At 74.2% G+C, this 57,671-nt stretch carries 48 protein-coding genes (1 of these 48 running past the window's edge); 35 read left to right on the top strand and 13 right to left on the bottom strand.

Annotated features, from left to right (window positions below):
- Both P3T27_RS25975 and P3T27_RS25970 read right to left on the bottom strand, forming a co-directional pair.
- A protein-coding gene (locus tag P3T27_RS25975; protein WP_280682575.1) for an SDR family oxidoreductase crosses the window boundary here: on the bottom strand, nucleotides 1–466 show its 5' portion. 458 nt of this gene lie to the left of the window's left edge; 466 of the gene's 924 nt are visible here — the first part of the coding sequence; it begins with the start codon at nucleotides 464–466; its stop codon lies beyond the left edge, outside the window.
- Nucleotides 467–578: 112 nt separating this feature from the next.
- Nucleotides 579–998 (bottom strand): DUF5997 family protein, encoded by a 420-nt coding sequence (locus P3T27_RS25970; protein ID WP_280682573.1) that lies wholly within the window; start codon nucleotides 996–998, stop codon nucleotides 579–581.
- 67 nt (nucleotides 999–1,065) lie between these two features.
- On the opposite strand from P3T27_RS25970, the gene P3T27_RS25965 reads away from it, so the two are divergent.
- Together P3T27_RS25965 and P3T27_RS25960 are read left to right on the top strand one after the other, a co-directional pair.
- Nucleotides 1,066–1,866, top strand: a complete 801-nt coding sequence (locus P3T27_RS25965) for a LysR family substrate-binding domain-containing protein (RefSeq protein ID WP_280682728.1) — start codon at nucleotides 1,066–1,068, stop codon at nucleotides 1,864–1,866.
- A 109-nt stretch (nucleotides 1,867–1,975) separates the two neighbouring features.
- A complete protein-coding gene (locus P3T27_RS25960; protein ID WP_280682571.1) occupies nucleotides 1,976–2,557 on the top strand; it encodes a YetF domain-containing protein in 582 nt (193 codons plus the stop codon).
- A gap of 196 nt (nucleotides 2,558–2,753) precedes the next feature.
- Here P3T27_RS25960 and P3T27_RS25955 read toward each other — a convergent pair whose 3' ends face one another.
- Nucleotides 2,754–4,085, bottom strand: coding sequence for a cytochrome P450 (locus P3T27_RS25955; RefSeq protein ID WP_280682569.1), 1,332 nt, complete (start codon nucleotides 4,083–4,085; stop codon nucleotides 2,754–2,756).
- Between the two features lie 255 nt (nucleotides 4,086–4,340).
- Here P3T27_RS25955 and P3T27_RS25950 point away from each other — a divergent pair, with 255 nt between their 5' ends.
- Nucleotides 4,341–5,744 carry an amidase gene (locus P3T27_RS25950; protein WP_280682567.1) on the top strand — a complete coding sequence of 468 codons (1,404 nt, stop codon included), beginning with the start codon at nucleotides 4,341–4,343 and terminating at the stop codon, nucleotides 5,742–5,744.
- Between the two features lie 35 nt (nucleotides 5,745–5,779).
- On the opposite strand, the gene P3T27_RS25945 is transcribed toward P3T27_RS25950, so the two are convergent.
- Nucleotides 5,780–7,729, bottom strand: coding sequence for an FUSC family protein (locus P3T27_RS25945; protein WP_280682565.1), 1,950 nt, complete (start codon nucleotides 7,727–7,729; stop codon nucleotides 5,780–5,782).
- 474 nt (nucleotides 7,730–8,203) lie between these two features.
- On the opposite strand from P3T27_RS25945, the gene P3T27_RS25940 reads away from it, so the two are divergent.
- From P3T27_RS25940 to P3T27_RS25915, 6 genes are all read left to right on the top strand, one after another.
- The gene (locus tag P3T27_RS25940; RefSeq protein ID WP_280682563.1) at nucleotides 8,204–9,328 is read left to right on the top strand and encodes a YbiU family protein; all 1,125 of its coding nucleotides are present in this window, start codon (nucleotides 8,204–8,206) and stop codon (nucleotides 9,326–9,328) included.
- A complete protein-coding gene (locus P3T27_RS25935) occupies nucleotides 9,310–10,698 on the top strand; it encodes a DUF6271 family protein (protein ID WP_280682561.1) in 1,389 nt (462 codons plus the stop codon). Before P3T27_RS25940 ends, P3T27_RS25935 begins: the two co-directional genes overlap by 19 nt.
- Nucleotides 10,699–10,827: 129 nt before the next feature.
- Entirely contained in the window at nucleotides 10,828–12,003 is a 1,176-nt protein-coding gene (locus tag P3T27_RS25930; protein ID WP_280682726.1) for a type III PLP-dependent enzyme, read from the top strand.
- Nucleotides 12,004–12,606, top strand: coding sequence for a GNAT family N-acetyltransferase (locus P3T27_RS25925; RefSeq protein ID WP_280682559.1), 603 nt, complete (start codon nucleotides 12,004–12,006; stop codon nucleotides 12,604–12,606).
- A 5-nt stretch (nucleotides 12,607–12,611) separates the two neighbouring features.
- The gene (locus P3T27_RS25920) at nucleotides 12,612–13,823 is read left to right on the top strand and encodes an MFS transporter (protein ID WP_280682557.1); all 1,212 of its coding nucleotides are present in this window, start codon (nucleotides 12,612–12,614) and stop codon (nucleotides 13,821–13,823) included.
- A gap of 151 nt (nucleotides 13,824–13,974) precedes the next feature.
- A complete protein-coding gene (locus P3T27_RS25915) occupies nucleotides 13,975–14,715 on the top strand; it encodes a PIG-L family deacetylase (RefSeq protein ID WP_280682555.1) in 741 nt (246 codons plus the stop codon).
- Between the two features lie 6 nt (nucleotides 14,716–14,721).
- On the opposite strand, the gene P3T27_RS25910 is transcribed toward P3T27_RS25915, so the two are convergent.
- The 3 genes from P3T27_RS25910 to P3T27_RS25900 form a co-directional block, all read right to left on the bottom strand.
- The gene (locus P3T27_RS25910; RefSeq protein WP_280682553.1) at nucleotides 14,722–15,450 is read right to left on the bottom strand and encodes a DedA family protein; all 729 of its coding nucleotides are present in this window, start codon (nucleotides 15,448–15,450) and stop codon (nucleotides 14,722–14,724) included.
- A gap of 50 nt (nucleotides 15,451–15,500) precedes the next feature.
- Complete coding sequence (locus tag P3T27_RS25905) at nucleotides 15,501–15,695, bottom strand: DUF1918 domain-containing protein (protein WP_280682550.1); 195 nt, start codon at nucleotides 15,693–15,695, stop codon at nucleotides 15,501–15,503.
- Nucleotides 15,696–15,863: 168 nt separating this feature from the next.
- On the bottom strand, nucleotides 15,864–16,535 hold the full coding sequence (locus P3T27_RS25900; RefSeq protein ID WP_280682548.1) for a TetR family transcriptional regulator: 672 nt from the start codon (nucleotides 16,533–16,535) through the stop codon (nucleotides 15,864–15,866).
- A 381-nt stretch (nucleotides 16,536–16,916) separates the two neighbouring features.
- Here P3T27_RS25900 and P3T27_RS25895 point away from each other — a divergent pair, with 381 nt between their 5' ends.
- The 7 genes from P3T27_RS25895 (at nucleotide 16,917) to P3T27_RS25865 (ending at nucleotide 26,466) form a co-directional block, all read left to right on the top strand.
- Nucleotides 16,917–17,729 carry a phytanoyl-CoA dioxygenase family protein gene (locus tag P3T27_RS25895; RefSeq protein ID WP_280682546.1) on the top strand — a complete coding sequence of 271 codons (813 nt, stop codon included), beginning with the start codon at nucleotides 16,917–16,919 and terminating at the stop codon, nucleotides 17,727–17,729.
- A 10-nt stretch (nucleotides 17,730–17,739) separates the two neighbouring features.
- On the top strand, nucleotides 17,740–18,330 hold the full coding sequence (locus tag P3T27_RS25890) for a DUF6309 family protein (protein WP_280682545.1): 591 nt from the start codon (nucleotides 17,740–17,742) through the stop codon (nucleotides 18,328–18,330).
- Nucleotides 18,327–22,604, top strand: coding sequence for an amino acid adenylation domain-containing protein (locus P3T27_RS25885; RefSeq protein ID WP_280682543.1), 4,278 nt, complete (start codon nucleotides 18,327–18,329; stop codon nucleotides 22,602–22,604). Before P3T27_RS25890 ends, P3T27_RS25885 begins: the two co-directional genes overlap by 4 nt.
- Before the next feature lie 144 nt (nucleotides 22,605–22,748).
- On the top strand, nucleotides 22,749–24,023 hold the full coding sequence (locus P3T27_RS25880) for an aminotransferase class III-fold pyridoxal phosphate-dependent enzyme (protein ID WP_280682542.1): 1,275 nt from the start codon (nucleotides 22,749–22,751) through the stop codon (nucleotides 24,021–24,023).
- 41 nt (nucleotides 24,024–24,064) lie between these two features.
- Entirely contained in the window at nucleotides 24,065–24,928 is an 864-nt protein-coding gene (locus P3T27_RS25875) for a TauD/TfdA family dioxygenase (protein ID WP_280682540.1), read from the top strand.
- Nucleotides 24,925–25,704 carry an SDR family oxidoreductase gene (locus tag P3T27_RS25870; RefSeq protein WP_280682538.1) on the top strand — a complete coding sequence of 260 codons (780 nt, stop codon included), beginning with the start codon at nucleotides 24,925–24,927 and terminating at the stop codon, nucleotides 25,702–25,704. The genes P3T27_RS25875 and P3T27_RS25870 overlap by 4 nt, the downstream gene beginning before the upstream one ends.
- Before the next feature lie 3 nt (nucleotides 25,705–25,707).
- Complete coding sequence (locus tag P3T27_RS25865; protein ID WP_280682536.1) at nucleotides 25,708–26,466, top strand: class I SAM-dependent methyltransferase; 759 nt, start codon at nucleotides 25,708–25,710, stop codon at nucleotides 26,464–26,466.
- 97 nt (nucleotides 26,467–26,563) lie between these two features.
- Here the strand turns inward: P3T27_RS25865 and P3T27_RS25860 are convergent, their stop codons facing one another.
- Entirely contained in the window at nucleotides 26,564–26,941 is a 378-nt protein-coding gene (locus P3T27_RS25860; RefSeq protein ID WP_280682535.1) for a nuclear transport factor 2 family protein, read from the bottom strand.
- Nucleotides 26,942–27,093: 152 nt separating this feature from the next.
- Nucleotides 27,094–27,630, bottom strand: a complete 537-nt coding sequence (gene cpt / locus P3T27_RS25855; protein WP_280682534.1) for a chloramphenicol phosphotransferase CPT — start codon at nucleotides 27,628–27,630, stop codon at nucleotides 27,094–27,096.
- A 475-nt stretch (nucleotides 27,631–28,105) separates the two neighbouring features.
- On the opposite strand from cpt, the gene P3T27_RS25850 reads away from it, so the two are divergent.
- The gene (locus P3T27_RS25850) at nucleotides 28,106–29,503 is read left to right on the top strand and encodes an FAD-dependent monooxygenase (protein WP_280682533.1); all 1,398 of its coding nucleotides are present in this window, start codon (nucleotides 28,106–28,108) and stop codon (nucleotides 29,501–29,503) included.
- A gap of 132 nt (nucleotides 29,504–29,635) precedes the next feature.
- Here P3T27_RS25850 and P3T27_RS25845 read toward each other — a convergent pair whose 3' ends face one another.
- Both P3T27_RS25845 and murQ read right to left on the bottom strand, forming a co-directional pair.
- A complete protein-coding gene (locus P3T27_RS25845; protein WP_280682531.1) occupies nucleotides 29,636–31,159 on the bottom strand; it encodes a PTS transporter subunit EIIC in 1,524 nt (507 codons plus the stop codon).
- Nucleotides 31,160–31,193: 34 nt separating this feature from the next.
- Nucleotides 31,194–32,117, bottom strand: coding sequence for an N-acetylmuramic acid 6-phosphate etherase (murQ, locus tag P3T27_RS25840; RefSeq protein ID WP_280682529.1), 924 nt, complete (start codon nucleotides 32,115–32,117; stop codon nucleotides 31,194–31,196).
- 415 nt (nucleotides 32,118–32,532) lie between these two features.
- On the opposite strand from murQ, the gene P3T27_RS25835 reads away from it, so the two are divergent.
- Nucleotides 32,533–33,429: a TIGR03621 family F420-dependent LLM class oxidoreductase gene (locus tag P3T27_RS25835; RefSeq protein ID WP_280682527.1), complete on the top strand. Its 897-nt coding sequence runs from the start codon at nucleotides 32,533–32,535 to the stop codon at nucleotides 33,427–33,429.
- A 173-nt stretch (nucleotides 33,430–33,602) separates the two neighbouring features.
- Complete coding sequence (locus P3T27_RS25830; protein WP_280682526.1) at nucleotides 33,603–34,523, top strand: NADP-dependent oxidoreductase; 921 nt, start codon at nucleotides 33,603–33,605, stop codon at nucleotides 34,521–34,523.
- 98 nt (nucleotides 34,524–34,621) lie between these two features.
- On the opposite strand, the gene P3T27_RS25825 is transcribed toward P3T27_RS25830, so the two are convergent.
- Both P3T27_RS25825 and P3T27_RS25820 read right to left on the bottom strand, forming a co-directional pair.
- Entirely contained in the window at nucleotides 34,622–35,050 is a 429-nt protein-coding gene (locus P3T27_RS25825; RefSeq protein WP_280682524.1) for a GNAT family N-acetyltransferase, read from the bottom strand.
- Between the two features lie 10 nt (nucleotides 35,051–35,060).
- The gene (locus P3T27_RS25820) at nucleotides 35,061–36,209 is read right to left on the bottom strand and encodes a helix-turn-helix transcriptional regulator (RefSeq protein ID WP_280682522.1); all 1,149 of its coding nucleotides are present in this window, start codon (nucleotides 36,207–36,209) and stop codon (nucleotides 35,061–35,063) included.
- Between the two features lie 179 nt (nucleotides 36,210–36,388).
- On the opposite strand from P3T27_RS25820, the gene P3T27_RS25815 reads away from it, so the two are divergent.
- From P3T27_RS25815 to P3T27_RS25740, 16 genes are all read left to right on the top strand, one after another.
- The gene (locus tag P3T27_RS25815) at nucleotides 36,389–36,625 is read left to right on the top strand and encodes a hypothetical protein (RefSeq protein ID WP_280682520.1); all 237 of its coding nucleotides are present in this window, start codon (nucleotides 36,389–36,391) and stop codon (nucleotides 36,623–36,625) included.
- A 569-nt stretch (nucleotides 36,626–37,194) separates the two neighbouring features.
- Nucleotides 37,195–38,868: a hypothetical protein gene (locus P3T27_RS25810; protein ID WP_280682519.1), complete on the top strand. Its 1,674-nt coding sequence runs from the start codon at nucleotides 37,195–37,197 to the stop codon at nucleotides 38,866–38,868.
- Nucleotides 38,865–40,007, top strand: a complete 1,143-nt coding sequence (locus tag P3T27_RS25805) for a Gfo/Idh/MocA family oxidoreductase (RefSeq protein WP_280682517.1) — start codon at nucleotides 38,865–38,867, stop codon at nucleotides 40,005–40,007. The genes P3T27_RS25810 and P3T27_RS25805 overlap by 4 nt, the downstream gene beginning before the upstream one ends.
- Nucleotides 40,004–41,269: a radical SAM protein gene (locus P3T27_RS25800; RefSeq protein WP_280682515.1), complete on the top strand. Its 1,266-nt coding sequence runs from the start codon at nucleotides 40,004–40,006 to the stop codon at nucleotides 41,267–41,269. Before P3T27_RS25805 ends, P3T27_RS25800 begins: the two co-directional genes overlap by 4 nt.
- 103 nt (nucleotides 41,270–41,372) lie before the next feature.
- On the top strand, nucleotides 41,373–42,995 hold the full coding sequence (locus P3T27_RS25795) for a radical SAM protein (protein WP_280682512.1): 1,623 nt from the start codon (nucleotides 41,373–41,375) through the stop codon (nucleotides 42,993–42,995).
- 64 nt (nucleotides 42,996–43,059) lie between these two features.
- Nucleotides 43,060–43,881, top strand: a complete 822-nt coding sequence (locus tag P3T27_RS25790; RefSeq protein ID WP_280682510.1) for a phosphotransferase — start codon at nucleotides 43,060–43,062, stop codon at nucleotides 43,879–43,881.
- Between the two features lie 43 nt (nucleotides 43,882–43,924).
- Nucleotides 43,925–44,998, top strand: a complete 1,074-nt coding sequence (locus tag P3T27_RS25785; RefSeq protein WP_280682508.1) for a Gfo/Idh/MocA family oxidoreductase — start codon at nucleotides 43,925–43,927, stop codon at nucleotides 44,996–44,998.
- An 11-nt stretch (nucleotides 44,999–45,009) separates the two neighbouring features.
- Nucleotides 45,010–46,230, top strand: coding sequence for a cytochrome P450 (locus P3T27_RS25780; protein WP_280682506.1), 1,221 nt, complete (start codon nucleotides 45,010–45,012; stop codon nucleotides 46,228–46,230).
- Between the two features lie 97 nt (nucleotides 46,231–46,327).
- Nucleotides 46,328–47,224: a class I SAM-dependent methyltransferase gene (locus P3T27_RS25775; RefSeq protein WP_280682504.1), complete on the top strand. Its 897-nt coding sequence runs from the start codon at nucleotides 46,328–46,330 to the stop codon at nucleotides 47,222–47,224.
- A gap of 744 nt (nucleotides 47,225–47,968) precedes the next feature.
- Nucleotides 47,969–50,251, top strand: coding sequence for a peptidase domain-containing ABC transporter (locus P3T27_RS25770; RefSeq protein WP_280682502.1), 2,283 nt, complete (start codon nucleotides 47,969–47,971; stop codon nucleotides 50,249–50,251).
- Complete coding sequence (locus P3T27_RS25765; protein WP_280682500.1) at nucleotides 50,239–51,615, top strand: condensation domain-containing protein; 1,377 nt, start codon at nucleotides 50,239–50,241, stop codon at nucleotides 51,613–51,615. Before P3T27_RS25770 ends, P3T27_RS25765 begins: the two co-directional genes overlap by 13 nt.
- 39 nt (nucleotides 51,616–51,654) lie before the next feature.
- On the top strand, nucleotides 51,655–51,915 hold the full coding sequence (locus P3T27_RS25760; RefSeq protein ID WP_280682498.1) for an acyl carrier protein: 261 nt from the start codon (nucleotides 51,655–51,657) through the stop codon (nucleotides 51,913–51,915).
- Between the two features lie 6 nt (nucleotides 51,916–51,921).
- Entirely contained in the window at nucleotides 51,922–53,376 is a 1,455-nt protein-coding gene (locus tag P3T27_RS25755; RefSeq protein ID WP_280682496.1) for a class I adenylate-forming enzyme family protein, read from the top strand.
- A complete protein-coding gene (locus P3T27_RS25750; protein ID WP_280682494.1) occupies nucleotides 53,373–55,061 on the top strand; it encodes an AMP-binding protein in 1,689 nt (562 codons plus the stop codon). The genes P3T27_RS25755 and P3T27_RS25750 overlap by 4 nt, the downstream gene beginning before the upstream one ends.
- A gap of 105 nt (nucleotides 55,062–55,166) precedes the next feature.
- A complete protein-coding gene (locus P3T27_RS25745) occupies nucleotides 55,167–56,093 on the top strand; it encodes a cupin domain-containing protein (RefSeq protein ID WP_280682493.1) in 927 nt (308 codons plus the stop codon).
- A gap of 238 nt (nucleotides 56,094–56,331) precedes the next feature.
- Nucleotides 56,332–57,546, top strand: a complete 1,215-nt coding sequence (locus P3T27_RS25740) for a serine hydrolase domain-containing protein (protein ID WP_280682491.1) — start codon at nucleotides 56,332–56,334, stop codon at nucleotides 57,544–57,546.
- The last annotated feature ends 125 nt before the right edge of the window (nucleotides 57,547–57,671 follow it).

Below are 57,671 nucleotides of genomic sequence, written 5' to 3'. Positions count from 1 at the left end.
CCAGGCCGCCCGGGCGCCGCAGCAGCAGCGGGAGGGCGTGGTGGCTGGTGACGGCGTGCGTCTCCACCGCGAGGCGCAGCAGCCGCAGGCCGTCGTCCAGGTCGTGCTCCCAGACCGGGACGTTCCAGGCGAACAGCTTCTCGCCGCCCCAGATGTCGTTGACCAGGATGTCCAGCCGGCCCTGTTCGGCGTCGATCCGCTGCACCAGGGCGGCCACCTGGGACGGGTCCAGGTGGTCCGTCGGCACCGCGATGCCCCGGCCGCCGGCGGCGGTGACCAGGTCGGCGGTGTCCTCGATGGTCTCCGGGCGGTCGTACTCCGAGCGCCGCTCCCGGGTGCTGCGCCCGGTGACGTACACCGTCGCCCCGGCGGCGCCCAGCTCGACCGCGATGCCCCGCCCCGCGCCCCTGGTCGCGCCTGCGACCAGGGCGATCCGACCGTCCAGTGCCCCTGCGACCCGTGCCATCCGTGAGCTCCCTGCCTGCCGACGACTGTGCCGACGCCCGTTCCACGGACGTCGGCACCATCGTTGCGCAGGGGTCTGACAATCGGGCCCGGACGGCGGCCGGGCGCGGGGGTCAGCCGGCCTTGGCAGCCTTGGCGGCCTGGGCGGCGGCCTCCTTCTCGTGCTTGTCCTTGATCCGGGCGGTCTCCTTGCGGACGTCCACCTGGTTGGCGCGCTCGTGCTGCAGCCAGAGCGGGTTCTCGGCCTTGATCGCCTCGATCTGCTCGGTGGTGAGCGCCTCGGTCACGCCGCCGCGGGCCAGGCCCGAGATGGAGATGCCGAGCTTGGCGGCGACCACCGGGCGCGGGTGCGGGCCGTTCTTGCGCAGGTCCTGGAGCCACTGCGGCGGGTCGGCCTGAAGCGCGCTGAGCTCCTCGCGGGAGACCACACCCTCCTGGAAGCCGGTCGGCGCCGCGTCGAGGTAGATCCCCAGCTTCTTGGCGGCGGTGGCCGGCTTCATGGTCTGGCTGGTCTTCTGCTTGAGCGATGTCATGGTGACAAGGGTAAGGGAGTGCGCGGGCGCCTACGGTCACGGTCGGTAGCCTTGCCCTGTGACAGAGATGCAGGTGAACCCGTCCTTCCGGCTCGCGTACGTCCCGGGCGTGACCCCCGGCAAATGGGTCCGGGTGTGGGCCGAGCGGCTCCCGGACGTCCCGCTCGACCTCCGCGCGCTCTCGGCCGAGGACGGCGAGGCGGCCCTGCGCGAGGGCACCGCGGACGCCGGACTGGTCCGGCTGCCCGTCGACCGGGACGTGCTCAGCGCGATCCCGCTCTACACCGAGACCACCGTCGTGGTCTTCCCCAAGGACCACTTCCTCGCCGCCGCCGAGGAGGCCGAGCTGGGCGACCTCGCCGAGGAGGTGGTGTTCCACCCGCTCGACGACACCCTCGGCTGGCCGGCCGGGCTGCCCGGGCGCCCGGCGATCGACCGCCCGGCCACCACGGCCGACGCGATCGAGCTGGTCGCGGCCAACGTCGGCGTGCTGCTGGTGCCGCAGTCGCTGGCCCGGCTGCACCACCGCCGGGACCTCACCTACCGGCCGGTCGCCGAGGCGCCGCAGTCCCAGGTGGCGCTGGCCTGGCCGCAGGAGCGCACGACGGACCTGGTGGAGGAGTTCATCGGCATCGTCCGGGGCCGTACGGTCAACAGCTCGCGCGGGCGCGGTGCCCAGCCGGCGGAGGAGCCGAAGAAGGCCTCTGCACAGCGCAAGCCCCAGCCGCAGAAGGCCGGCGCACAGAAGGCCGGCGCACAGAAGGCCGGCGCGCAGAAGGGCGGCCCGCAGAAGGGCAAGCCGAGGCCCTCGGCGGGTGGCCGGGGCTCGGCCACCCCCAAGCGCGGCAAGCCGAAGCGCCGTTCGTAGGGCCCCGATCCCGTAGGGCCCAGGTGCTGGCCGGAGCCCGACGGGGCGCGTACCGTCGGGCTCCGGGCGCTGCCCGCCCCATCCGGTCGAGGGGTTGAAGGAGCGGGCCATGTGGCACGACCTGGTGATCGTCCAGATTCCGATCGTGGAGAAGATCCTCCGGACGATCGCGGTCTACGCGTTGATCCTGCTGCTGTTCCGGGTCGCGGGTAAGCGCGGGTTGGCGGGGTTGAACACCTTCGACATGGTGGTCGTCTTCCTGCTGTCCAACGTGGTGCAGAACGCGATCATCGGCAATGACAACAGCCTGCTCGGCGGTGCCATCGGCGCGGTCACGCTGATCGCGGTGAACTCCGCCGTCACCCGCTGGCTGGCCCACGACCCGCGGGCCGCACGGTTGTTGGAGGGCACGCCGACCACCGTGGTGCGCGACGGCGCGCTGGTCCCGGGCGCGCTGCGTGGGCTGGCGCTGCGGGCCTCCGAGATCGAGCACGCCGTCCGCGTCCAGAACGGCGACACCATCCGGGACGTCGCGGTCGGCCGCTTGGAGCCCGACGGTCAGCTGGTGATCACCCTCAAGCCCGACGAGCAGGGCGCCACCCGCGGCGACGTGGAGGACCTGCGGCGTCGGCTGGACACCATCGAGCGCCTGCTCACCACACTGGCGGCCGACCGGTCCAAGGACCGCTGACCCGGGCGGCATCCCAGGGGTCCGGGATCGGAACGGCGGCCTCCGGCCCGGCGGCCGGGGCGGCGTCGGCCGCGACCGAACGTGAATCCGGGCAGGGATACGGCCAGTTGGTGCCGCTGCCGGCGCCGGTGACGCCGGCAGCGGCAGTGCGTCGCGCGGCGGGTGTTCCTGGACGCCGGAACGTACGCCTGGAGTTTCAGCGCGCCCGGCGGGCGAGGGTGGCCGTGAAGGGGCGCGGGGACAGCGAGGCGCTACGGGCCGGGCGGATCCGGCGGCCGGGGGTGGGGATGACGGTCCAGCGGGCGGCGATGGTGGCGATGGCGAGGACGGCCTCGGTGGTGCCGAAGGCGTCGCCGATGCAGCGGCGGGCGCCGAGGCCGAAGGGGGCGTAGGTGCCGGGCACGGGGCGGGCGGTGGTGAGCCAGCGGTCCGGGTCGAAGCGGTCGGGGCAGGTGAACACGTCGGCCCGGCGGTGCAGCAGGTAGGGGCTGTACAGGATGGTGGCGCCGGCCGGGACGCGGTGGCCGCCGAGTTCGGCGTCGGCGGCGACGGTGCGGCTGAGGATCCAGGACGGAGGGTAGAGCCGCAGCGTCTCGGCGACCACGCGGGCGGTGAGCGGCAGCGCGGGCAGGTCCTCGTGGCGGGCGGGGCGGCCGTCGAGCACGGTGTCCAGTTCGCTGTGCAAGCGGTCGCGGAGGGCCGGGTTGGTGGCGAGCAGGGTCCAGGCCCAGGAGAGGGTGGCGGCGGTGGCCTCCATGCCGGCGAGCAGGAAGGTGACCACCTGGTCGTGGATCTCGGCGTCGGAGAGCCCCTGCCCGTCCTCGTCGCGGGCGCTGAGCAGCATGGACAGCAGGTCGTGGTGGTCGGTGCCGGCGGCGCGGTAGTCGGCGATCAGCCGCCGGGTGATCTCCTGCAGGTCCTGCCGGGCGCGGCGGAAGCGGCGGTTCTCCGGGGTGGGAATGCGGTCGGTGCCGGGCAGCGGCAGCATGACGCGCCGGCCGACGCCGCGGGCGATGGTGTCCATGCTGGCGTGGACGGGAAGCGACCCGGCCCGCTCGTGGGCGGCGAACAGGCAGCGGGCCGTCACCGCGGTGGTGAGGCGGTACATCGCGGTGGGGACGTCGACCACGTCGCCGTCGCGCCAGGTGGCGGTGGTGCCGGCGATCTCCTCGGCCATCATCGCGGCGTAGCCGGGCAGCCGGTCACGGTGGAACGCGGGCTGCAGCATACGGCGTTGGCGCCGGTGCGCGGCGGCGGGGCAGGTGGCCAGGCCGTGGCCGAAGACCTCGCGGGCCTTGTCGAGGACGATCCCGCCCTTGTCGTAGGTGCGGTCCTCGGTGAGCAGTCGGCGGACCAGCTCGGGGTGGCAGGCGACGTACGCGTCCAGCGGGCCGAGCCGCAGCCGGACCAGGTCGCCGTGGGCGGGCAGTCCGGCGACGAAAGCGAGCGGGCGGCGGAGGAAGGCGGGGGCGTGGCCGAGCAGGGGGAGGGCGCCGGGGGCGGTGGCCGAGGTGTACTGGGTGGGCACGGGCGTCACCTTGGGGTGGAGGGGAGGACCGGAATGGTTCGCGCTCCCGATCTTTCCCGGAGGCCGTCGGCGAAACGATCTGCGACCGGCGGGCGGGGTGAACGCGGGGGCGCAGGCCGAACGCCCGTGCGCCGTCGGAGCCCGGGGTCCGCGGCTGGGTTTCCGGGGCGACGGGGGGTATCCCCGGGCGCCGCCCCGCCCCTACACTGCGAAGCTCTTGCGAGACTACCGGTCAGTAGGGAATGGGGAGTTCGGATGACCGACGAGCGGGCCCACGGTTTCACCGACGACGCACTCGGCGAGCACGACGCCGTGGCGCTGGCCGCCCTCGTCCGCGCCGGAGAGGTGGCCCCCGCGGAGCTGGCCGCGGCCGCCGCCGCCCGCGCCGCCCAGATCGACGGGACGCTCACCCCCGTCGCCCACGCCTCCTACGACCGGCCGCGGCTGGGCCCGGGCGGCGCCGACGGCCCGCTGTACGGCGTCCCCACCTTCCTCAAGGACAACGTCGACCTGCGCGGGCTGCCGACCACCATGGGCAGCGAGGCCTTCCGGGCCCGCCCGGCCCGGCGCAACGCCCGCTTCACCGACCAGTTCCTCGCCACCGGCCTGGCCGTCCTCGGCAAGACCCGGCTGCCCGAGTTCGGCCTCAACGCCTCCACCGAGTTCGCCACCGCCCAGCCGGTGCGCAACCCCTGGAAGCCCTCGCACTCGGCCGGCGCCTCCTCCGGCGGCTCGGCCGCACTGGTGGCCGCCGGAGTGGTGCCGATCGCGCACGCCAACGACGGCGGCGGGTCGATCCGCATCCCGGCGGCCTGCTGCGGGCTGGTCGGCCTCAAGCCCACCCGGGGCCGCCTGGTCTCCAACGCCCAGGGCGGCAAGCTGCCGATCGACCTCGTCACCGACGGCGTGCTGACCCGCTCGGTCCGCGACACCGCCGCCTTCTTCGCCGCCGCCGAGCGCCACCACCGCAACCCCCGGCTGCCCCCGCTCGGCCTGGTCGAGGGCCCGGGGCGGCGCAGGCTGCGGATCGGACTGGTGACGGACTCGCCGACAGCCACCACCGACGAACCCACCCGTGCGGCCGTCGTGGAGACCGCCGCCCGGCTGTCGGCGCTCGGCCACCACGTGGAGGAGACCACCCTGCCGTTCGGCGAGGAGTTCTCCCGCGACTTCGTCCTGTACTGGGGCTACATCGCCCTCGCCATCGCGCTCAGTGGCCGGCTGATGCTGGACCGCAGCTTCCGGATCAACCGGCTGGACGGCCTGACCACCGGGCTGCGGCGGCTGTACCAGCGGGAGTTCCTGCGCACCCCGGCCGTCCTGCGTCGGCTGCGCCGCGCCGAGGCCGCGTACGCGGGCGTCTTCCGCACCCACGACGTGATCCTCTCCCCGGTGCTCGCCCACACCGCCCCGCCGATCGGCCACCTGAGCCCCAACGTGGCCTTCGACGAGCTGATCGAGCGGCTGCGGCGCTACGTGGCCTTCACCCCGGTCAACAACGTGACCGGTGGGCCCGGCATCGCCCTGCCCACCGGCGCCGCGCCGAGCGGCCTGCCGATCGGCGTCCACCTCTCGGCCGCGCACGGCCAGGAGCGGCTGTTGCTGGAGCTGGCCTTCGAGCTGGAGGCGGACCGGCCCTGGCGGCGGATCCAGGACTGACCGGAACCGGGACCGGCGGGGGGCCAGGGCGGCCCTCAGCCCGACAGCACCGCCCGCGCCGCCCGCACCTCGTGGTGCAGCCGGGCCAGCGCGCAGTCGGGGGAGACGCCGTCCGGCTCGGCCTCGGGCAGCGGTCTGCGGCTGCGCAGCGCCTCGGCCAGGTCGGTCAGCTCCCGGGTCAGGGCACCGACCTCGGCCGGGGACGGTGCCGGCGCGCCGTGCTCCACCCGGACCCGGGTGGCGGTCGTGGTGTCCACGATCCGCTCGACCGCGATCACCAGCGGCCACCAGGCCTCGGCCCGGGCCCCCACCGGTGGCGGCTCGGTGAGCGCTCGCTGGAACTCGCTGCGCACGGCGGACAGGTCCCGGTAGAGCCGCCGCCGGCACCGGGCGCGGGCCGGCTGGTCGATGCCGGGCCCGGTGGTGAAGGCCAGCGAGACGTACGTGGCGGTGTCCGCGACGGCGTCGGCCAGCCGTTCCCCGATCCGGGTGTGCCAGGACTCCGGCCACAGCAGGTAGCCGGCCAGCAGCGAGATGCCGCAGCCGACCAGTGAGTCGTACAGCCGGGGCAGCGCCAGGTGGAAGCCCTGGTGGTTGAGCAGGTCGGAGAGCAGCAGGATCACCGGGGTGATGGCCGCGGTCTGGAACGCGTACCCCTTCGCCGACAGCGCCGGGATGAGCGTCGCCAGCGCCGCCATCACCGGTACGTCCCACCAGCCGTGCGGCACCTCGGCCAGCACGGGGGCGGCGATCAGCAGCCCGGCGGCGGTGCCGAGCGCGCGCAGCACCGCCCGGGAGAACACCGAGCCGAAGTCGGGCTTCATCACGAAGGTGACGGTGAGCGACACCCAGTACGAGCGGGGCACCGCGATCACCGACACCAGGATCTGGGCGGCGCCGATGCACAGCGCCAGCCGCAGCCCGTAGCGCCAGGACGCGCCGGACAGCAGCAGCGCGTGGGCGGCCCGGCGGGCGCGGACCTGCAGCGCGGCGGGCCGGCCGAGCCGGTCGGCGGTGGCGTACGGGTCCGGCGCGGCCTCGTGCGCGACGGCCCAGGCGTGGCCGATCGCCTCCACCAGGGCGCGGGTGGACGGCCCGGCCGGGTCGGGCAGCCAGGGCGGCGGGGCCGGCCCGGTGCGCCCTTGCCCGACGGCCTCGGCGAGTTCGCGCACCGCCGCGGGGTAGGCGGGCGGCAGCGGGCCGTACTCGCGCGGGCGCAGCTGTGCCGCCGAGGCGGCCTCCACCACCGGGACGACGGCGTTGAGTTGGGCGAGCAGCCGCACCAGGGCGGGGGAGCGGCCGTGCCGGCGGGTGCGGCGGGCGAGCAGGAGGTCGTAGGACTGGTTCAGCGACTGGGTGAGCGCCTGCCGCCTGCCGTCGTACCCGGGGGTGCCGGTGGCCTCCAGGAAGGCGGCGACCGCCCGGTAGGTGCCGGCCACTGCGGAGCGTTCCGGCGTCCCGCCGCGCAGCGGCCAGGCGAGCAGGGTGAGGCCGAGCACCACCAGGCCGCCGAGCAGCAGCAGGCAGGACGGCAGCCACCAGGGGGAGGGCAGCGGCAGGCCGGCGCCGACCACCGCGTCGAGGAGCAGGAGCAGTCCGGACACCGAGGCGACCGCGCCGATCGAGGAGATCATGCCGGAGACCAGTGCGACGGCGGTCAGCACGGCGACGGCCGTCCAGCCGGCTCCGTACACGAGGGTGCCGAGCAGGACCCCGAGCGAGCCGAACAGCTGCGGCACGGCGATGTTGAACACCCGCATCCGGTACGCGTCCGCGGTGTCCCCGATGACCCCGGACAGTGCGCCCATCGACACCAGCGCGCCGTACCCGGGCCGCCCGGTGGCGGTGCCGACGGCGAGCGGCGCGGCGAGCGCCACCGAGGCCCGGGCCACCGCCGCCCACGGGATCGGCGCGGCCTTGGGCCGCAGGCTCTCGGTCAGCCAGCTGGGCGGGGCGAGCCGGACGGCTCCGGGGCGGCGTGTCACAGGCCCAACGTACGACCCGCCCCGGATCGCGGCCCGCTTGACGGCGGTGTGCAGCGGTCGGGAGGCCGTTCTGGTTCACGTCGGGTTTATGTCAATTACCGAAACATACCCGGGTGGTTATGTCAGCCTCCGAAACATAAAGCGAACCCCAAGGGGCGCCTGAACTGCGCGGATTTCCCTATTGGTAACCGGCCGTCGAGGGTTGACACCATTAGTTGGTCTAGTCCAACGTATGGGGAGCGCGGTTCGGCAAAGGCTGAGGCAGGGTGAGAGTCCTTGCCGGACGGGCGAGTTGGCCCTCTGACGTGGCGGAACCCCGTGGGCGGGGTCCGGGCGGTACGGAGCGTATGCGGACCAGCGTGCGGTCCGCGGGCCGAATTCCGCATACGGCGAGTGACGGGCCATCGGCTCGCTGTGCCCGCTTTGTGCGTCCAGGAAGCGCTGCGCCGACTACGAACCATGGAGTGACTGCCCATGCCGAGCCCTGACGGATATCTGCACCGAGCCGCCTCGGAGCGCCCCTACTTCAGCGAGGACGGGGAGAGCTACCTCGCGCGGACGGCACTGCGCGAGGTCCGCAAGACGCACCCGCTGCGGGTGCTCTCCGAGGAGGACTACGCCTTCTGGCAGACCTACGGCTACATCGTGGTCAAGGAGGCCGTCCCGGCCGAGGCCGCGCGCCGCCTGCTCGACTTCGCCTGGGACTTCCAGGGCCTGTCACCCGACCGCCCCGAGGACTGGTACCGCGAGCGCGACTACCGCGACGAACTCGACCAGCACCTGCACATCTACGGCTTCGTCGAGGCCTACCACCACCAGCTGATCTGGGACAGCCGGCAGGCCCGGCGGGTCTACGACGCCTTCGTCGACGTCTGGGACTGTGCGGAGCTCTGGGTCACCCTCGACCGGCTCAACCTCAACCCGCCGAACATCCGCAACCGCGACCGCGCGCTCATCGAGCCCACCGACAAGGGCTTCGACATCGAACTGCACTGGGACGTCGACACCGTCCAGGGCATGCTGCCCCAGCGCGTCCAGGGCATCATCGCGCTCGACGACACCCACCCCGACCACGGCGGCTTCCAGTGCAACCCGGAGCTGTTCCGCCGCTTCAACGAGTGGCAGGCCGCCCAGCCGGCCGACCGCGACCCGATCCGCCCGGACGTCGACCGCACCGAGTTCCCGGTGGTGCGGCCCGAGTTGAAGGCCGGCGACCTGCTGATCTGGAACGGCCTGCTCGCCCACGGCGTCGCCCGCAACACCTCCGAGAGCGGCGTGCGCGCCGTGCAGTACCTGTCGATGATGCCCGCGCTGGAGGAGGCCGAGCAGATGCGCCGCTCCCGGGTGGAGTCCTGGCGCACCCTCGCCACCCCGGACTGGAACCGCACCCTGGTCGGCGACGCGACCCGCCACGAGTCGCTGCGCTACGGGCCCGCCGAACTCACCGAGCTCGGCGAGCGGCTGCTCGGCCTGCGCTCCTGGGGCGGCCGGGAGTTCGCCGACCACAAGCCCGCCGACCACAAGCCCGCCGACCACAAGCTCGCCGACCGCAAGCCAGCCGAGTCCACAGGGGAGCCGGAATGCGCGCCGTCTGCCTGACCCTGCCCACCAACCGCGAGTGCGCGGCCACCATCGCCGCGATCGGCGCCGAAGCCGCCTACGCCGCACGGCGGTTCGGTGTCCGGGTGCACCTGCTGATCCTGGACTCCGCCGATCCCGCCGCGTTCGAGCGGCACGCCGAGGCCGTCGCCGCCCTGTCCGCGGTGGCCCTGCCCGCCGCCGGGCAGATGGCCGCGGGGCAGGTGGACCCCGGGCAGGTGGTCGCCGGGCAGGTGGACCCCGGGCAGGTGGTCGTCCACCACCTCGACGAGGCCGCCCAGCGCACCTTCCTGCGCGACGTGATCGAGCGCTCCGGGGCCGCCGGGCCCGACAAGCTGCTCGACCTGATGCTCCCCGACGCCGTCTCCTACGGCGCCTGCACCAACCGGGCGTTCCTGCTCGCCGGCGCGCTCGGCTGCGACTCCGTGCACCGCCGCGATTCCGACAGCGCCTACCAACTGCTCGACGGCGAAGCGGTGTTCCCGATCGAGCACGAGCTCGCCACGCTCGGGCTCAAGGCCGCCGACGCGGCCGCCGCCGTCACCGAGGACACCCTCGACCCGGTGCACGCCGACAAGCCCGTCGCCCTGGTCGGCGGCTCCTTCGTCGGTGAACTCTCCGTCGACATCGGCGAGATCCGCGAGCTCGACCCGGACGCCTACCACCAGGTGGTCGCCCTCTGGGCGCCCACCGGCGCCAGCGAGGAGGACCGGCGCGAACTCGTCGCCGAGTCCTTCACCGGCGGCGGCACCGACCCGTTCACCGCCGACCGGGCCGTGCTCGACCTGCCCGACATCTGGCGGATCGACATGTGCAACGTCGCGCTGGACCACGAGGTCTACGACCGCGTCCCGCTGCCGCCCGCCACCGCCACCATCGGCAGCGACTACTTCCTGCTGCACCTCGTCCGCGACGCCACCCTGCCCGGCGTGGTGCACAACCGCCACATCGTCAACTACTACACCCCGGAACGGCGTACCGGCCCCGGCTTCACCGCCTACCAGCTGCGCTACGCCAAGTTCCTGCTCTCCATGCTCTACCTGTACCCGGTCTACTTCGAGATGGAGGCGGCCGGCGGCGCCCTCCTCGACGAGGCGCACCACGTCCGCCCCGACGTCATCGCCGACTCGGCCCGCCGCAGCGCCGCGACGGACCGTGCGGAGAACCACCGGCGGCTCGCCGCACTGGACCACTGTTACCGGCAACTCGGCGGGAAGTACGCCGAGTTCGCCGACCACCTGGCGCCCCAGCGGGCGCGTCTGCTCGACGAGGCGCAGGCGGACATCGAGGACTTCGCGCTGCTGATCGACGCGTGGGGCCCGCTCATGCGGGCGAGCAAGGCCACCCCCGCCGACCGGCTGCCGCGGTAGCCGCACCGGGAGCCATTCGTGATACGTCAGACCACCGCCCACCGCGCCCCGGCGCACCACACCACCGCACACCACAGCACTGCGCACACCGGCATCGCGCCGGCCCCGGCCGCGTACGACCGGACGGCGATCCGCGCCGCCCTCGCCGCCGCCACCGACGACCGGATCATCTACGACCTCGACGGCATCGAGCGCCAGTACGCCGCCCTGATCGGCGAACTGCCGGGCGTCGCCGTCCGGTTCGCGATGAAGGCCTGCCCGGTGGACGAGGTGCTCGACCACCTCGCCGCGCTCGGCTCCGGCTTCGACGCGGCCAGCCCGCAGGAGATCGACCAGGCGCTGCGCACCGGGGTGAGCCCGGACCGGATCCACTACGGCAACACCATCAAGTCCGACCGCAACATCGCGCAGGCCTACCGGCTGGGCGTGCGCGACTTCGCCACCGACAGCCTGGAGGACGTCGCCGCGATCGCCGAACACGCCCCCGGCGCCCGGGTGTTCTGCCGGGTCGCCACCACCGGCGACGGCGCCCTGTGGGGCCTGAGCCGCAAGTTCGGCTGCTCGCCCGAGGACGCCCTGCGCGTCCTGGACGCGGCCCGCGCGGCCGGCCTCACCCCGTCCGGACTCTCCGTGCACGTCGGCTCCCAGCAGATGACCGCCGAGGCCTGGGGCGCCGCCGTGGAGTCGCTCGCCGCCGTCCTGGAAGCGCTCAACTGGCGCGGCATCACCCTGGAGCGGATCAACCTCGGCGGCGGCCTGCCCGCCCTCGGGGTCCTCGACCGGCACGGCCGCCCGCTCGACCCGCCGCTGGACAAGATGTTCGCGGTCATCCGCGACGGCATGGAGCGGCTGCGCACCGTCAACGCCGCGCCGCTGGAGTTCCTGCTGGAACCCGGCCGTCACCTGGTCGCCGACCACGGCGCCATCCGCGCCCACGTCGCCCGGCTCTCCTCCCGCCGCCAGCTCGACGGCACCCGCGAGGACTGGCTCTACCTGAGCTGCGGGAAGTTCAACGGCCTGTACGAGATGGACGAGCTCCAGTACCGGCTCGAATTCCCCACCCACCCCGGCGGCCAGTTCGTCAACGCCGTCGTCGCCGGGCCGACCTGCGACAGCGACGACGCGTACGCCCCGGAGGACGGCCTGGTCCGGGTCCCGCGCGCGATCGCCTCCGGCGAGCCGGTCTGGATCCACTCCTGCGGTGCGTACGCCACCGCCTACACCACCCGGGGGTTCAACGGCTTCGAGCCGCTGCCGTACACCTGCATCGGCGGGACCGGCGGCTCGGACGGAGGTGCCGCGTAGATGACCGGCATCCGGATCCGGCTGCTCCGGGAGGACGACTGGGACGGCGTGGTCGCGCTGGAGGAGCGCGCCTACGCGGCCAGCGGCCTGTCCGAGGGCCGCGAGGCGCTGCGCTCGCGCCACCGCGCCTCGCCCGACACCTGCTTCGTCCTGGAGCACGCCGGCGGCTTCGGCGGCTACCTGCTGGCCCTGCCCTACCCGCTGTTCCGGTGCCCGGACCTCAGCCGGTCCGAGGCCGGCGGCGTCCGCGCCACCAACCTGCACGTCCACGACGTGGTCGTCTCCGAGGAGCTGCGCGGCCGCGGACTGGCCCGCGGGATGCTGCGCCACCTGGAGGAGACCGCCCGTGCGGGCGGCTACCGGACCCTCTCCCTGGTGGCCGTCCGCGGCTCGCAGGTGCTCTGGGCCCCGCTGGGCTACCGGGCCCGCCCCGAGATCGGACTGCCCGCGAGCTACGGCCCCGAGGCGGTCTACATGGCGATGCCGCTGAGCCCGGCCGCCGCCTCCGCTGCGGTCCCGGCCCCGGCTGCGGCCCCGGCCTGGTCGCCGACCCCCTCCACCGACCCGTCCCTCGGGTTCCCACCCAGAGCCGAAGTGGGCTGATGCACATGTCCCCCGTTCGCGACGACTTCCGCCGGTCCCAACTGGCCATCGCCGCACTGTTCTTCCTGCTCGGCTTCCAGTACGCGACCTGGGTCTCCCGGATCCCCGCGCTGAAGACCGGGCTCGACCTCGGCGAGGCCCAGATCGGCCTGCTGCTGATGACCTGCGGGGTCGGCGCGGCGGTGTCCTTCCCGCTGGTCGCCGTCTTGATGCGGCGGTTCGGCTCCCGCCTGCTGGCGGTGGTCTCCGCGCTCGCCCTCGGCGGCGTCCTGCTCGCGCTGTCCGTGGTGCCCGACTACCCGGTCACCCTGCTGGTGCTGTTCTGCGACGGCGTCGCCGTCGGCTGCCTGAACGTCGCGATGAACGCCCAGGGCGCGGCACTGGAGGCCCGCTACGAGCGGACCACCATGTCCCGCCTGCACGCCACCTTCAGCGCCGGCTCGCTGTTCGCCGCGCTGCTCGCCTCCGGCGTCACCGCCGTCACCGGCACGATGGTGGTCCACTTCGGAGTGGCCGCCGCGCTGCTCGCGGTGCTGGTCGTGGTCGCCCGGCCCGGACTGCTGACGGACGAGGGGCAGGCCACGGCGCAGGAGGCCCCGGCGTCGAGAAAGGACCGCCGCCGGTTCGTCCTCCCCGCCGCGGCGACCCTGTGGATGGGCCTGGCGATGGTGTTCGGCACCGTCACCGAGGGCGCCATGAACGACTGGTCCGCGCTCTACCTCAAGGACGTCGTCCACGCCGGCGCCGGGCTCGCCCCGATGGGCATCGCGGTCGTCTCGGTGATGATGGTGCTCGCCCGGATCTTCGCGGACGGCTGGCGCACCCGCTTCGGCGACGGCCGGATCGTCCGGGCCGGCAGCCTGCTGGCCGGCGCCGGGCTGGCCCTCGCCCTGCTCGTCGGCGGCGTCGTGCCGACCCTGCTCGGCTTCGCCTGCGTCGGCCTCGGCGTCGCGGCGGTCACCCCGTGCGTCTACGTCGCCGCGGCCCGCCGGGGCGCCGACGCGCTCTCCCTGGTCGCCGCGATGGGCACCACCGGGCTGCTCGCCGGGCCCGCGGTGATCGGCTTCATCGCCGACGCCACCAGCCTGGTGTGGGGCATGGCCGCCGTCGCCGCCTCCGCCGCGATCGTCTCGCTCTGCGCGACCCGGATCGGCTGGCCCGCGGCGCAGCCCCGCACCGAGCCGCTCGACGGCCGGCTCGCCCCGGACGCTTCCTGAGCGTCCGCTCCCCCCGACCCCCTGACCCGTGCGTCAGGGGCAAGCCCGCCGGTCGGGGCGGTGTGTGACGGTGTGTCGGCGTCGAGGGTCTTCTAGAGTCGCGTGCGGTATGACCGTATGACTGTGAGCCGCACTGAGAGGCGAGAGCACCATGAGTGAGCAGGCCCCCGAGCCGTACCTGCCCGTCGACGAGGACTGGCAGACCGCGCTGGCCGTCGTCGCGCACCCGGACGACATGGAGTACGGCGGCGCCGCGGCCGTCGCGCGGTGGACGGCGCAGGGCAAGAAGGTCGTCTACGTGATGGTCACCAGCGGTGAGGCCGGGATCGACTCGATGAGCCCCGAGGAGTGCGGGCCGCTGCGGGAGGCGGAGCAGATCGCCTCGGCGCGCGTGGTCGGGGTGGACACCGTCGAGTTCCTCGGGCACCCGGACGGCGTGGTGGAGTACGGGCTGCCGCTGCGCCGGGACATCGCCCGGGCGGTGCGCCGGCACCGGCCGGACGTGGTGATCACCAGCAACTTCCGGGAGACGTACGGCGGGACGTTCCCCAACCAGGCCGACCACATCGCGGTCGGGCGGGCCGCCCTGGACGCGGCGCGGGACGCCGGCAACCGGTGGGTGTTCCGGGAGCTGCTGGCCGAGGGCCACGAGCCGTGGAACGGGGTGCGGCAGGTGTGGGCGGCGGCCTCGCCGGAGTCGAGGCACGCGGTGGACACCACCGAGCACTTCGACCTGGGGGTGGCCTCGCTGGAGGAGCACAAGGCGTACCTGGCCGGGCTCGGTGGGGCGATGGCGGACGCCCGCGAGTTCCTGGAGGGCTTCGGGCGGGGTGCGGGCAGCCGGCTCGGGGTGCGGTTCGCGGTGCCGTTCGAGGTGTTCCCGCTGCGCTGAGCCGCGCTACCGGGCGTCGGGGTCGGGGTCGCTTTCGGCATCCGTGCCGGAGCCGGAGCTGGAGCCGGCGTCGGCGTCGGAGCCGGCGTCGGAGCCCGGGTCCGTGCGGCTCCGGCGTCGGTAGCGCAGCACCTGCCGGAGCAGGAGGGCCGCGACCACCAGCCCGAGGCCGACCGCGAACCAGAGCTGGTAGCGGATGGCCGTCCGGTAGACGGTGCCGATGTTCGCCCCGGCCAGGTAGCCGAAGGTCGCCCAGACACCCGTCCACAGCGCGGCGCCGAGCAGGTTGAACGGCTGGAACCGGCGCCAGGGCATCTCCGTCGTCCCGGCGATGATGCCGTTGGCCTGGCGCAGCCCGTCCACGAAGCGGGCGACCGTGACGACCTCCCCGCCGTGCCGGGCGAAGAAGCCGTCCGCGCGTTCCATCCGGGCCGGGGTGAGCAGCACGTAGCGGCCCCAGCGGTGGACGAAGGCGCGCCCGCCGGTGTGGCCGATCAGGTAGCCGAGACTGTTGCCGAGCGCGGCGGCGGCGAAGGCGATCAGGACGACGGCGGCGAAGTCCAGGTGTCCGGTGCCGGCGTAGACCGAGGCCAGCACCAGGATGGTCTGCCCGGGCACCGGGATGCCGCAGTTGTCGAGCAGCACGAGCAGCGCCACCGCGAGGTACCCGTAGTGGTCCAGCAAGGGCGCGAGCCCGGCGAGGGCCCCGGGCAGCGGGGTCGTGGGGGCGGACACCGCTCCTCACCACCTCGTCCCGGTGGGATGCGGGGCGGTGGGGGCGTCGGTCAGCGCTTCGCCGTGCGGTGTTCGATGTTGCAGTCGGGGCCGGGATAGATCAGACCCTCGTGGCCGTCCTCGAAGCGGACCATGTACGGCGGTTCGCCGTCCACGCCGCGCACCTCGACGATCTCGCCCTTCTGGTCCACCATGCCCACCGACTTGCTGTGGATGTGGAGCTGGTCACCTACCGCTGCGTGCATCGTCTGCTCCTCGGGTCGTGGCGGCCGCCTCCGCGGCCGTCCGCTTTCCGCTGCTCTCCACTGTGCTGCGACGGCGGCGGGCTCGCAACGGCTCGGGCGGACGGGAGATGCGGGACGGGAGGTGCGGGGCGGGTGGTGCCGGGCCCCGGCGGGGGCACCGGAGCGGCCTCAGCCGGCGGGCGGCTGCTCCACGAGGTAGGAGCGGAGCAGCCGCTTGCACTCGGCGATCAGCGCCGGATCGCCCTCCGGACTCCCCCGGAAGGCCAGCTTGAGCACCGCGTCGGCGGCCTCCAGGGCCACCCGCAGGGCGAGGGTGAACGCCGCCGGATCGCCCGTCGCGAACACCTCGCCGCCGAGGGCCTGCAGGCGCAGTGCGACGGCGGTGTTGTTGTCCACGCCCGCGTCGAGCAGGTGCCGGTCGTCCCGGAGGCCGGTGGGGGCGGCCACGTCGGCGAGTCCGAAGTCGACCTGGCCGAAGCCGGGCACCGCGCGCTTCATCGCCACGAACTCGTCCACCGCGAGGTCGGTGAACCGGGCCGGGCCGACCGGTGCGTCGGCCGCGAGCCGGTGGTCGAGCCGCTGGAGGTACTGGTCGAGGTTGCGGGTGGCGAGGGCGGCGAGCAGGTCCTCCTTGCCGGCGAAGAACTGGTACAAGGTGCCGATCGGCACCCGGGCGCGCTGGGCGACCTCCTTGGTGGTGAGCGCGGTGGCGCCGACCTCGTCGAGCAGCCCGGCGCAGGCGTCGAGGATCCGGCCGTACCGCTCCTGGCTGCGCTGCTGGACCGGACGGCGTCTGGTCGCGAGGGTCCGTCCGGCGCTCGCATGACTCTGCTCGCTCATGACGTCACTGTGCCGCATCCGCTGTTCCGGCGGCGAATCACCGGGGCGAAACCGGCCCCGAGTGTCCGGTGGGGCGCGTGTCGACTGGTGGCCGGAGCTGAACGCCATGGTGGCGGGAAGGTGTCCGGGAGTCGGCCGTGGTCTTGTCGTGAACGCGAACGCCGGTTCATACTCCCTACCGGAACCACCTTGCGTGATCACTTCATGCCCCTCCGTGGTGAACGAGTGTCAGCTGTGGCGCGATGGACGAATCCGGCGCCACCCGACGTCTGGATGATCCCGTGCGTTTCCTTGAACCCGTCCCGGTCCGATCAGCCGTGCCCGGCTGTGCGTCCGCGCCCGGCTGTGCGTCCCGTCGTCCTGAAGGAGGGGGCCGGTTCGTTGACGCCGACTTCCGGAGGGCGTGACGCCCTGGACCGTGACGCCCTGGACACCGAGCAGCGCCGCCAGTTCCTGGAGTCCGGGTACCTGGTCCTGCCCGGTCTGGTGCCGGAACCGCTCGGGGCCAGACTCGTCCCCGAGGTGGACCGGTGGGTGGACGACGGCCTGCGGGCCCGGTCGATAGCCGCCTGCACCGATCCCGCCCGGTACGGCCCGCCCCCGCTGCTGGAGCTGGAACTGCCGGCCCACGGCGAACTCCTCACCCACCCGGCGCTGTTACGGACGCTGTCCCACCTGATGGGGCCGTCCTTCGTCTTCCACCACCTGCACAGCGACCGCCAGGCCCCGGGCATCCCCGGCAAGTCCTGGCACCACGACTGCGAGCCCAACGACCGCTCCGACCCGTCGCTGCTGATGATCCACGCACTGCACTACCTCGGCGGCCTGGACGAGAAGGTCGGCAGCCTGGCCGTCCTGCCGGGCTCGCACCGGCGGACCGTCGGGAAGACGGCGTTCGCCCACCACGGCACCGCCGAACTGCCCGGCGAGGTGGTCATCGACCGGCTGTCGGCCGGCTCCACCGTGCTGCTCAACTCGGCGCTGTTCCACACCCGCAGACCCGCGCCGGAAGGCCCGGGCAGACCCCGGTACTTCATCGACGCGTCCTACTGCCAGGTGGGGGCGCGCTGGCGCCCGGTGAAGCCGTACTGGCGGCAGATGCTCGCCCGGGCCCGCGAACTGGGCCTCGCGGCGGGCCAGTGGCCGGAGCTGTTCGCGGAACGGCACTTCACCGAGTACACGAGAACCGTCTGAGGAGCATCGCGTGGAGATCGTCACCGCCGTCGCCTACGCCGAGGTCCGCGACGCCTACCTGCGGGACCACCCGGTGGAGCGCACCCACGAGGCGAACAGCAACCAGGCCGGCGAGGAGAACCTCGAACGCGCCGACCGGATCCCCGGCGGCTGGTGGCGGGTCCGGCTCTCGCGCGCGGACGTCCTCGACGTCGTCCTGCCCTGGCACCTGAGCGAGGGCGGCGAGCGCGAGCTCGTGCCCCGCGCCGGCCTGACGGTGGCCGAGGCGGCCGAGCGCATCCGCTCCGACGGGCCCGCCTGGTTCGCCGCGAACCCGGTCTGCGCGGCCAAGCTCCGGCTGCTGCGGTGGGCCCCGTTCACCCCCGTCTACCTCGGCACCGGCCCGGTCGACCACCCCGACTACACGGACCTGCTGGTCCGGGAGGGACTGATCCACATCGACGGCCTGCACCGCATGCTGGCCTGGGAACTGGCCGGGCGCCTGCCCGACCGGCCCGGGCTGGACGGGTTCCTCGCGGGCGACCCCCGGCTCGTGGGCCCGCGCCCGGCCCGGACGGTCCGCGCCGCCGGGGCCACCCGGACGGGAGACGAGCCGGCGTGACCTCCGCGACCCAGCACGTCCGGTCGACGCCGTCCACCCGGTCGCTGTCCGGGCTCCTGTCGCGCCTCGCCCGGGTCCACCCGGACCGGCCCGCCCTGACCGACGGCGACCGCGCCCTCGACTACCGGGCCCTCGACGCGGCGGCGGCGCGGATCGCGGCCCGGCTGGCCGCGTCCGGCACCGGCCCGGGCGACCGGGTCGCCCTGCTCGGGCCCCGGGACGCCCGCATGCTGGTGCTGCTGCACGGCGTGCTGCGCTCGGGCGCGGCGGCGGTGATGGCCGATCCGGACTGGTCGGCCGCCGACCTCGCCCGGCGGCTGGCGGCCGTCCGGGTCGGCCGGGTGCTCAGCACCGAGACGGCCTTCCGGGGACCGGCGGGCCACCCGGCCGAGCTGGTGGACGTCGACGGGGTGGCCGGGCCCCTGCCCGGCGGGCCGACCGCTGCCGAGCCCGGTGCCGCGGAGCCGGGTGCCGCCCCCGGTGCGGCCGACGACCCCGCGTACCTGTCCTTCACCTCGGGGTCGAGCGGCGAGCCCAAGGCGGTGGTCGTCACCCACGCCAACGCGGTGCACTACGCCCAGGCACTGGCCGACCGGCTCGGGTTCACCGCGGCCGACGCCCCGGGCATCGCGCACGTCACCACGCTGGCCGCCGACCTCGGCCACACCGCCTGGCTGCTCGCCCTCGCGGTCGGCGGCTCGGTGCACGTCGTGCCGGATGGCGAGGTGCGCGACCCGGAGGCCTTCTGGGCGTCCCTGCGGCGCGCCGGGGTGTCCGTACTCAAGACCACCCCCTCGCACCTGACCGCCCTGCTGGAGGGCCGGCCCGCCGATACCCCGACCCTGCACACCCTGCTGCTCGGCGGTGAGGCACTGCCGCGCCCGCTCGCCGCCGCCCTGCTCGACACCGGTGCCACCGCCCGGCTGGTCAACCACTACGGCCCGACCGAGACGACCGTCGGCGCCACCTGCTTCCTCGCCACCTCCGCCCGCCGGCTCCCGGTCGACGAGCCGACCGTCCCGATCGGCACCGGGATCGGCGAGGTGCGGCTCACCGTGCTGGACGGCGAGGGCCGCCCGGTGCCCGACGGCGCGGTGGGGGAGCTGTTGATCGGCGGCCGGGGCGTCAGCGCCGGCTACTTCGGCCGGCCCGCCGAGACGGCGCGCGGATTCGTCCGGCACGACGGTGAACTCATGTACCGCACGGGCGACTTGTGTCGCCGCCGGGCGGACGGGGAGCTGGTCTTCCTCGGCCGGGTGGACCGCCAGGTCAAGATCCGGGGCTACCGGGTCGACCTCGCCGAGATCGAACGGGCCATGGACGGCTTCCCGGGCGTGGCCCGCTCCGCCGTGCTGGTCAGGGAGACCGCGGTGGGGAACCAACTCCTCGGTGCGGTACGGATGGTGGGCGGAACCGGCGAACCGGCCGGGATCGGCTCCTACCTGCGTGACCGGCTGCCCGGGTACTCGGTGCCGCAGCCGGTCCTCGCGCTGCCGGAGTTCCCGGTCGGGCCGAACGGCAAGCTCGACCGGGAGCGGCTGGCCGAGCTGGTGACCGAACTGGTCGAGGCCCGGGCGGAGTCGGGGCCGTCCACGGGCGGGCTCGCGCTGGCCCGGACGATAGCCGAGTTCTGGGCGGGCGCCCTGGGCCTGCCCGCGGTCGGGCCGCACACCGACGTGCTGGGCCTCGGCGGGGACTCCATCCTCGCGATGCGCACCGTCGCCCTGCTGCGCCGGTCGGGCCTGCGCGTCCACTACGACGACTTCTACCGGCACCCGACCGCGCACGGCCTGGCCTCGGCCGCCACTGCGACGGCCCCCGCCGGGCCGGATGCCCCCGCGCCGCCCGCGGCGCGGACCGGCGACGGCGACCGTGGGGTTCAACTCGCGCCCGCCCAAAGGTGGTTGTATCGGCAGCGGTCCGTCGACGACCTGCGGCACTGGAACCAGTCCGTTCTGCTGCGCTGCCGAACGGCCGTCGACCCGGCCGCGCTCTCGACCGCCCTCGCGGCCGTCCTGGAACGCCACCCGGCGCTGCGACGGCCCCTCTCCCCGGACGGCTACGGCGAACCCCGGCCGGTGGCCGACCTCGACCCGCTCTCCTTCTCCCGGATCCCGCGGACGGCGGGCCCGATCGCCGAGACCGTCGCCGGGGTCTGCACCGAACTCCACCGCAGCATGGACCCGTTGGCCGGCCGGCTGCTGCGCGCCCACCTGTTCACCGGACCGCCCGGCACCGACGACCGGCTCGCCCTGATCGCGCACCACCTGGTGGTCGACGGGCTGTCCTGGCGCATCCTGCTGGACGACCTCGCCCACGCCTACCGGGCGGCGCTCGACCGGAAACCGGCCGACCTGCCGCCGACCCCGGACTTCTACCAGTGGGCCGCCGCCGCTCCCGCCCCGGCGCCTCTCGTACCGGCGCCTCTCGTCCCGGTGCCGGAGCCCGTGGTCCGTACGCAGCCGACGGCCGTCGGCTGGACGCTCGACGAGGACGGCACCGCCCGGCTGGTCGGCCGCCACGGCGGCGGGACCGGCCTGGAGGCCTTCCTGCTGGCCGCCTTCGCCGGGGCCGTGACCGGCTGGAGCGGCCGGCCGGACCTCGCCGTCGAGGTGGAGACCCACGGCCGGGACACCGCCGGTGACCCGGGCGAATTCCTCGACACCGTCGGCTGGTTCACCGCCGTCAAGCGGCTGGTGGTCGAGGCGTCGGGTGGTCCCGAGGCGGCGGCGCAGCGGCTGCGCGAGGCCCCGGTCCAGCCGATGGACGGGCCCGGCCCCCGCCCCGCCGCCGGATTCAACTTCCTCGGCACCTTCCGGCTGCCCGACGAGCCAGCGCTGGACTGGACGGTCGCGGACGAACAGGCCGGCGTGGCCCGCTGCGCCGGGGGAGACCCGCTGTACGACCTGCGCCTCACCGCCCGGATCGTGGAGAACCGGCTGGTCGCCGACCTCGTCTACGGGTGGCCCGGCCTGCCGCACCCCGCCGCCGAGCGGATCGTCGCCGCCTTCGCCGAGACCGTGGCCGCCGGGGCCGGGGCCGGGGCCGGTACCCGGGCTGGTGCGGGAGGCGGGGCACGGTCCGCGCAGCCCGTCCGGGCGCCGCTGTCGACCTCCGGCCAGCTGCTCCACCCCGGCACCCGGGCACCGGCCGCACCGGCCGCACCCGTCTCATCGGCGGCCCGGGCCACGGTGCGCGAACCCGCCCGGGTGCTGCTCACCGGCGCCACCGGCTACCTGGGGCGGCACCTGCTCGACGCCTTCGTCCAGCGGGGTGCCCGGGTCACCTGCCTGGTCCGGGCCGAGCACGACGCCGCCGCCGTCCGGCGGCTGGGCGCCGCCGCCGTCGACGACGGCCGGGCCCAGGTCGTCGCCGGGGACATCGACCGGGAGGGGCTCGGCCTGTCCCGGGCCGGGCTGGCGCGGGCCCGCGGCGCGCAGATCGTCGTGCACGCCGCCGCGGACGTACGGCTGGTGGCCTCGCCGGACGACCTGGAGCGGACCAACCACACCGCGGTGCGGCGGCTGCTCGGCTGGGTCGACGAGCACGCCCCGACGGCCCGGGTCCACCACGTCTCCACGCTCGCCGTCGCGGGCGGCGTCGACGGCCCGCCCCGCCGCTTCAGCGAGGCCGACCTGCGGATCGGCCAGCACTTCCGCACCCCGTACGAACGGACCAAGTTCGCCGCCGAGCAGGCCGTTCGCGCCTGGGCGGCCACCGGCCGCGCCGCCTACCTGTACCGCAGCGGACACATCGCCGCGCACAGCCGCACCGGCGCGTTCCAGGCCAACATCGGCGACAACCGGATCTACCAGCTCATCCGCGGTTACCTGCTGGCCGGGGCAGCCCCGCGTCGGCCGCACACCGCCTTCGCGTTCTCCCACGTCGACACCGTGGCCGCCGGGATCGCCGCGATCGCGCTGGACCCGTACGCCGCGCCCGGCGCCTACCACGTCGAGACGCGGCACGAGACGCCGCACGACGAACTCGTGCGCTGGCTCGCCGCCCACGGCCACCCCGTCCGGCTCACCGACGACGAGACCTTCGCGGCGGCGATCGCCCGGGCCGAGCGCGACCACCCGACGGAGGCCGGGCTGGCCGCCGCGTGGTCCCTGCAGGAGGAGCGCAACGTCGTCGTGGACAGCACCTACACCACCTCCGTACTCGACCGGCTGGGCGTCCGGTTCACCGCCGCCACCCCGCAGTGGTGGTCGGCCGCGCTCACCAGGGCCGCCGAGGTCGGCTACCTGCCGCCCGTCGCGCCGCCGCACTGACCCGGCCACCGGGCCGCGCCGCCGATCCGTCCACCGATCCGCCCATCGACCTGCCGACCCACCTGCCGACCCACCTGCCGACCGATCCGTCGACCACGCGCGCCACCGATCCCGTTCACCCAGACCCCATGGAAGGCGGACCCCGTGTCCCAGCTCTCCCCGGTGCTCAAGCAGGCCACCCCCGTCGTCGCCACCCGCGGCGAAGGACTCCACCTCTTCGACGCCGCCGGCCGCCGCTACCTCGACTTCACCTCCGGCGTGGGGGTGACCAGCACCGGCCACTGCCACCCGCGCGTGGTCGAGGCGGTCCGTGAGCAGGCCGGCCGGCTGATCCACGGCCAGTACACCACCGTGCTGCACGACCCCCTGCTCACCCTCACCGAGCGGCTCGGCGAGGTGCTGCCGCCCGGCCTGGACTCGCTGTTCTACGCCACCGCCGGCACCGAGGCGGTGGAGGCCGCGCTGCGGCTCGCCCGGCACGCCACCGGGCGGCCGAACGTGATCGTCTTCGAGGGCTCCTTCCACGGCCGCACCATGGGCGCGGCCGCGCTCACCACGGCCGGCACCCGCTTCCGCGCGGGCATCGGCCCGGTGATGCCCGGGGTCGCGGTGGCGCCGTTCCCGGACGCCTTCCGGCTCGGCCTGAGCCTCGGGCTGAGCGAGGAGGAGGCGGTCGAGCACGCCCTGCGCGGACTCGACCAGGTGCTCGCGACCGCCAGCGCCCCCGCCGAGACGGCGGCCATGTTCGTCGAACCGGTGCTGGGCGAGGGCGGCTACGTGCCCGCCCCGGCCGGGTTCCTCGCCGGGCTGCGCGAGCGCGCCGACCGGCACGGCATCCTGCTGGTCGTCGACGAGATCCAGACCGGCTTCGGCCGCACCGGCCGGTTCTGGGCCCATCGGCACCACGACGGCGTGGTGCCCGACATCCTGATCACTGCCAAGGGCCTGGCCAGCGGCTTCCCGCTGTCCGCGATCGCCGCGCCGACCGAGCTGATGCGGCGGGCCTGGCCCGGCTCGCAGGGCGGCACCTACGGCGGCAACCCGGTGGCCTGCGCCGCCGCGCTCGCCACACTGGACGTCATCCGGGACGAGCGGCTGGTCGACAACGCCGCCGAGCAGGGGCGGCGCCTGTTCGACGGCCTGCGGGCGGTCGCCGCCGCAGCTCCTGGCGTCGCGGACGTCCGGGGGCCCGGGCTGATGATCGGCAACGAGTTCTGCCACCCGGACGGCTCCCCCGACCCGGACGCGGCCCGGCGCGCCCAGCAGACGGCCGCCGACCTCGGCCTGCTGCTGTTGATCTGCGGCGTCCACCTCAACGTGGTCCGGATGATCCCGGCGCTGGTGGTCACGGCCGAGCAGATCGACGAGGCGCTGGCGCTCTGGTCGAAGGCGGTGGCGGCGAGCGCCGCCCAGCAGTAGCGACAGCCGCGGCACAGGAGGAGAGAGGAGTGGTTCAGCACATGCACGACGACACGGTGTCCGAAATCGGCTGGAGCAGCGCGGACTTGGAGGCGCGCCGGGAGCTGTGGTCGCTCGCGCTCGACGAGGGGGAGCGGCGGCTGCTCTGGGCGGACGCGCGGGCCGAGCGCTGGGGCGCGGCCGAGCCGGTCCGGGCGAAGCTGCGCGCGTTCGTCCACGGCAGCACCGGCTCCGTCGGCGTCACCCACGTCGGCGGGCTGGTCGATCCGACCGCCCCGGAGGCGGACGTCACGGCCGCCCTGTCCTTCCTGCTGCGGGACTTCGGCGAGATCGTCCCGCAGAACGGGCGCGGCGACCTCACCCAGGTGCTGAGCGACCAGGACGGCGACGGCAACACCGAACTCGGCTTCCACTGCGACACCTGCGACCTGCTCGTCCTGCTCTGCCTGCAACCCGCTTTCCACGGCGGCGGGTTGACCAAGCTGGCGAGCGCTCGGCACGTCTACGACCTGATCGGGCGGGAGCGGCCGGACGCCCTCGCCACCCTCACCGAGGACTGGACCTTCGACCGGACCGGAAGGGCCGGGCCCCAGGTCGTGGTCTCCCCGATCCTCTACACCCAGAAGGACGGGACCATCGCCTGCTACTACCAGACCCGCACCGTCCGCTCGTCCCCCGACCGCGGCGGCCCGCCGCTGACGGACCGTCAGTGGGAGGCGCTCGGCGTACTCGACGAGGTGCTCTACCGGTCCGAGATCGCCTTCGGCCTGCCGATGGCCGCCGGAGACCTGCTGATCATCCGCAACAGTCGTGTCCTGCACGGGCGTTCCGCCTACGTGGACGAGCCCGGGCCGAACTCCCGGCGGATGCTGCGGATCTGGATGAACACGGGGGAGGAGCTGTGACCGCGCAGGCGCAGGCGTCGGTACCGCCGCACGGCCGGATCGCCATCGTCACCGGCGGCGGCAGCGGCCTCGGCCGGGCCGCCGCGCTGGCCCTGCTCGACGCCGGCTGGTCCGTCGCCCTGGCCGGGCGGCGCAAGGACGCCCTGCAGGAGACCGTCGTCCTCGCGGGCGTCGACCCGGCCCGGGTGCTGGCCGTCCCGACCGACATCCGCGACCCGGAGGAGGTCGCCGCCCTGTTCGACGCCGTCCGCGACCGGTTCGGCCGGGTGGACCTGCTGTTCAACAACGCCGGCGCCGCCGCCCCGCGCCGGCCGATCACCGAGACCCCGTTCGAGGACTGGAACCGGGTCCTGGACACCATCGTCACCGGCGGCTTCCTCTGCGCGCGCGAGGCCTTCCGGGTGATGAGCACCCAGTCCCCGCAGGGCGGGCGCATCATCAACAACGGCGCACCGTCCGCGCACGTGCCCCGGCCCAACTCCGTCGCGTACACGGCCGCCAAGCACGCCGTCCTCGGCCTCACCCGGGTGCTGTCCCTGGACGGCCGCGCGTACGGCATCGCGGTCGGCCAGATCGACGTCGGCAACGTCGCCCCGGTCGACGGCAGCCCGCAGCCGGCCGCGATGCAGGCGGACGGCACGATGGCGGTGGAGGCGACCATCCCGGTGGAGCGCTTCACCGAGGCGGTCGTGCTGATGGCCTCGATGCCGCCGGACACCAACATCCAGTCCCTGACCGTCCTGCCGACCACCATGCCGTACCTCGGGAGGGGCTGAACCATGCTGGTCAGCGCCCGATCCTTCGACGAGTACCGCGCGATGTTCGCGCTCACCGACCGCGACCTCGACCAGCGCATCCTGGACTGCCCCGGCGGGGCCGCGAGCTTCACCGCCGAGGCGGGCCGGCGCGGGGTCGACGCGGTCGCCGTCGACCCCGAGTACGCCCACCACCGGGAGCAACTCGGCGTCCTGGCCGAGCGGGAGGTCCGGCACAAGCACGCGGACCTGGTGCGGGAGGCGCCGAACCACGTCTGGACGTGGTTCGGCGACCCCGAGCGCTACACCCGCCTGCGGACCGCCTCCGCCCGCGACTTCACCGCCGACATCGCCGCCCGCCCGGACCGCTACGTGGCCGGCTCACTGCCGCACCTGCCCTTCGCGACGCGCTCCTTCGACCTGGTGCTCAGCTCGCACCTGCTGTTCTCGTACGGCGTGCGGCTGGACGAGGACTTCCACCTGGCCGCGCTGTTCGAGCTGGCCCGGGTGGCCCGCCGGGAGGTCCGGCTGTTCCCGGTGCTGCTGCACAGCGGCACCACCCGCTACGGCTCGCTGGAACGCGTCCGGGAGCGGCTGGCGGGCGACGGCGTGCCGAGCCGACTGGAGCGGGTGGCCTACGAGTTCCAGCCGGGGGGCGACGAGATGCTCGTCCTGTCGTGCGCCGGGTACCGGCCGCCGGTGCGGACCGGGCCGCCGGGCCCCGGCGATCCGGTGGCGGGCGTCGTCGACCCGGTGCGGTGGCGGCACCGGGAGGGAGCCTAGTGCTGTGACCGTGACCGCAGCCTGACCAACTGCGAACCGCAGCCCCCGAGCGCCGAAGGGGGCAAGTTCAGGAGAAGGACAGCGACAGAAGGATGACTCAGGAGGCGGACGGCTCGATCTCCCCCGCAAAGACGATGACCTGGTCGATGAGGCTCCGCCGCAGATGGACGACGTCCGTTCCCGCCAGGCGGGGGCCTCCATCCGGCGTGGTGAAGACCCACTGGTACCGGGCCCACTCGTCAGGCATGTCCACCGCTGAGCAGCGCATCATCGTGCCGGTCCCCGCCGGGTGGCGCCGGATGTCCAGCACGAACCGCTCGACCGCCGCGATTCCTTCGCTGCGGCCCAACGGCCCCCAGAAGACCACGTCTGAGGTCAGGGCCTGGGAGAGCAGGGCAGTCACATAGCTGTCGTCCGAGGCGTTGAAAGCGGAGATGAACGTGTCGATCGCGGAGCGTGCGGTCTCTTCCTGCATGCTCCAGTAATACCAGCCGTTTCGCGTGCGCTCGTCCCGCGAGCCGCCTTCCGATCACGGTGAACCATCCCGGTCACAGCACTAGGCATCGGTCGACCTGTGCGTCGGGGGCCGTGGTCGGCGGCCCCCGGCGCACCGGTCGACTGCCCGCGTCACCGTGCGAGCTGGGCGGCGATCTTCAGCGCGCAGTCCAGCGACTCGGCACGCGAGGTGTCCACCTCCAGGTCGTAGCGCACGCCCTGATGGACCGGTTCCGCCTGCGACTCGGCCATCCCCCGGATCCGGTCCCCCCGGGCGAGCTCACGGCCGGCCGCGACCTCCGCCGGGCACCGGACCCCGACCCACAGCACCTCCAGGCCCGCGAGCGCCTGCTCCCAGCGTCGTTGGGACTCCGCCCGGCCGAGGAAGACCTCGTCGACGATCACCTGTGCGCCCGCCCGTGCCATGGCCGCCACCCCCGCGATCCACGCCGCCTCCAGCGCCCGGAACCGCGTCCCGACGCTCACCCCGCCGTCGGCCGCGAATCCGATGCCCCCGTCCGACTCCCGCATGGACGCGGGCATCGCCTCGATCAGCGTGTCGACCCCGACCGCCAACCAGGGCTCCGGCAGCACTCCCTGCAGGCACCGGGAGATCCCGGACTTGCCCGAGCTGGAACCACCGTTCAACACGATCACCTGGGTCGCCATCCCGTCACCGTAGTCACCCCCGGCACCATGCCCCAAGCGGATTACGGGAGTTCGGGCCGCCGGGCGGCGCTGCGGGGTGGGGCGGGTACGGAGGGCCCGTCTGCGGCCTGCGTCGTCATGACGACGGCGTGATCACTCGTGCGGGGGAAAAGCGATGGTTGCGCTTTTAACAGTCGCGGTGGTTGGCCACACTGGTCATTTCCGACCGGCCGACCGGCCGGAGACGGTGAGCGAGGGGGAGCATGGGCACAGGCATGTCCGTACTGCAGTGCGCGTGGCCGGGTGCGGGCGGCCGGCGCGGTACGAGCACTCGTCCTCGGGTCGGTCCGACCCGCCCGCGTGCTCATCCACTGGACGGCGATGGCCGCCCGCCACCGTACGGAGTCCCCGCGCTGATCCCCCGAGGGCCCGGCGCGCCCACCCTGCCCGGGCACCCGGTGCCGTTCCTGCGCGACGTGCCGACCGGAGCCGCCGGGTGAGCACGGCCCTCGTCCTCGGCGGCGGCCTGGCCGGGACGCTCGCGGCCGCTGCCCTGGCACCGCACGCCCGGAACGTCACCGTCCTCGAACAGGACGTCCTGCCCCGCCTGCCCGGCCCGCGCCGGGGCCTGCCGCAGGGCGAGTTCAGCCACATCCTGCTCGGCGGCGGCGCCGACGCCATCGAGGCCCTCCTGCCGGGCAGCCTCGACGCCCTGCTCGCCGCCGGCGCCCACCGCCGTTCGATCCCGGCCGGCCTGCTGATGCGCCTCGGGCCGGGCTGGCTCCAGGACTTCGACTCGCCGGCCTACCTGATCTCGTGCAGCCGGCACCTGCTCGACCACGTCATCCGCCGGCGGCTGCGCGAACAGGCCGCCGTGACGGTGCGCGAGGGCACCCGCGTCCTCGGCCTGGCGGGGGATCCGGGCCGGATCGCCGGGGTCCACGTCGAGAACCCGGACGGATCGCGCGAGACCCTGCCGGCCGACCTGGTCGTGGACGCGACCGGCCGCCGCTCCAGCGCCCCCGAGTGGCTGCGCGCGCTGGGCTTCGACGGGCTTCGTGAGGAGACGGTGGACGCCGGACTCGCCTACGCCGCCCGGGTGTTCGAGACGCCCGGCGGCAACGACGGGTTCCCGGTGGTGAGCATCGTGCCCGCCCCGTGGCGGGGCCGGCCGGGGCGGGGTGCCACCATCATCCCGATCGAGGACGGCCGCTGGATCGTCACGCTCTCCGGCACCCGGGGCAGCGAACCCGCCCGGAGCGAACGCGGGTTCCAGGACTTCCTGAAGGTGCTGGACCACCCGGTCGTCCACGACCTCGCCCGCGCCGCCCGCCCGCTCGGCCCGATCCGCACCTGCCACGGGATGCTCAACCGCCGCCGCCGCTACGAGGTCTACGAGGGCGGCCCGCCGATCGGGTTCGCCGCCACCGGCGACGCGGTGGCGGCGCTGAACCCGGTGTACGGGCACGGCATGTCGGTCGCCGCCCAGTGCGCCGTCGCGATCCGTGCGGTCCTCGGCGCCGAAGGCCTGCACCCCGGCGTGAGCGTCCCGATCCAGCGCCGGATCGCCCGGGTCGTGGATGCCCCCTGGCACATGGCCAGGGACCAGGACCAGGGCTTCCCGGACGTGCGGTCGAGCCGCCCCGCCACCGCCGGCAAGCCCGCCGGCGTGTTCACCCGCTGGTACACCCGCCGGCTGCTCGGCGCGGCCCTCACCGACCCCGCCGTCTCGGCCGCCTACTTCGAGGTGTTCTCCCTCGCCGCCCCGCCCGCCCGGCTGACCAGACCCGCCGTGGCGCTCGCCGCGCTCCGCCCCCGGCGGGCCGCCCCGCCCACCGCGGACCAGGCGATCGCCCGCTTCCCGGAGGTGGCCGCACTGGCCGGACCGTACTGACCGGACCGTACCGGCCGGACCGCACTGGCCGGACCGTACCGGCCGGGCGGCGTTCCTTCGAGGAGCCGGGGCGAGCGGTCCCGGTGCCCCACCGGCGCGCCGCCACGGGGCGGGCGCCCCGAACGGCGGCGACTACGCGGGGCTCGGGCGCCCGGTTTCCGCGAGGCCGTCGTCGGCACTGCCGCTGCTGCCGCCGCTGCTGCCGTTGCCGGGGGCCACGTCCGGGCCGGATTCCGGGGCGGGCGCGTCGAGGTCGGCGAGCATGCCCTTGGTGAAGCCGAAGAAGTACGTCGCCAGGAAGCCCGCCGCGTAGCCCGTCACCAGGCCGGCGGCGTAGACGGCCGCGTTCACCGTGAAGCCGTGCGAGCCGGCCAGCAGGGGGAACAGGGCCCAGCCGGAGGGGCCGATGGCGGTCGAGCCGATGGCGGTGCCGAGCTGGCCCAGCAGTCCGACGACGGCCCCGCCGCAGGCGCCGCCGAGGCAGGCCGTGACGAACGGGCGGCCGAGCGGCAGCGAGACACCGTAGATCAGCGGCTCGCCGACGCCCAGGAAACCGGCGGGCAGCGCGGACCTGATGGTCGCCCGGATCGACGGGTTGTGGCGCAGTCGCACGTACACGGCCACGGCACAGCCGACCTGTCCGGCCCCGGCCATGGCGAGGATCGGCAGCAGCACGGTGGAGCCCTGCTGGGCGATCAGGGTGGTGTGGATCGGGATCAGTGCCTGGTGCAGGCCGAGCATGACCAGCGGGAGGAACAGGCCGCCGAGTACCAGCCCGGCGAAGGCGCCGCCGTGGGCCAGCAACCAGGTGGCCAGGTCGCCGATCGCGGTGGAGACCTCCCCGGCGAGGAACATCAGGCCGAACAGGGTGACCAGTCCGGTGACGAGGACGGTGACCGTCGGGGTGAGCAGGACGTCCAGGGCGTCGGGCATCGCCCGCCGGGTCCACCGCTCCACCTGGACCGCCAGCAGCGCGGCGCCGAGCGCTCCGATCACACCGCCCTGGCCGGGCGCGAGGTGGTGCCCGAAGGCCTCCACCTTGGAGACCCCGGCGTAGACGATCACGCAGGCCACGGCGCCGCCGAGGACCGGTGTGCCGCCGAACTCCTTCGCCGTGTTGTAGCCGACGAAGACGGCGAGCAGGGACATGAACCCCGAGGAGATCGCGGTGAGGGCCGGGACCAGCGCGGGAGCCCAACCGAGGTTGGTGAGCGCGCCGTTGATGCCCGCCACGATGCCGCAGCCGATCAGGGCGGGGATCAGCGGCACGAAGACGTTCGCGACCCGGCGGAGCAGCAGTTTGACCGGGGTCGCGTTCCTGGCGCCGGCCTCCGCCCTGAGCTCCGCGCCGCGCCGGGCGAGGTCCTCGGCGCTGGTGGCGGCGTCGGCACGCGGGGGCTCCTGCGCGACGAGCCGGTGGAGTTCGGGCGTGACCCGGGCGACGGTGCCCGGGCCCAGGACGATCTGGTACGTGTCGTCGTCGACGACGCCGAGCACGGCGGGCAGGGCCCGGAGCGCGTCCTCGTCCACCAGGGAACGGTCGTTCAGGCCGAGCCGCATCCGGGTCATGCAGTGGGCGACGGAGTGGATGTTGGCGGCGCCCCCGACGAGGGGGAGGATGGCTCGGGCGGTGGCGCGGTCCTTCTCGTTCGACATGACGGGCCTCCGGGATGCTCGGGGAGTCGGGGGATCAGACCTGCTGGAGCGCGTCGCGCAGACGGCCGTCGGCGTGGTCGAGCAGCCGGGCGGCGGTCGGGCCGTCGACCGCGCCCAGGATCACCAGGATGGCGTTCTTGACCTCCCCGCCGGTCGCGGCGAGGGCCTGGCCCACGGCCGCGTCGTCGGCGCCGGTGGCGAGGGCGACGATGCGGCGGCTCCGGGCCCGGAGCTTGTCGTTGGTGGCCCGCAGGTCGACCATCAGGTTGCCGAAGGTCTTGCCCAGCCTGATCATCACCACCGTGGAGAGCATGTTCAGCACCAGCTTCTGCGCCGTCCCGGACTTGAGCCGGGTGGAGCCGGTGAGGAACTCCGGCCCGACCGCCACCTCGATCGCGATCTCCGCCGCGTGCCCGAGGGCCGAGCCCGGGTTGCAGGCCAGGGCGATGGTCATGGCGCCGGCGCGGCGGGCGGTCTCGACCGCGCCGATCGCGTACGGCGTCCGTCCCGACGCGGAGATCCCGACCACCGCGTCGGCGGCGGTGAGACCGATGCGTGCCAGGTCCTGCGCCGCGAGCTCGGGCCGGTCCTCCGCGCCCTCGACCGCCGTCACCACCGCGTCCGGTCCGCCGGCGATCAGCCCGATCACCTGGCCTTGCGGGCTGTTGAAGGTCGGCGGGCACTCGCTGGCGTCCAGGACGCCCAGCCGCCCCGCCGAACCGGCCCCGGCGTAGACCAGCCGGCCGCCCCGGCCGATCCGTTCCGCGACGGCGTCGACCGCCGCCGCCAGTTCGGGCAGACACCGGCCCACCGCCGCCGCCACCCCCTGATCCTCGGCGTTCATCAGGCGCAGGACCTCAAGGGTCGGCAGCCGGTCCACCTCGGCGAGGTCCGCGCGGTGGCGCTCCGTCATGAGGCTGTCCAACTGGGAGAGCAGATCGATGTGCTGATCGTTCATCGGGTGGGTCTCCTTCGGCTGACGGCACCGGCGCCGGTGCCGGGTGGGGAGTAGCCCGAACGTATCGGCTCGGCAGCCGTTCGTCGCCCAAGCTGCCCCACAGGTACAGGGTCGGGGCGGTGATCCGCCCGGCCTCGACGGCGAGCACGCCGGCGGGGGCGCGGTACCAGTTGAGCGTCGCGGTCAGCGCGCGGGGCCTGCGGCAGGCCCGCAATCCGTCAACGGCCGTGCGGCCTCCGACGCGGGGATCACCCCAGATCAGCCGACCCGAACCGAAACATGGAGGCTGACGTGTCCAGGCTCATCGTTCCGCACGAATGTGCTGGCGGTGATCGCTCACAGGTGGTGGACTGGCCGGCGGTGCTCGCCGATTGGGCGCGGGCACCGCCAATGTGTCTACGTGCAAGGAGCATTCATGGCCCGCCCGTTTCGTTTCGGCGTCACTCTGCTCACCCCGGCGGCGAGCGGCCAGTGGCGCGAGAAGTGCCGCACGGCGGAGATGCTCGGCTACGACGTGATCACGGTCGCCGACCACCTGAACAGGCCCGCGCCGTTCCCCGCCCTGGTCGCCGCGGCCGATGCCACCGAGAGACCCCGGCTCGGCACGTACGTGCTCGACTCGGGCTTCTGGAACCCGACGCTGCTCGCCCGCGAGGTCGCCACCACGGACCAGCTCACCGGCGGCCGCCTTGAGCTGGGGCTCGGCACCGGCTATTTGAAGTGGGAGCACGATGCGGCGGGCCTGCCCTTCGGCACGCCCGGCGAGCGCGTGACCCATCTCCAGCGCACGATCGATGAGTTGGACCGTCTGTACGGCTTGGACGACTTCGTGCCGCAGCCGCTGCAGCGGCCTCGCCCGCCGCTCCTGATCGGCGGCAACGGAGACCGCGTCCTGAAGCTGACCGCCCGGCACGCCGAGATCGCCTCGTTCACCGGAGGGCGCGCGGACCCGACCGGCAAGCCGATCATGCTCACAGCCGCGCAGCTGGAGGAACGCGTCGCCGCGTACCAGCGCTTCGCCGCCGACCGCGCCGAGCCGGCCGAGCTGAACCTCCTGATCTACACGGTCGTGGTCACCGACAACCGCCGGGCCGCCCTGCGGCCATCCCTCGACACCATGCCGTACCTCACCATCCCGGACCTCACCGAGGACGAGGCCCTCGAGCTGCCGACCTCCCTCATAGGCACGGTACGGCAGATGGCCGACCAGCTGCGCGCGCAGCGGGAGCGGTACGGCTTCACGTACATCACCGTCGTGGAGCCCGCGATGGAGGCCTTCGCCCCGGTCATCGAGGAGCTGCGCGGCGAGTGAGCGCCGCCGCGCTCCACCTGGCCCGTGCCCATGGAGGACGGAGCGGCCGCACCGGACCGGGCAGGTGCACCGGGTGCCGGTGCGGCCCGGGCCCCGTAGGCTGGCCAGGGCCGTCCGGGTGCGGGCGGGGCTCAGTGCGGGGGCGACGAAACCGGCTTCGGGAGGTCTGTTCCATGCGCGCGGTGACCTACGACTCCTACGCACCGGACAACTCCCGGCTGCGCTACGGGGAGACGGCCGATCCCAAGCTCGGACCGGGGCAGGTCCTGGTCCGGGTGCGGGCGGCCGGCGTCAACCCGGTCGACTGGAAGGTGATGGCGGGCGGTCTGGACGCCATGATGGAGACGGTCTTTCCGGTCGTCCCCGGCTGGGACGTGGCCGGGGTGGTCACCCGCACCGGCCCCGACACCCCCGAGTTCGCGGTCGGGGACGAGGTGCTGGCGTACGCCCGCAAGGACGTGGTGCAGGGCGGGACCTTCGCCGAGTACGTCGCGGTCGACGCCTCCGCGGTGGCGCGCAAGCCGGCCGGGCTGGACTGGGCCCGGGCCGGGGGGCTGCCGTTGGCGGGGCTGACCGCGCTGCGCAGTCTCGACCGGCTGGCGGTGGGCCCGCAGGACGTCCTGCTCGTGCACGGCGCGGCCGGTGGGGTGGGAAGTCTCGCCGTCCAGCTCGGGCGGGAGCGGGGTGCCCGGGTGATCGGCACCGCCTCCGAACGCAACCACGCCTTCGTGCGGGCGCTGGGCGGTGAACCGGTGACGTACGGGCAGGGCCTGCCCGAACGGGTCCGGGAGCTGGTGCCCGGCGGAGTGTCGGCCGTGGCCGACTTCGTCGGCGGGCAGCTGGAGACGACGCTGGCGGTGCTGGCGCCGGGCGGTCGGCACGTCTCGGTGGCGGATCCGACGGTCGAACAGCACGGCGGCCACTGGATCTGGGTCCGCCCGGACGGTGCGAAGCTGGCCGAGCTGGCGGCGCTGGTCGACCGGGGCGCGCTCGGCGTGGAGGTCGCGGGGACGTATCCGCTGGAGAAGACGGGGGAGGCCTTCGAGGCCAGCCGTACCGGTCACGTCCGCGGGAAGCTCGTGATCATGCCCTGACCCGGGCGGCCCCGGGCGGGTACCCGGGCGGCACCAGCGAGATCCCGGGCGCCCGGCCCGCGCGGCGGGCCGGGCGCAGTGTCCTCAACTCCCGCCCGTCAGGCGCCCATCAGGCGGTACATGCCGACCGAGTCGTGCGCGGCGGTGTCCGCGAAGCCGAACTTCTCGTAGAGGTGGCGCGCGGGGCCGTCCGCGATCAGCGAGACGTAGGCGGTGGCGGGCGCCCGGCGGTCGAGTTCCTCGGTGAGCGCGGCCATGATCCGCTTGCCGAGGCCGCGGCCCTGATGTGCGGGGTGCACGCAGATGTCGACGATCTGGAACGCGACGCCGCCGTCGCCGATGATCCGCCCCATGCCGATGGGCTCGCCCTCGTGGTGGAGGACCACGCCGTACCAGGTGTTGGGGAGGGCGAGCGCGACCGCCTCGGGTGCCCGGTCGGAGAGGCCGGCGTCGGTGCGCAGGCGGCGGAAGACCTCGGTGGTGGGTACACCCGCACGCAGCTCGTAAGGGTCGTTATCGCTATTCATATGTTACACCCTACCTGTCGGACGCTTCCCCGTCTTCGGGGAGTTCGGCCGGGTCCGCGTCGTCGGGGCGGTCGAGGAGGCCGGTGCGGGTGGCGATGACGGCGGCCTGGAAGCGGCTTTCGGCGCCGAGGCGTTCGAGGATGTCGGCGACGCGACGGCGGACGGTGCGCAGGGACAGGCCCAGGCGGCGGGCGATCGTCTCGTCCTTGAGGCCGGAGGCGAGCAGTCTCAGCAGCGTGGCGTCGATGTCGCGGGCGGCCTGTCCCAGGCCTTCGGCGCCGAGGGCGGTGGGGTCCTGGAAGACGGTGGCGTGGGTCCAGGTCTGTTCGAAGATGCCGCGGAGGTAGGCGATGAGATGGGGTTCCCGGACGACGACGGCGCCCCAGGTGGTGGAGTCGGTGGGCAGGAACGCGACGGTGTCGTCGAAGACGATGAGGCGGCCGAAGAGTTCGTGGGCGGTCCGGTACTCGCCGCCCAGCGCGGTGGCGGCGGCGACGTAGACCTGGGTGGGGCCGTGGAAGCGGACCGAGTGCTGCTGCAGGGAGCGCATGCGGATGCCGCGTTCGAGCAGGGCGCGGTCGCGGGCCAGGGCCGGTTCGAGGTTGGCGGGGTTGCGGGAGACGTCGCCGGGCTGGCAGGCGATGACCTCGTAGCGGCAGCGGGCGGCCTCCTCCTCCAGCAGTGCGTTGACCGCCGTGATGTCGGGCAGCACCGTCACCGCGTCCGGGGCGGCGTCGGGGACGCCGGGGTGGGTGAGGCGGGTGAAGCGCTGGATGTCCTCGCGCAGGGCGGCCAGGCGCTGCTGATGGGCGGCGGTCTCGGCGGCGATGCGGGCCTCGACCTCGGCGGCGAGGCCCGTGAGGGCGGTGCGCGGGGACAGGGCGCGGCCCTGCTGGGGATCGGCCGGATCGAAGAGGACCAGGTGCCGTTCGGCCAGCCGGGCCAGTGCCGCGCGGGCTTCCTGCGGATCGATGCCGAGGGCGCGGGCGAGGTCGTCGGGATCCAGCCGGCCGTGCGCGCGGACGTGGTCGTAGACCTGCCAGTCGACCGCGTCGTTTCCGTTGGGCCCCCCCGGGCCCGGCGGAAGCGCGGCGCATCCACCGCCTCGTGTGGACGGCGCCGGTTCCTCCGGCCCCGGCACACCGAGATTGTCCGTCATATCCGCTTCGGACACTTCCTCCCCCTGTCTCCTAGTGTCCTGACACTTTAATGACGGGCATCGTGCCTGGTCGCCGGAGGGTGCGCGGGGAAAGAATCCTGGCATCGACATGACCGCACCACCCCTTGTCGGTCCTGCCTTCGCTCCTTCTCCACACCTATGACTTCAAGGAGCTCGTTGTGAACCGTCTTCTCCGCGCCGTCGCCGGCGCCGTCACGGCCCTGACCGCTCTGTGTGCTCTCGCGGCAACCGCCGTCACCGGCGATCCGACGGGCCTCGCGCCGGTGGGCGCCCCGGGGTCGTCAACGGCCGCCCTCTCCCGGTCGGACGGCCCCGTCATCAGCGTCTTCAACACGTCCTGGGGCGATTGCCGCATCGGCCCTTCCAACCCGTGCGACGGCCGCACCGGCATGTAACGGCACCCCCGGGTAGCGCTACCACCCTGATCGAAGGCCCGCCGGCCACTGCCGGGAGCCTGCCGAAGGCCCGTCCTCCGTCCGAACTCCTGACGTCGATTCCGACCAGATCCATTCGAACGAGCCCCACCGCTCGACGCAGGCGACCGGGACGCTCCGCGCCCGCGCTCCTGGCCGGTGGACCGGTGCTGACGCGCCCGTTGACGCGGCGCCGACCTCCTGTGGATCAGGGGTTCCACGGTCCGACCGCCCAGGTGACCGCCGTCCGCCCGCCCGAGCGAGACCGCCTGCACGAACCCGCCCGTTCGCCTGAGCACGGCCGACCGGGCAGCCGCCGAGCGGTTGCCCGACGCCAGCGGGATGCCGCGCCGCAGCGCCCGGCACCGCGCCGCCGCCCTGTGCCGAACGAACAGCGAGCGTGCGGCGCCCGTTCGTCGTGCCCGATCCGAGGAGACCGTTGTGACTGTTCTGCCACTGCGTGCCCACGCGTGGCCGCGTCCGGCCGACGCGGCGCCGCAGGCACCGTGGGACCCTGCGTTCCCGCCCGCTGCCCGAAGGGGGGTGGCGCGGTGACCACCGATGTCGAAGCGGCCGCCCCAGGTACGGGACGGGGCGATGACGCCGCCGCGTTCACCGGACTCCGGCTGATCGAGGCCGTGACGGGACCGGTCTCGCCCGCCGACGTACGCGATGCCGTCTCCGAGGCTCTCGGCCCGCAGTTCCCGGCGGCGGCATGGCACACGCTCGACGGCCCGGACGGCCTGCCCCGCGCCATCGGCATCCGGATCGCCGGCCATCGCGTCCACCTGGACCTGGAACCGGCCGCGCCCGCCCGGCACCGCACCCTGGATCCCGTCGTACCGGAGCCCGCGCTCTGGCGGACCGCCGTGCTGACCGACGCACCCACGGGCGTCGCGCTGCCCGAACCGGTGCGGGAGATCGTCACGGCGGTACGGGAACGGGCCGACCGGCTCACCCGTGAGGAGGTCGACGCCGTCTGGTCCGCGATGCCGCTGCTGCGTCACTTCGCGGACCAGGGACCGGTGGTCGGCGACTGGGCGCTCGTCTTCCGCGACCACTACGTCGAGAACAGCGTCGGCTTCCTCCTCGCGGCGGAGCGGGCGGGCATCCCGCGCGAATGGATCTACTCACTGGCCAAGGGGGACCGCACGGCGGGCCGGCACCGGGTGCACGCCTGGTTCCGCGCCCGGGGCTACCGCAGCGCCCTGCTGGACAACTCCGTCATCGACGGAACCGCCCCCGGCCAGGAGGTCGCGGCCGCGCGACGGGTGGCCGCCGACGTCGACCGCTTCATCGCCGCCGCCCACCGCGCCGGACGCCGGGTGCTGGTCATCGACGATGGCGGGCTGCTCGCACGTTCCGCCGGACCGACCCGGCTGGTGAGCGAGCCGGTGGACGCCGTGGTCGAGCTGACGGTCAGCGGGCTCAAGCGGATCGGGGCCGGACCGCTCCCCTCCGTACCGGTCTTCAACGTCGCCCGCTCCCAGCTCAAGAGCCTGCTGTCGTACGAGGAGATCGCCGACTCCTGCCTCCGGCGGCTGCGCGAGATGCTGCCCGGTCAGAAGTTCATCGGGCGCCGCGTCGTCGCCGTCGGGTTCGGCACGCTGGGTGCCCGGCTCGCGCGCCGACTGCGCTCCCTGGGCTGCCGGGTCACCGTGGTGGACCAGGACACCCTGGCGCTGATCCAGGCCGCCGAGCAGGGCTTCGAGACCGAGCCGACGCTCCCCGCCGCGCTGCGGCGCTGCCGGCCCTTCCTGGTGACGGGCAGCACGGGCGAGCCGCTGCTGCGCCCGGAGGAGCTGCCGCTGCTGCCCGACGGGGTGCTGCTGGCCGGTTTCGCCACCAAGGACTTCAGTCTCCTGAGCACCGGGGGCGCGGGCGCCCCGGAGCACACGCTGACCGGCGTCGGCGTCCGCTACCGCCTTCCCGGCGGCGGCCGGGCCACCCTCCTGGGGGACGGCCGCTCGCTCAACCTCTTCGAGTACGAGGGCATCCCCAACTCCGGCTACGACGCCTACCGGGCCGGCACGCTGATCGCGGTCCGGGAGCTGTGCCGCCGGGCCGACGAGCTCGCCCCGGGCGTGCACGTGCGCGAGGTCGACGAGGCCGTCCGGGCGGCGGGCCTGTTCGAGACCTACTACGACACGTACGTCGCCGAGGCGCCCGCCGACCTCACCCGGGACGCCCCGCACGCGGCGGCGGAGGGGCAGGCCCGCCCGTGACCGGGGGAGGACACGCCTGTGTCGTCGGGTACGGCAGCGTGGGGCGGCTGCACGCCGAGGTCCTCACCCGGATGGGACTGAAGGTCAGCGTGCTGGACCCGGACCCGTCACGGCCCCCCGGCCCCTCGGTGTCGTGGTGGCGGAGCATGAGGCAGGTCCCCGACGTGCGGGACGTCGACGTCTGGGTGGTGTGCACACCGACGCACACCCACCTGCCCGTCGTGGCCTCGGTGCTGGCCCAGGACGCCGCGGCCCGCATCGTGGTGGAGAAGCCCGCCTGCCGCGCCGCGGAGACCACCGCGTTCACCGAACTGCTCGCCACGCTGCCGGCGGCCAGGGTCGTCGTGATGAACCAGTACCGGGAAGCCGCCGTGCTGTCCTCGATGGCGCGCCTGGTCGCCCGCGAGGCGCCCGGCGAACCCATCCGGGCACTGCGCGTCGTGTTCGCCAAGGACCGCAGGCCCGACGTCGCCCGGGGCCGCTTCGTCGACCGGGACCACGGCGTCTTCGGGTACGAGTGGCTCCACATGCTCGCGGCGCTCGGGCACTTCCTGCCCGCCTCCGGCTACGACGCCTATCTGCACGGCCCCGTGGCGCCGGGCTCGCTGCGCGTGGCGCACGACCCCGATCTCGTCCTCGCCGCCGCGCACGAGCGCACCACGGTGCGCGGCGTGGCGGTGGAGCTGTTCTCCACCGTCGCGGGCGAGGGGGCCGAGGCCGCGCTCCCGCGTCCGGCCTGGACGCGGGACTACCCCACGGCCATCGGGGAGCGGCAGCGCCTGGTACGGGTGGAGACGGCGTCCGCCCACTTCACCGCGGAGCTCGAACCGCTCGGCGGCCCCGCGCACGAGCAGGTCCGCCGCGACGTGCACCGGATCACCGTGCGGACCTCGGCCGGAGACCGCCGGCTCGAAGTCGTCGACCCGCTCATCAAGAACGCCTGGACCGGGATGCTCGCGTCCCTGTCGGGCGTCACCTGCCCGCCGCCCGACCTGCGCACGCTGCGCCGGATCGCCTCCCTGATCGGCACCGTGTGGCCGTGGGCCGCCGATCCGGCCCTGGTCGGCGCCGAGCGGACCGGCCGTCCGTCCGGCCTGGCCGTCGAGCCCGTCTTCTCGCCCCGACAGGAGTCCGCATGAGCCAGGTGTGTTTCGTCGTTTCCGAGGACGAGTTCGAACGCCACTTCCTCCAGCAGCCGTTGGACGTGCTCAACGCCGCGGCGGTCCTGCGGCAGGACGGGGTGGGGGTGAGCCTGTGGGACCGCCGGCTCCACCCGCTGCCCGCCGGCGGGGACACCCCCGACCTGGTGGTCGTGGTGACCGCCGTCGCCGACCGGGCGCAGTGCTACCCCCTGGACCTCGGTCCGGTGAAGGAGACGGTGGCCGCGGTGCGCGAGCTGTGGCCCGGCGTGCCCGTGCTCGCCTGCGGACCGCACGCCACCCACCTGCCGCAGGCGTGCCGGCGCGAACTGGGCGTGGACCACGTCGCCCGGGGCGAGGCCGACTCGGCCGCGGTCCAGGCCGTGCGCGACATCCTGCACCGGCGCGCCCTCACTCCCGTGCTGCCCGCGGCCGGCACCTACCCGGACCTTCCGGTCGACCAATGGCCGCTTCCGGCCTACGAGTTGACGGACCCCCTCGCCTACACGGCCGAGGTCGTGGTCGACGGGCGGACCCGCCGGGCGGCCTGCGGGCTGGTGATGGGCGTACGCGGCTGCAGCTACGGATGCTCCTTCTGCCACCTGCCCTTCGGTGCCCGGATGCGGGACCGGCCGGTCGAGCAGACGCTGGCCGAGACCGCCGCGCTCCAGGCGCGCGGCACCGAGTCGGTGTTCTTCCTGGACTACGTCTTCGGCCTGCACCGGACCTTCTACGACGAGCTGTGCGGCGGCCTGACCGGCTCCGGCCTCGAATGGACCGGCCAGACCCGTGCGGAGGTGGTGCTGCGCACCGACGTCCGGCGCTGGGCGGACGCCGGCTGCCGGGGTATGTGGCTCGGTGCGGAGTCCCCTGGGGTCGCCGACACCGGAGTCGGCAAGCGGGTGCCGCCGCAGAAGGTGTCCGAGGCCATCCACAAGCTGGCGGACGCCGGCATCAAGCCCTTCGCCTTCGTCCTCCTGGGACTGCCCGACGACCCGGCCTGCGCCAGCGGCGAACTGGTGGACTGGGCGGCCGGGCTGCCCGCGGACTTCGGACTCAACCAGCTCGTGCTGCGTCCGGGGACCACGCTCTACGACCGGCTCGCCCCCGACTACAACGACGGGCGGACACCCGCCTCGTGGGCCGAGGTCGCCGAGGTCACCCGGCGCTACCGGCAGGCGTATCCGACGGACCTGGACGCCCAGTGGGACCGGCTGACCGCCCTGCCCAACTACCTGGGCAACGCCATGGCGGCCGCGTGAGGCCCGCCGTGCTCCGGCCGGCCGCCGTGACTCCCACCGGCGTCGGACCGGTCGGCCCGGTCCCCGCCGTTCCCGTTCCCGATGCCGAGGAGAAGGACAGCCTGTGCGCGCGCTGCTGATGTGCGGTCTTGGACCGAGCTACGTCAATCTCGACTACCTGCGGGGATCGCTGTTCGACACCAGCGGCACCGGCCGCGACGCCCGCACGCGTGCCATGCTGGAGCGCGGGGGCTGCGCGGACCTGGACTTCACCGACTTCACCTACACCGCCGACGGCGGGCAGCGGACCCTGTGCCGCCCGCGGACCACGTCCGTGCCCCACCTGACCACCTTCACGCTGGAGGCGATCCTCCAGGAGGCGGACCAGGACTACGCGCGCGTCGACCTGGCCGGGGTGTGGTCGGGCCAGGCCGTCCTGCCGCCCGGGGACTTCGACGTCGTGCTGCTGTCGACCACCTACATGTGGAGCAAGGCCATCTTCGCCCGGGTGATCGACTGGATCGCCGAGCGGCTGCCCTCCGTCCCCGTCGTCTGCGGCGGCCAGTACACCAACCTGAAGTTCCTCCAGGTGATGTCGGACTTCCCCGGCGTGACCGCGGTGGTGCGCGGCGACGGCGAGCAGGCCCTGCCCGCCGTGCTGAAGGCGGTGGGCGCGAACCGCTCCCTGGAAGCCGTCCCCGGCGCCGTGTGGCGCGACGGCGAGCGGGTCCGGGTGAACCCGCTGGAGTACCTGGACCTTGAGGCGCACCCCTCGCCGCGCCTCAAGGGCCGGGTCCCGATCGTCCCGTACGAGTCGATGCGCGGCTGCCCCTTCGACTGCAAGTTCTGCTCGTTCCCGGCGGCCTCTCCCAAGTGGCGTTACAAGTCCGCGGAGAAGATCCGGGACGACTGGATGGCCTACGCGGCCGAGAACGACGCGCAGATGATCTCCGCGATGGACTCCACCTTCACCGTCCCGCCCACCCGGCTGCGCAAGCTGCTGGAGCTCCTGCCGGCGGCGGGGGTGCGCTGGGAGGGCTTCAGCCGCGCCAACACCGTCGACTCCGCCGCGCTGGTGGACGCGCTGCTGGAGGCACACTGCTACAAGCTGCACATCGGCTTCGAGGCGATGAGCGACGAAGTCCTCAAGCTGATGAGCAAGCGGGTCACCGCGAAGCAGAACCGTCGGGCCTTCCACGCGCTGCGCGAGAGCGAACTCGGCTACGTGATCTTCTTCATGATCGGCTACCCGGGGGAGACGCCCGAACTCTTCGGTGAGACGCGGGACTTCCTCATGCAGGAGTACTCCGGCCACTTCATGCTCAACTTCTTCTCGATCTCCGACGAGACGATGCCGCTGTGGCAGGACCGGGAACGCCTGAAGATCGAGGTCGAGGACCCGGACGACACCCACACCTGGTGGTCGCACATCGGGATGAACAGCGACGACGCCCGGGGACTGCAACTGGACGCGCTCGACGGCATCCGCGAGCAGAACGACGACGCGGTGCTGCTGCTGTGGCAGCACCAGTTCGACCACTGGCTGATGCCGGAGCGCAGCCGCCGGGAGAACCTGCGGGTGGAGAAGTGCATGGAGCGCATCGCCCTGGCGCCGCGGGTGCACACCGACGTCGACACCGGGGCGCGCCAGATCCACCAGCAGATGCGCAGGCTGCGCGACCTGGGCGTGGAGCCCACCGGCGCACGGGCCTTGGCGGCGCGGGCACTGGCGGGCGCCCGCTCGTGAGCACCACGGGCGAGGGCGGGACGGCACGAGGGGAGCGGGAGCGGTGAGGGACGGGGAAGAGCATGTGGGCATATCGACCGTGGTGCGCGTCGGAGACACGGTGCGCCGCCCGCCCGGCCCGTGGACGCCGGCGGTCCAGGGGCTGCTGACCCACTTCGAGCGCGTCGGTTTCGGCGCCGCCCCGCGGGCGCTCGGCTTCGACGCGCAGGGGCGTGAAGTCCTGGAGTACGTCGAGGGCCACGTGCCGCAGGGCCCGGAGGTGGCGGAACTGCCGGACCGCGCGGTGTTCGAGGTGGGGCGCCTGATGCGCCGGGTGCACCGGGCCGCCGAGGGGTTCTCCCCGGAGCCCGCCCGCTGGGCGTACGAGCCGGCCACCTCGGGTGCGGAGACGGTCGTGTGCCACAACGACATCGCACCGCGCAACACCGTCTTCGTGGACGGCCTCCCGGTCGCCTTCATCGACTGGGAGGCCGCGGGCCGGGAGATCCCGGAGTGGGATCTGGCCCAGGCCGCCTGGCAGTTCGCGCCCCTGACGGACGAGCGCGGTTGCGAGGCCCTCGGGTGGCGGGCACCGCCGGACCGCGGGCACCGCCTCCGGCTGCTGGCCGAGGGGTACGGGCTGCCGCCGGACCGGCGCGCGGGCCTGGCCGGGCTCGCCGCGGCCCGGATCCGGTTCACGCTGGACCTGGTCCGGCGGCGGGCGGCGGAGGGTGAGCCCGGCTTCGTCCGGCTGGTGGAGTCGGGCGTCGCCGACGGCATCGAACGCGACGCCCGGTGGACCGAGGCGCACCGGGACGAGCTCACCGCGGCACTGCTCTCCGGGAGCCCGCTCTCCGGGAGCGCGCTCGCGGAGGAAGCGCCCGAGCCGGCCGACCTGTCCGCCTGAGCGTCGGAGCGCCCCCATCAGCACGATCGGTAGGAAGGACAGGATGCTCAGATTCGGCATCATCGGAGCAGGAGTGATCGGCGGGGTCCACGCCCGGACCCTCGCCCGGCTGCCCGGACGGGCCACCCTGGTGGCCGTCGCGGGCCACCGCCCGGACCGCGCCCGCGCCCTGGCGGCCGAGCACGGTTGCGCGTGGCACGCGACGGCGCGGGAACTGCTCGACCGGCCCGACCTGGACGCGGTGTGCGTCTGCGTGCCCAGCGGCCTGCACGCCGAGATCGGCGAAGCCGCCCTGCGGGCGGGCAAGCACGTCCTGGTGGAGAAGCCCCTCGACGTGAGCCTGGAGGCGGCCGACCGGCTGATCGGGGCGGCCCGGTCCACCGGGCGCACCCTGGGGGTCGTCCTCCAGCACCGGTTCGACCCCGCCGCCAGGTTCCTGCACGACTCCGTCCGGGAGGGCGCCCTGGGCACCCTCACCTCCGGGCACGCGGAGGTGCCGTGGTGGAGGTCGCAGGGCTACTACGACTCCGGGCAGTGGCGCGGGACGCTCCGCCTCGACGGTGGCGGAGCGGTCATGAACCAGGGCATCCACACCCTCGACCTGCTCCAGTGGATCATGGGCGAGGCGGTCGAGGTGACGGCCCGTACGGCGCTGCTGGCCCACCGGGGCCTCGACGTGGAGGACACCGCGGCGGGGGTGATCCGCTTCGCGAACGGCGCGCTGGCCACCGTCCTGGCGACGACGGCGGCGTACCCGGGGCGCACCGCACGGCTGACCGTCCACGGCGACCGGGGCTCCGCGGTCCTCGACGACGACCGGATGGCCTGGTTCCACGCCCGCGCGGACGGCGACACCGGGGACGCGTACGGCGCGTACGGAGCCGGCGACCAGAGCGCCGACCTCCCGCTGCGCCATGACGGGGAGCGCGACCCCACGGGCATGCCCGGCACCCCGCACCGCGACCAACTGGCGGACTTCTGCGACGCCGTGGAGCACGGACGGCCCCCCGCGGTGAGCGGGGAGGAGGCACGCCGCTCACTCGCCCTGACGCTCGCCCTGTACGAATCCGCGCGCACGGGACGGGCCGTACGCCCGAACGCACCCGGCGCGCCGTGAAGGAGACCTCGATGACCAGCCCAGAACTCGCCGACCTGCTCTACGGCGACTACTCCGAGACGGACCCCCGCGAGGCCCTGCGGGCCATGGCGACCGTCCCGGCCATGAAGGACCCGCGCAGCGGGGCGCTCTTCGTGACCGGCTACGACCTGGCCCGGGAACTCCTGACGCACCCGGGGCTGACCAGCGCCACCCTGCGCGACCCCCTCGCCGGCACCGGTCTGACCGACGAACAGATCGCCCTGCACCGGCCGGTGCGGGACTTCGTCGCCCTGTGGCCGGTGTTCAGCTCCGGCGCCTACCACCAGGACATCCGCTCCCGCATCCGTCCGGCCCTCGACCGCAGGAACGTCACCTCCCTCGTCGCGGAGCTGGCAGGCGACTGCCGGGACCTGCTGACCGGACTCCGGGACCAGGGCGGGGAGTGCGACTGGATCAGCGAGTTCTGCCGCCCCTACTCCCTGTCGATGCTGGCCCGGCTCTTCGGCACCAGCACCGACCACATGACGGACCTCGCCCGGGCGACGGACGGCCTGATGGCCTATCTGGCCAAGCCCAGGTCGTACACCGACGACGATCTGGCGCGCGAGGCGAACGCCGCGCTGGACCGCGCCCGCGCCGAGGTGCGCGAGCACATCCTGGACCAGGCCGAGGGCGAACTCGCCGTGATCCTGCGGGACATCGCCGCCGATCCCGGGCTGGGGCACGACGTCGCGGTCGCCGTGACGGCGCAGATCGTCACCGGCACCCTCGACCCGCTCGCCGCCATCCTGACCGAGATGGTCATGCGGGGCGGCGAGCAGATGGCGACCGTCGCCGGTCCGGAGGTGGAATCCGCCTCCGCGCTGGGGGAGTTCACCGACGAGGTGCTCCGGATCAGCTGCCCGTTCCGGTTCGCCCCGCGCTACGCCCTCCAGGACATGGAGATCGCCGGCCACCAGGTCGGCGCCGGGCAGCGGGTCATGCTGATCCTCGCGGCCGCGAACCTCGACGCCACGGTCTTCCCCGACCCCCTCGCCTGGCGGCCGGGCGCCCACGAGGCCCGCCCGTTGGCCTTCGGCGCCGGCTCCCACTACTGCGTCGGCGCCGCCCTGGCGCGCGGCGCGACGGACGCCCTGTGCCGGGTCCTCGTGACGGAACGCATCCAGGTGCGCCACGACCCCGCCACCTTCAAGCGGGCCGCGCCGCTGGGCGCCGACCGCATCCTCGGGCTTCGCGTCCGCATCCACTAGCCGGTGCCGGAACCTGTGCCGGAGCCGGTGCCCGTCGCCGGCCGGACTGAACGTCGACCCCGGGCCCCTCGGGTCCGCGGGGAAGGAGTCGCCCCTCATGCCCAGTCCCACCCCCGCCCCGCCCGTGACCTCCCGGGGCAAGCCCGTCGAAGCGCCCGACCGCGACGGCGACCGCATCGCGGGGCTCTTCGACCGTGCCGCGGCCACCTACGACCGCGTGGGCATCGACCTCCTCCCCACCGCGGGCCGCCTCCTGGTGGCGCACGCCCGGGTCGACGAGGGCGAACACGTCCTGGACGCCGGGTGCGGCACCGGCGCGAGCCTCTTCCCGGCGGCCCGCGCGGTCGGCCCCCGGGGCAGCGTGACGGGCATCGACCTCGCCCCGGCGATGGTCGAGCGCGTGCGGCAGCAGTCCGCCGAGCACCGACTGCCCTGGCTGCGCACGTACGTCGCCGATGTCGAGGACCCGCACCGCGCGGCCCTCCACGCGCCGGCCGGCGGCTTCGACGTCGTCACGGCGGGCATGCTGGTCTCCTTCCTCCGCCGACCCGACCGGGCCTTTCGCAGGTTCCGGTCGGTGCTGCGTCCCGGCGGACGGCTGGCGCTCTCCTGGTGGGGCCCGGAGGCGCCCGGCTGGGGCCGCGTGGTGGAGGCGACCAGGCCCTTCGGCCCGGGCACGCGCGAGGAGATCGAGACCGCCGTCCCGGGGCAGAGCCCTCCGCTGACCCCGGAGCTCGTCCGCAGGCTCGCCGACGAGGCGGGTTTCGCCTCCGTCGAGCTGTACGAGGAGCGCCTGGAGGCGACCTTCCGGGACACCGGCCACTGGTGGACGTGGACCTGGTCCACCGCCGCGAGGGCGTTCTGGGAGAGCGTCCCGCCCGATCGCCTGCCGGCCGCCCGCGCCGCGGCCGAGAGCGCCCTGGCGGCGCTGCGCGCGCCCGACGGGACCCTGCCGTACGTGCTCACGGCGAACTTCGCCGTCTGCCGGCGCTGACGACCGCAGGGAATGCCGTCCGGCCGCGCCGCTTCACGGAAACCTCCGCGCGAAAAACCTCCGCACGCAAAACCTCCGCGCGCAAACCGCTACGTTAAATTGCGTCGATCGTCGGTGGATTTCCGAATTCCCCGGGCCGCGCACCGGGCGCGGTGCTTTCGCGTGCCCGATTCCGGTGGGACCATCGAATTCGGGGAATTCAGAGAAATTGCCACTTCGGGTCTTGCCCGTTCGGCGCCCAGGGTTCTACAGTTTGGACATCCGGTCAGCCGGACCGGGAGATTGAGGCACAATCAATCCGTGCTTCCCCTCACCACACGACCTGGTGCTGTTGCGGCCTTCGGCCGGCCACCGGTCTCCGGCGGCTCTTCCCGAGGAAATCGAGGAAATCGCCGTATCCGCGACAGAATCCGGTCCGCGGTCGCGAGGAAGCCTTTTCAGAAGGGAAACGTCATGAACAACTTCGACGACATCGACATCACCGAGCTGTCCGACGAGGAGCTGGACGACATCGTGGGCGGCCAGTTCTCCGTGAGCGCCAGCTGCGTCATCTGACGACGGTACCGCTCGGCCGGGCGGTGATCCCGCCCGGCCCACCGCGGCGGACCTGAGTCCGTGCCGGGCCCGCCGGGGAGGCGCGAACACCGCGTCCGCGTCTCGCCGGCGGGACACACCAGTACCGGCGTGTGCCGGGAGTCCTTCCCGGCGCACGCCGGTGACGTGCAAGGAAAGGGACCGGGATCGATGACCGGTGAATCGCGCTTCCGGCCCGAGGCGCTCGAACACCACCGCAGGCGCGATGGTCTCGGGCCGGTCCTCGGCCACCCTCCCGCCGCGCCCCGGCCCGTGGGATTCGCCGAGCGGATGGCGGCCGTCCGTGAGCGACTTCCCGGCCGCTCGGCCGCCAGGCGGCTGTCCGTCTGCTTCCAGACGCAGGTCAGCGACTGCGGCCCCGCCGCCCTGGTGACGGTGCTCCGGCACCACGGCATCGACGTGTCCCTGGACGCGGTCCGCGCCCGGGCCGACTCCGGCCGCAACGGCGCGTCGGCCCGCACCCTGCTGGAGATCGCCCGCGAGTACGGCGTGAAGGGCCGGGGCGTGCGCGCCGACCTGGACGCCCTGCGGCGGCTGCGGCCCGGCGCGATCCTGTTCTGGAACTTCAACCACTTCGTGGTCCTGGAGGGCGCCGGCAAGGAGTACGTGGACGTCGTCGACCCCGCGTACGGGCGACGGCGCCTCAGCAGGGCGTCCGTCGCGGAGTCCTTCACCGGGGTGGCGCTGGAGTTCGAACCGCCCCTGGACGGGACGACCGCGGCCACCCGCGGCACGGAGACCGGCAGCCCCTGGCGCCGGTTGCGCCAGTTCCTGCCCGGCCGCCGGGAACTGGTCCTCCTCCTGGCGGCCTCCGCCGGACTGATGGCCTTCGAACTCGCGCTGCCGCTCACCGCGGGGATCCTCGTCGAGCGGGTGGTGCCGGACGGCTCCACCGCCACCCTGTGGGGCGCCGGGGCGTTGCTCGCCGGGCTCGGAGTCCTCTTCTTCCTCCTCCAGCTGGCCAGGTCGGTCCTGGTGGCCAAGCGCCAGGCCGTGATCGAGAAGCGGCTCACCCTCGGGATCGTCAGTCACATGGCGGACCTGCCCTACGACTTCTTCACCGTGCGCAACTCCGGTGACCTGGCGATGCGGGCCCGTGCCAGCAACGTCCTCATCCAGGTGCTGAGCGTGACCGCCGTCTCGGCCGTGCTCGACAGCGTGCTGGTGGTCGCGTACCTGATCGCGATCGTCCTGACCAACCCCCCGATGGCCGCCCTGGTCGCCGCCCTGGTCGCCGTCCAGGCCGGCCTCCTCGTGATCACCTGGCGCCGCCAGACGGAGCTGAGCCAGGAAGTCCTCGAACGCCAGACCAAGGCGCAGGAGGAACTGGTGGAGATGCTGGAGAGCATCTCCTCGCTGAAGTCCAGCGGCCTGGAGGGCCGGGCCGCGGAACGCTGGTCGCACACCCTGGTCCACGAGGTCAACAAGCGCCTGGGCGCCCGCCGCAACCTCGCCCTCTTCTCCTCCCTCAGCCGTACGGTGCAGTTCGGCGCCCCCCTCGCCGTCCTGCTCGTGGGGATCTGGCTGGTGCTGACCGGCCGTGACTCGCTGGGGGAGGCCATGGGTTTCATGACGCTGACGATCGCCCTGTTCATCCCGCTGGAGGGGATGTTCGACGCCGGTTCCCAGCTCGCCGCCGTCCGGCCCACCCTCGCCCGGCTCGACGACGTCCTGCGCGCCGCCCCCGAGCCGCGCGGCGCCCTGGTCGGCGCGGGCGTCGCCGAGCCGGGCCGGATCGCCGCGAGCGGGGTCTCGTTCCGCTACCCCGGCGCCCCCCGGCCCACCCTCAGCGATGTCGAACTCGACGTCCAGCCGGGGCAGTTCGTGGCCATCGTCGGCCGCTCGGGATCCGGCAAGTCCACCCTGGGCATGCTGCTGGCCGGGCTGTACGTCCCCACCGGCGGCACGATCACGGTCGACGGCATGAGCCTCGGCGAACTCGACCGGCCGACGTACCGGCGCCGCATCGGCTACGTCAACCAGAACGCCCACCTCTTCGGCGGCTCGATCCGCGACAACATCCTGCTCGGCAGCGAGGACATCAGCGAGGCCGACCTGAAGCGCGCCGTCCAACTGGCGCACATCCACGGGGAGATCAAGGTGATGCCGATGGGCTACGACACCCTGGTCGCCCCCGGCGGGCACGGGATGTCGGGCGGCCAGCGGCAGCGGATCGTCCTGGCCCGGGCGCTGGCCAAGCAGCCGAAGCTCGTCATCCTCGACGAGGCGACCAGCGCCCTGGACCCGGCGCTGGAGGAGGCCATCATGCGCGACCTGCTGGCCGCCGGGATCACCGTCGTCGTCATCGCCCACCGCCTCACCGTGCTGGACGACGCCGACCAGGTCATCGTCATGCGCGACGGCCGGATCGTCGAGGCGGGCCCGCCCGCCGCCCTCAAGGAGAGCGGGGAGGAGTACCTGTGCCTGACCTGACCCCCGCCCGGCCGGCGCCCGGCACCCCCGTGCCGCTCACCTACGAACAGGACTGGTTCCACGCGAAGACCCGCACCAGCGCCTGGGCCCACAAGAACGTCCGGCTGAGCTACGAGATCCTCGGCGACCTCGACACCGACGCGCTGCAGACCGCCGTCCGCGCCTTCGTGGTGCGGCACGACGCCCTGCACCTGCAACTGCCGCCGGACCCGGGGCCGAGCCCCCGGCAGTGGACCCGGCCCATCGGCGCGGGGGAACAGGTCGTCGAGTGCCAGAAGATCGGCGCCGGCTCGCCCGAACAGTTCTCCCGCTACGCCTCGGCCCTGCTCTCGCGCGACTGCGTCGCCCCGTGGCAGTACGGCGAGCAGCGGCCGTTCGCCATCCGGCTGCTGCGGTACGACGAGGGCCGGCACGCGCTGCTCGCGACCTTCCAGAACCTCGTCTTCGACGGGCGGGCGCACCACCTGTTCGGCCACGAGGTCTGGCGCGACTACGAGGCCGCCCGGCGCGGTGACCCCGTACCGGAGAGTGCTCCGTCGTTCGTGGAGGCCGCCGCCCGGCAACGGGCCGGCACCACCGAGGCCCGGCGGGAGCGGGCCCTGGCCGACTGGCGGGGGCGCCTCGGGTTCCTGGCCCGCACCCCGTGGGCGCGCCCGGACACCGCGGCGGGCACGGCGACGGCCGCCGCGACGGCCGCCGAGAGCGGGCGGCTCCGGGCCGAACTCGACGCCGGGACCACCAGGGCGCTGCGCCGCGCCTGCGCGGAACGCCGCCTCAGCCTGCTGCAGTGGACGGTCGGCTCCTTCGTCCACGCGCTGGCCTCCCGCACCGGCCGGACCGAGGTGGGGCTGTGGACCTCCATGGACTCCCGGCCGTCCAGGGACCGGGACGTGGTCGGGATGTTCGCCGGCTCCTGCCCGCTGACCGTCGCCGACGCCGGCGGCGACCCCGACGCGGTACGGGCGCAGGTCCGCGCCCAACTGCTGAACGCGCTGAAGCACCAGCGGCTGACCGCCGAGGAGATCTCGGCGCTGACGCGGGAGACCGAGGCGCAGTACGGCGCCCCGGTCAGCCGGGACCTCTACGTGAACCTGCGCAGGTTCGAGGGCGACTACGCGAGTTCCCGGGACACCGGCCCGCTGCGGGTCACCGCCGACGCCCACGCACTGCGCCGGATCGCCTTCACGGACACCCACGCACTGCACCTGCGGTGCGCCGAGTTCCGTGACCGGCTCCTCATCGGCCTGCTCTTCGACGGGCGGCGGGTGGCCCGGCCGCTGGCGCAGACGCTCCTCGACGACGTGCTCGCCGCGGCCGCCGCCACCGCGCGGACGGCCGGCCAGGAGCGCGAACCCGCCCACTGAGCAAGCCCGTTCCGCTCCTCACCCACCCCAGGAGGTGCCATGCCCCCCGCCCCGATCGACGCCGTACTGGCCGCGGCGAGCGAGGTGTTCGGCCGGCGGGCCGAACCGACCGACGACTTCTTCTCCCTCGGCGGCGACTCCGTCGCCGCGGTCGAACTCGCCGCCGAGCTGGAGGAACGCCTGGGCATCGAGGTCGACAACGAACTGGTCGTCGCCCTCCCCGACCTCGCCGCCCTGGCCACCTCCCTCGCCGCCATGCTCGCCGAAGCGGCCCCCGCCCTGTCGACACCCGAACACTGAGGAACCATGCGCCCCCACCTCTGGGACCCGTGGGCCACCGCGCGGACGGCCCCCGACCGTACGGCCGTCGTCGCCGACGACGAGACGTACACCTTCGCCGAGCTGACCAGCCGCGCGGACGCCCTGGCGGGCGCCCTGCGGGCCCGGGGCGTTCCGGACGGCACGATCCTGTCCACCGACATCCCCACCGGGCCCCGCTTCTTCGCGCTGGTCCTCGCCGCGCTGCGGCACGGACACGGCCTCTTCCCGATCGCCCCGAACCTGCTGGCCCTCCCCGAGGGCCCGTCCCTGCTGACGGACGCGGGCGTTGCGCTGCACCTCACCACGGGGGCGCCGACGGCGGGCGGACCGACCCTGCCCTGCCCCGTCGTCGGCGACGACGACCTGCTCGCCGGGGTGGCCCACGCGCCGGCCGTCCCCGCTCCGGCCCCGCCACCCGCCGCGGGCCACCTCGTCTTCGCGACCTCCGGCACCACCGGCCTCCCGCAGGCGGTCGTCCGGACCCGCCCCAACCGGCCCTACAAGGGGGTGGCCGTCGCCGAGCGCTACGGCGCCGGCCTGAGCCGGGGCCCGCACCTGATGGCCAATCCCACCTACCACCTCGGCACGCTGGGCCCCGCCCTGTACGCCCTCCAGGCGGGCAGCGCGGTCGTCGTCCAACGCACCTGGTCCACCAGCGGGTTCGCCGAGCTGGCCGACCGGTACGCGGCGGACAGCGTCATGCTCAGCCCGGACCGGCTGACCGATCTGGTCACGGCGGGGCAGGCCCCGCACCGGCGGTTCCAGGTGGTCTTCCACGGCGGTGCGGCCTGCCCGCCGGCGGTGAAGCGCGCGGCCATCGACCTGTTCGGGCCGGTCCTGCACGAGTACTACGGGACGTCGAAGAGCGTCCTGACCGAGATCACGGCTCCGGAGTGGCTGGACAAGCCCGGTTCGGTCGGCCGTCCGCTGCCCGGGATCCGCATCGAGGTCACCCGCGACGGCCGGGCGCTGCCGCCGGGGGAGGTCGGGGAGATCGGGATCCGGCTGCGCGCCGCCGACCGGGACCCGTCCGAGGCGCCCGTGCACGCCACCGGGGACGTCGGCTTCCTCGACGCCGACGGCTACCTGTTCGTCATCGGCCGGGCCGGGACCCCGCAGGAGCTGCGCACCGCCCAACTCGAACACGAGATCCGGCTGCTGCCCGGCGTCACCGACGCGGTCGTCCTCGGCGACCCGGCCCCGGTCTGCTTCGTGGAGCACGGCGACGGCCGCGCGCTCCCCGACCCGGTTCCCGCCATCGAGGCCTCGGCGCGCCGGATCGGCCTGCCCGCACCCCGGGTCGTCCTGTCGGCCTCCGGCTCGCTGCCCCGCACCCCCAGCGGCAAGATCCGGCGTGCTGAACTCGCCGGTGTCGCAGCCGGTTTCACCGGGGCCGGGGCCGGGGCCGGGGCCGGGGCCGAGGCCGAGGGCCGCGGATGACCGCGGAGCCGCAGCCCGGGACGGCCCACGACTGGCTCGTGCGCCATGCGCGGCGCCGGCCCGACGCGGTCGCGCTGACCTGTCTCGACGGGGACGCGGTACGCCGCCTGAGCTACCGTCAGCTGCACGCTCTCGTGGCCTCGGTCGCCGCGGCGCTGCCCGCCCTCGGGGCCCGGACTGGCGACCGGATCGTCCTGGTGTTGCCGAACGACGAGTCCTTCGCCGCCGTGCTGCTGGCGGCCGTCGGACGGGGGATCGTGCCGGTTCCCGCGCCCACCCCGGCGACCACGCGGACCGAGGCGTTCGGCCGGCGGCTGCGGGGCATCGTCGCCGACTGCCGCCCCGCCCTGGTCCTCACCACCGCGTCCTGGCGCGACGCGATCTGCACGGCGCTGGGGGACCTCGACGTCCCCGGCGGGGTGCACAGCTGGCCGGACCGGGCGGTCCGGGACACCGGTGCTCACCCGCCGGACGCCCCTGGGTCCGACACTCCCGTCTTCGCGCCCGACGCCCCCGCCTTCCTGCAGTACACCTCGGGATCGACCGGCTCCCCCAAGGGAGTCGTCATCAGCCACCGGGCGCTGCACGCCGCCTGTGCCCAGGCCGCGCTCGTCTACGGCGAGGGCCCGGAGGACGTGGCCGTGACCTGGGTGCCGCTCCACCACGACATGGGGCTCGTCACCGGAGTCCTCAGGCCGCTCTACAGCGGCTACGCATCCGTCCTGATGCCGCCCGAGGCGTTCGCCCGCCGTCCGGGAGCCTGGCTGTCGGCCATCACCGCCTACGGCGGGACGCTGTCCAGCGCGCCCGACTTCGCCTACGCGCTGTGCGCCCGCAAGGTCACCGACCGCGAGCTGGCCGCCCTCGACCTGCGCACCTGGCGGGTCGCCCGCAGCGCGGGCGAGGTGGTGCGGGCCACCACGGCCGAGCGGTTCACCGCGCGGTTCTCCGCAGCCGGATTCTCCCCACGGAGCCTGTGCCCCTCCTACGGCATGGCGGAGGCCACCCTCACCGTCACCACCTGCACCCCGAGCCGCCCGCCGGTCCGGCTGGCCGTGCGCACCGACGCCCTGCGGGCGGGGGAGGTGGTTCCGGCCGCGCCGGGGGCACCCGCCACCGTCCTGCTCTCCTCGGGAACGCCGTTGCCCGGCACCGAGGTGCGGGTGCGCGACACGTCCGCCGGGCCGGACGACGGCCCGCGCGTCGGGGACGTCGTCATCCGCGGGCCGCAGCTGTTCAGCGGCTACTGGCCGGCGGCGGACCGCCCGACCGGGTGGCACGCGACCGGGGACCGGGGGTTCACCCATGACGGCCACCTGTTCGTCGTCGGCCGGGCCGATGACGTACTCGTCCACCACGGCAGGAACTTCTACCCGGCGGACATCCTCGCGGCCTGTGAGGACGTGCCGGGCCTGCGGCCCGGGCGCTGCGCCGCCTTCGGTGTCGAGGACGGGGAATCCGGCGGCCGGGTGTGCCTGGTCGCGGAGGTGGCGGACGGCCCCGGCATGCCCCCGGCCATCCAGGTGGCCGCCCAGGTGCGGCGGCGGCTGGCGGTCTCCGTCGACCTGTACGTCTCCGAGGTCGTCCTCCTGCCCCGGGGCGGGCTGCCCGTGACGACCAGCGGGAAGGTGCGGGTCGGCGAGACGAGGCGGCGCCTCGCGCGGGGGACGCTTCCCCGCCTGTGACGCCCTGCGCGGCCGCGCGCGGAAGCCCCCGAGGAAACCACCAGCGGACAGAACCAGCGGACAGAACCAGCGGACAGACCAGCGGAAGAAGAGGGAAGAGGAACCGTGCACGCTCCGACACTGGCTCAGTGGGTCGGCGACCCCGCCGCCTTCACCACCGCGTACTGGCGCCGCCGGCCGGGTGTCTTCCGGCCGGACGGGGGAGTGCGCAGCCCCTTCGCCCTGGCCGACGTCGACGCCGCGCTCGCCACCGGTTTCCTGCCCGAGCCCTACGTGGAGATGACCCGCGCCGAGGACCCGCTCGGCCGTGACGACTACCTGACACCGCGCGCGGTCCACGAGTCCTCGTACGGGGGGTTCGCCGACGAGAAGAAGATCCGGGCCCTGCTCGACGACGGCGCGACCCTGCTGATGCGCCGGATCGACCAGTGGCACGGCCCGACCCGGGACCTGCTCGCGCGGCTCTCCGCCGAACTCCAGCGGGCGGTGGAGGCGTTCTGCTTCGTGACGCCTCCCGGTACCCAGGGGGTGCCCCTGCACCGCGACGACGCCGACGTCCTCGTCCTCCAGCTGAACGGGAGCAAGTCCTGGCGGGTCCACGAGGGGCCGGCGGACGGCAACTGGCGGCACGGCCGGGTCGACGGCGAGCCACCGGCGGAGGTGCTGCGGGCCACCCTGCGCGCCGGCGAAGTCCTCTACATCCCCCGGGGCTTCGCCCACCAGGCCGTCGGCAACGAGGGCCTGTCGGTGCACCTGTCACTGACCATCCGCGAGATCCACATGGGCGACCTGTTCCGCAGCCTCCAGAAGCTCTCCGCCAAGTCCATGACCATCGAGACCCGCCCGCTGGACGACGCCGCCGTCCTGGCCGCGGCCACCGCGATGCTGGAGCACGTCCGCGCCGCCGTCGCCGACCTGACGCCCGAGGACCTGGTGCGCCACGCGCGGCGCCGGAAGCTGGCCGCCCTGCCCGCACCGCGCTCGCCGATCTCCCTGACCGCCGTGGCAGCCGGGCACGACGGCCCGGCGTGACCCGGTGCGGCCCGGCGTGACCCGGCGTGACTCGGAGTGACCTGGCGACGTCGCCGAGCCCGGTGGGCCAGGCCTCCTCCCTGAGGCGTATGACCTCCTTTGATGGGCGTACGATCGGTTCCTCCCGGCGGTGGATGACGGATCATCAGGTCGGCGGGAAGGCTTGGTCGTCAGGGGTGGGCGGGGGCCTGCCACGGGCGAAGGGGGAGAGATGGCGCGTCGTAGGGTTTGCGTGCTGGTGACGGCGGTCTGTCTGGCACTGGCCGCGCCGGTCGCCTCGGCGGCTGCCGCCGACACCGGTGCCGGCGGGGCGACCGGCGCGATCAAGGACAGGCGCGAGGCGCGGGCGGCGGCGCTGAGGGCGGTGACGGGGGCCGGCGCGGTCGCGGCGATCGCCCAGGTCAGGGACGACGGCGGGCTCTGGCGGGCGGGCTCGGGCGTCGCCGACCTGGCCACCGGTACCCCGGTGCGGACGGACGGGCGGTTCCGCGCCGGGAGCATCACCAAGATGTTCACCTCCACCACCGTGCTCCAGCTGGTGGGGGAGGGGCGGGTCGGCCTGGACGAGCCGGTCGAGCGGTACCTGCCCGGGGTGGTCCCGAACGGTACGCGCATCACCGTCCGGCAGCTGCTCAACCACAGCTCCGGCCTCTGGGACCCGACCAACGAGAAGGGCGGGCTGTTCCCCGACTCGACCGACGTCGACGCCGTCCGGGCCTGGCTGGACCAGGGCGGCCTGACCCGTACGATCACCCCGGAGCAGGTGGTGGCCACCTCGGTGGCGCACGCGCCCAACTTCCCGCCGGGCACCAGGTTCAGCTATTCGAACGTCAACTACACCCTGCTCGGCATGATCATCGAGCGGGTGACCGGGCACGGCTACGCGCAGGAGATCGGCGCGCGCATCCTGCGCCCGCTGGGGATGAGCGGGACGTACTTCCCCGGGACGGCCACCGATCTCCGGGGCCCGCACGCGCACGGCTACGTGACGCTGGTCGAGGGCCCGGGCCCGGCGGACCGGAGCATCCGGGACGTCACGGTGGCCAGCGTGTCCTGGGCGAACTCGGCGGGCGAGCTGATTTCCACCCTGGACGACCTGAGCCGCTTCGAAAAGGCCCTGCTGGGCGGCCGGTTGCTGTCGCCCGGGCTGTTGCGGGAGATGAACACCACCATCCCGGTGGAGGTCGACGGCCGGCCCACAGGCCTGGACTACGGCCTGGGGCTCGCCCGGCTGCAGCTGTCCTGCGGGCCGGTCTACGGGCACGACGGCGGGGTGCCCGGCTACAGCTCGCAGCTGTGGAGCTCCGGCGACCGACAGGTCGCGATGTCCGTCACCACCAACGGCGACCTGAGCCAGATCACCGCGCAGCTCGTCGCGGAGGGCGCCTTCCTGGAGGAGGCCTTCTGCGGCACCCACCAGGCCACGGCCGGTGTGCAGCCGAAGCTCGGCTGAGGTGCGACGCGGGCACGGCTGATCCTCCGGCGTGGGGGGGGCGGCCCCCCCCCGGGCCCCCCCCCCCCCCCCCCCCCCCCCCCCCCCCCCCCCCCCCCCCCCCCCCCGCCCCCCCCCCCCCCCCC

This window comes from Kitasatospora sp. MAA19 (genome assembly GCF_029894125.1).
Lineage (GTDB): Bacteria > Actinomycetota > Actinomycetes > Streptomycetales > Streptomycetaceae > Kitasatospora.
Note: the sequence above shows the minus strand (reverse complement) of the source record. Positions and strands in the feature narration are given on the sequence as shown.

What these genes read in the sequence shown, in the direction of transcription:
- P3T27_RS25875 (WP_280682540.1), top strand. Translation starts at nt 24,065, where the DNA reads ATGCACGACGACACGGTGTCCGAAATCGGCTGGAGCAGCGCGGACTTG.
- P3T27_RS25830 (WP_280682526.1), top strand. Translation starts at nt 33,603, where the DNA reads ATGCGCGCGGTGACCTACGACTCCTACGCACCGGACAACTCCCGGCTG.
- P3T27_RS25825 (WP_280682524.1), bottom strand. Translation starts at nt 35,050, where the DNA reads ATGAATAGCGATAACGACCCTTACGAGCTGCGTGCGGGTGTACCCACC.
- P3T27_RS25965 (WP_280682728.1), top strand. Translation starts at nt 1,066, where the DNA reads ATGCAGGTGAACCCGTCCTTCCGGCTCGCGTACGTCCCGGGCGTGACC.
- P3T27_RS25820 (WP_280682522.1), bottom strand. Translation starts at nt 36,209, where the DNA reads ATGACGGACAATCTCGGTGTGCCGGGGCCGGAGGAACCGGCGCCGTCC.
- P3T27_RS25960 (WP_280682571.1), top strand. Translation starts at nt 1,976, where the DNA reads ATGTGGCACGACCTGGTGATCGTCCAGATTCCGATCGTGGAGAAGATC.
- P3T27_RS25800 (WP_280682515.1), top strand. Translation starts at nt 40,004, where the DNA reads ATGAGCCAGGTGTGTTTCGTCGTTTCCGAGGACGAGTTCGAACGCCAC.
- P3T27_RS25845 (WP_280682531.1), bottom strand. Translation starts at nt 31,159, where the DNA reads ATGTCGAACGAGAAGGACCGCGCCACCGCCCGAGCCATCCTCCCCCTC.
- P3T27_RS25835 (WP_280682527.1), top strand. Translation starts at nt 32,533, where the DNA reads ATGGCCCGCCCGTTTCGTTTCGGCGTCACTCTGCTCACCCCGGCGGCG.
- P3T27_RS25950 (WP_280682567.1), top strand. Translation starts at nt 4,341, where the DNA reads ATGACCGACGAGCGGGCCCACGGTTTCACCGACGACGCACTCGGCGAG.
- murQ (WP_280682529.1), bottom strand. Translation starts at nt 32,117, where the DNA reads ATGAACGATCAGCACATCGATCTGCTCTCCCAGTTGGACAGCCTCATG.
- cpt (WP_280682534.1), bottom strand. Translation starts at nt 27,630, where the DNA reads ATGGCGACCCAGGTGATCGTGTTGAACGGTGGTTCCAGCTCGGGCAAG.
- P3T27_RS25860 (WP_280682535.1), bottom strand. Translation starts at nt 26,941, where the DNA reads ATGCAGGAAGAGACCGCACGCTCCGCGATCGACACGTTCATCTCCGCT.
- P3T27_RS25775 (WP_280682504.1), top strand. Translation starts at nt 46,328, where the DNA reads ATGCCCAGTCCCACCCCCGCCCCGCCCGTGACCTCCCGGGGCAAGCCC.
- P3T27_RS25780 (WP_280682506.1), top strand. Translation starts at nt 45,010, where the DNA reads ATGACCAGCCCAGAACTCGCCGACCTGCTCTACGGCGACTACTCCGAG.
- P3T27_RS25750 (WP_280682494.1), top strand. Translation starts at nt 53,373, where the DNA reads ATGACCGCGGAGCCGCAGCCCGGGACGGCCCACGACTGGCTCGTGCGC.
- P3T27_RS25900 (WP_280682548.1), bottom strand. Translation starts at nt 16,535, where the DNA reads ATGAGCGAGCAGAGTCATGCGAGCGCCGGACGGACCCTCGCGACCAGA.
- P3T27_RS25865 (WP_280682536.1), top strand. Translation starts at nt 25,708, where the DNA reads ATGCTGGTCAGCGCCCGATCCTTCGACGAGTACCGCGCGATGTTCGCG.
- P3T27_RS25760 (WP_280682498.1), top strand. Translation starts at nt 51,655, where the DNA reads ATGCCCCCCGCCCCGATCGACGCCGTACTGGCCGCGGCGAGCGAGGTG.
- P3T27_RS25940 (WP_280682563.1), top strand. Translation starts at nt 8,204, where the DNA reads ATGCCGAGCCCTGACGGATATCTGCACCGAGCCGCCTCGGAGCGCCCC.
- P3T27_RS25925 (WP_280682559.1), top strand. Translation starts at nt 12,004, where the DNA reads ATGACCGGCATCCGGATCCGGCTGCTCCGGGAGGACGACTGGGACGGC.
- P3T27_RS25785 (WP_280682508.1), top strand. Translation starts at nt 43,925, where the DNA reads ATGCTCAGATTCGGCATCATCGGAGCAGGAGTGATCGGCGGGGTCCAC.
- P3T27_RS25920 (WP_280682557.1), top strand. Translation starts at nt 12,612, where the DNA reads ATGTCCCCCGTTCGCGACGACTTCCGCCGGTCCCAACTGGCCATCGCC.
- P3T27_RS25755 (WP_280682496.1), top strand. Translation starts at nt 51,922, where the DNA reads ATGCGCCCCCACCTCTGGGACCCGTGGGCCACCGCGCGGACGGCCCCC.
- P3T27_RS25905 (WP_280682550.1), bottom strand. Translation starts at nt 15,695, where the DNA reads ATGCACGCAGCGGTAGGTGACCAGCTCCACATCCACAGCAAGTCGGTG.
- P3T27_RS25770 (WP_280682502.1), top strand. Translation starts at nt 47,969, where the DNA reads ATGACCGGTGAATCGCGCTTCCGGCCCGAGGCGCTCGAACACCACCGC.
- P3T27_RS25935 (WP_280682561.1), top strand. Translation starts at nt 9,310, where the DNA reads ATGCGCGCCGTCTGCCTGACCCTGCCCACCAACCGCGAGTGCGCGGCC.
- P3T27_RS25970 (WP_280682573.1), bottom strand. Translation starts at nt 998, where the DNA reads ATGACATCGCTCAAGCAGAAGACCAGCCAGACCATGAAGCCGGCCACC.
- P3T27_RS25915 (WP_280682555.1), top strand. Translation starts at nt 13,975, where the DNA reads ATGAGTGAGCAGGCCCCCGAGCCGTACCTGCCCGTCGACGAGGACTGG.